Consider the following 57,671-nt stretch of genomic DNA (forward strand, 5'->3'; position numbering starts at 1 on the left):
TTATAGCTTCACCTTTTTTGCCACTACCTTCGACTCATTATGCAGTCGGTCGAGTGCTGTTACCACATAGCGATATTTAGTCTTTCCATTTTCATAGGGTAACTTATAGAAGTTATCCCGCGTGATGGCTACAATATGAGAAGGATCACTGATGTCCACTTTCTCTTTAGCATCGAAACGGTAAATCACATACTGTACGGCACGATCCATTTCATCCTTATACTTCGGTGCTGTCCAGAACAAAATATATCCATCTTCTGTCCACACCGGTTTCATCTTGCGCACTTTATCCGGCGCTTCATTATCCATGAAATCAAAAACAGGAGGCAAGGCGGGATATTTGTGGTATTCAGCCATCAAAGCATCACGATACTTTCCGGCATTCTCCACCACTGCACTTGCAGGCCACTGACAACTTCCACCAATCGTCTGATAAGCACGTTGCAACGCCATCTTACGGGGAAGCTGGTTCATGGAAGGAGTCTGCGGGTCAGCATTCTGCACCGTATTCATTACCGACTGACCAATGAACAAAGGACGATTTTCCGTATTCTTTGCCCACCACTTCACCAATGTCTCATAATCAGCTACCGGATGACCTATCTGCCAGTATATCTGCGGAATGTTATAGTCTATCCAACCTTCACGGGCCCAAAGAAGCACATCGGCATAAAGATCATCATAGTTTTGCAAACCGTTGGTCTTACTACCCAGCGGATCACTCTTCTGATTACGGTAAATACCAAACGGAGAAACACCGAACTTAACCCACGGCTTCAATTCACGTACTGTCTCATGAATTTTCTTTATCAACACATTGACATTACTGCGACGCCAATCCGCTTTATTAGAAAATCCACCGCCATAACGGGCAAAGCTGGCATCATCCAGAAAGTCTACTCCCTGTTTAGGATAGGGGTAGAAATAATCATCCATATGAATAGCATCAACATCGTAGCGGGAAACAATATCCGTAATCACCATACAGATGTGGCGACGGCTTTCCGGCAATGCAGGGTCGAAATAGACTTGGTCACCGTAAGTAACAAACCATTCGGGATGGATATTATAAACATGGCCCGGCGCCAATTCATTCTTCAGTGAAGTCTTCACACGATAAGGATTAATCCAGGCATGAAACTCCATACCACGCTTGTGGCACTCTTCAATCATAAATTCCATGGGATCCCAATAAGGATTGGGTGCTTGTCCCTGTACACCGGTCAGAAAGCGGCTCCACGGTTCCAGTTGCGAAGCATAGAGAGCATCGGCTTCGGGACGTACCTGAAAGATAATGGCATTAATGCCTGCCTCTTGCAGGGAGTTCAACTGACTGATCAAGGTCTGTTTCAACTTCTCGGTGGGAATTCCGCGGAATTGTCCGTTAACAGCTTGTATCCAGGCTGCACGAAATTCACGTTTGGGGTATCTTTCGGGTTGGAATTGCGCTGCCACTGTCAAAGAAAAGAGCAGGGCACATACGCACAAAAGGGTTCTTACTTTCATTCTTTATAAAATCTGATTAGGGTTTATTCAATTCATTGGCCATTCAACAACTACACGGACGCCACCGTTGTACGAAGTATCCAGGTAAATCTTGCCATCTACAATATCCATCACCTGACGGGCAATGGAAAGTCCCAGACCTGTGCCGGGAGTAAAGCTATCTACTTTAAAGAAACGCTCGAAAACAGTTTCCTGATATTGCGACTCAATGCCGATACCAGTATCTTCTATTATGAAACGTATGATATTATTCTCCTTATCTTCCTCACATTGCAGACGGATCACACCCTTTTCGGTAAATTTCCCGGCATTATCCAGCAAAAGGGCAAGCACACGTTTCATCCAGGCCCGTACAGTCTGTATCACCGGGGCATCCGGAGAGGGAACCCATTGCAGTTCCACACCTTCTTTCTGCTTCCCACCCAACTCATCTATACATTCAAGACAGCAGGCATTCACATCCACCGCTTCTTTGGGCATATCCGCAGTCTGTGAGTCCATATCGGCAATATCTATTATATTATCAATCAGTTCTAACAAATAAGCACTGTTCTTCTCGACCTGACCGGAATACTCACGGGCATCTTCCACATCCAAGCCTTCTTCGGCAAGCAATGCAGAAAAACCTACTACAGAATTAAGCGGTGTACGCAGCTCATGCGTGACGTGCTGGATGAACGAACTCTTAATGCGCCCCATCTTTTGCAATTCCTTACGGGCAACATCCAGTTTCCGGTTCATGGAAAGAGTACGAATATAAAGGTAAGTAACCAATATCAATAGCAGTAATATCACACAACCCGCCCCAAACACAAAAGCCAGACGCTCACGGCTCATTTTCTCACTCAGTTCCAGCTTCTCCATCTTCAGACGGTCAACCTCAAACTGAGCGGTATATTTGTTCAGCTGTTCATCCATCTCTGCCGTACGCACAGAATCATTCAACTGAGAATACTCTGCAAAAGCACGACATGCCTCTCTGTAATGTCCTATCTGTTCCAGCATAATGGCTTTTTGCCGGTAGTTTCCCGGATAATAATTACCTATCGAACGCTGGTAATTAATCAGAGAATCCATATAAACCACGGCATTGCCTATGTTACCCAAGATCTGACTGCACATAATTTTATAGCCGAACCAGCCCTCCTGTGAAATAGACTCTTTATTTTTAAGATAATAAGCATTTGCTTCACGAATATAAGGTTCTGCCGCTTTCTCTCCTTTTATCCCCAAAACAGCAATAACCCGAAACTGATAATAGCGCATATACAGGGCTTCTCCTATTACAACATCCTTCCCCTCAACTGTCTTCCCCAACTGTCCCAACCGATCCAGATAAGGCACGGCGTCACTATATGACTGACGTGCCAGATAAGTTTGAATGATATTGAGGGAAACAACATAAGCATCACGGTAATATTTGCCTTCTTCAAAGTGCTTCAATGCACTATCATAATATTCAAGGCATAGCTTTATATTCTGACCGAACACACGGTGATTATAACCTATACACATTTCACCGGATGCCATGCCGTATTTATCTTTCCGTTTCTCGGCGTCTTTACAGAGTAAATCCGTCTCCTTCATCACCTCTTCCTGCAACCCCTTTTCGGTCATTCGCTGGATGTACTGCCTCCATGCCTGATAGCGATCGGTATTACGGTGGCAACGATCTGCCCAGTCCATATATTCATAAGTCACCAGGCGCAAACTGTCCGTATCTCCTAATTCATAATAATGATTGGCAAGAATAGCATAAGCGTCACTGATATTAGCCGTATCTTTCCGCTCTTTTGCCAATTCAAGGAAGTGCATACCCAAGGGTAGAAAATTCGGTTTGCCATTCGCTTTCCGTACACTGTCGGCAAGCGATTTCAGATCAACAGTCTCTTGTCCCATAACTGTCCCGAAACAAAAAAACAAGCATACCAACATGGCACACAAGCATATCCGAGGGTATTGCATAAGGATGATTGGTTTTTAAAGTGCGCATAAAAATAGTGCTTTTCCCGCTTGTATGTCAGCAACTATTTAAAAGTATAACAAATCTTAACCTGCCAATCATTATACATATTTGAATTGCAGTGATTATCTTTGTGCCTTAAATTCACTTTAGTGACTCAGATTATGACCAAAAACAACTCCATACTCATCAAAGGCGCACGCGTCAACAACCTGAAAAATATAGACGTAGAAATACCCCGGAACAAACTTGTCGTCATCACCGGGTTGTCCGGTTCGGGTAAATCCTCCCTGGCATTCGACACACTTTATGCTGAAGGACAACGTCGTTATGTAGAAAGCCTGAGCAGTTATGCCCGCCAGTTCCTGGGACGTATGAGCAAGCCTGAATGTGACTTTATCAAAGGGATTCCGCCGGCCATTGCCATAGAACAGAAAGTGAGCAGCCGCAATCCGCGTTCCACTGTCGGCACCTCTACCGAAATATACGAATACCTGCGATTATTGTATGCCCGCATCGGACGGACATTCAGTCCCATTAGCGGAGAGGAAGTAAAAAAACATTCCACTGAAGATATCGTAAACTGTATGTTAGGCTATCCGGAAGGGACAAGATACACAGTGCTCGCTCCGATATTGCTACGTGAAGACCGTACCATGAAACAGCAACTGGACATTGATATGAAGCAAGGTTTCAATCGTCTGGAAGTAAACGGAGAGATGATACGCATTGATGAATACGAACCCAAGAAAGGAGATACCGTTTTCTTATTGATAGACCGTATGGTAGCATCCAAAGAAAAAGATGCGGTCAGCCGACTGACGGACTCTGCCGAAACGGCGATGTACGAAGGCGACGGTGCCTGTCTGCTCCGGTTCTATCAGCCTGACGGAACAACCAGCCTGTATCGCTTCAGCACTAAATTCGAAGCAGACGGTATTGCTTTTGAAGAGCCGAGCGACCAGATGTTTTCCTTCAACTCCCCCATCGGTGCCTGCCCTGAGTGCGAAGGCTTCGGTAAAGTAATCGGTATTGATGAACATCTGGTGGTGCCCAACCGTTCGCTGTCCGTTTACGACGGCGCCGTGGTGTGCTGGCGCGGTGAAGTGATGGGTGAATGGAAAGATATGGTGATACGAGGTGCCGAAAGAGCGGGATTCCCTATCTTTACACCTTACTATGAGTTGACGGACGCACAACGCCGGATGCTATGGGAAGGCACTCCTTACTTCCAGGGTATCAACGCCTTCTTTAAGATGGTGCAGGAAAATCAGTACAAGATACAATATCGCGTGATGTTGGCACGCTATCGTGGCAAAACACTTTGCCCGAAGTGCCATGGCACCCGCTTAAAACCCGAAGCCGGCTATGTACGAGTAGGAGGACGAAATATTTCCCAACTCGTAGATCTGCCGATTACGGAGCTGAAAAACTTCTTCGATAACCTGCAACTGGATAAGCACGACAAAGATGTTGCTACCCGTATTCTCACGGAAATCAACAGCCGTATCCGCTTCCTTCTCGATGTCGGATTGGGCTACCTGACACTGAACCGTCTCAGCAACTCGCTTTCGGGTGGTGAAAGTCAACGTATTAATCTAGCCACTTCACTGGGCAGCAGCCTGGTAGGTTCACTCTACATTCTTGACGAACCCAGTATCGGACTACACAGTCGCGATACCGACAAGTTGATACACGTATTGCGTCAATTGCAACAACTGGGCAACACGGTTGTCATCGTGGAACATGATGAAGAAATCATCCGTGCGGCGGATTACATCATAGATATCGGGCCGAAAGCCGGACGTCTGGGCGGACAAGTGGTCTATCAGGGAGATATGAAAGATTTGCAGCCGAACAGCGATAGCTACACCGTCCGGTATCTACTAGGAGAAGAAGAAATACCTGTCCCGGAACATCGCCGCCCATGGAATAACTACATAGAACTGACCGGGGCACGCGAAAATAACCTGAAAGGGGTAAACGTACGCTTTCCTCTGAATGTAATGACTGTAGTGACCGGCGTCAGCGGATCGGGAAAGAGTACTCTGGTACGCGACATCTTCTTCCGTGCCCTGAAACGCGAACTGGATGAGTGCAGCGAACGTCCGGGCGAATTCGCTTCTATCGGCGGTGACCTGCAAAACCTGCGAAATGTAGAATTTGTAGATCAGAACCCTATCGGCAAATCCAGTCGTTCAAATCCTGTAACTTATATCAAGGCTTACGACGAAATCCGCAAACTATGGGCAGATCAACCACTTGCCAAACAAATGGGATACACTGCCGGCTACTTTTCATTTAACAGTGAGGGCGGACGTTGCGAAGAATGTAAAGGTGACGGAACCATCACAGTAGAAATGCAATTCATGGCCGACTTGGTGTTGGAATGTGAAACCTGCCACGGAAAACGCTTCAAAGCTGATACATTGGAGGTTAAATTCCATGACGCTAACATCTACGATGTACTGGAAATGACCGTGAACCAAGCTATAGAGTTCTTCACCAAGTACGGACAGAAGAAGATAGTAAAAAAACTCGCTCCACTACAAGATGTAGGATTAGGCTACATCAAACTGGGACAATCTTCCTCTACCCTTTCAGGTGGTGAAAACCAACGCGTGAAGCTGGCTTATTACCTCAGTCAGGAAAAGGCAGACCCTACCCTGTTCATCTTCGACGAACCGACTACAGGATTGCATTTCCATGATATTCGCAAATTATTGGAAGCTTTCGATGCCCTGATATTACGTGGACACTCCATCGTAATCATCGAGCATAACATGGACGTTATCAAGTGTGCCGACTATGTGATAGACCTCGGACCGGAAGGTGGTGACAAAGGTGGAAATCTGGTAGCGGCAGGTACACCGGAAGAAGTGGCAAAATGTGCGGCAAGTTATACAGGACGATTCCTGCAAGAAAAGCTGCACATGAAATAATTGAATTTATAATAACCTGCAAAGCGGAAAAATCTTAGCCTGTTTAATTCATAATAGGAGTTAAAGGAGTTATCACTTCTTTAACTCCTCTAACCCCTGCGTATGAGTTATGTAAGTTAGAAGTAGAAACCGAAACCAACCTTCAGACCAAATACCGAACGGTCACCGTTTACGTTCCAGTACACAGCCGGCTCAAGTGTCACCGTCCTCGACAGGAAGAAAGCGTAACCCGCTTCCGCACCGAAAGAAAACTTGGTATCATCGCTTGCCCCCCAATCCCAACGATCTACGTTGACATCAGCGCCCAGATATAGACCAATCTTACTGAAATAGTAACGACCGCCTACACCGAGGGTATAAACATCCGTATCACCTCCTTTTTCATTCCACTTGGCTCCTGCATGTATCAGTAACGCCACATTATCCAGCAGAAACGCACCACCTTTGGCTTCAATGCCAAATGAGGTCTTGTCTGTCTCTGTATTATGCGACAAGCCTAAGCCGGAAATCGACGGATTCAAGATCCACTTTCCTTTTTCAAATTGTGCCTGGGCAGCCACTGTGGCCACAAGCAGACAAACGAGTAATGCTAATTTTTTCATTGTTACTTATTAGTTTTTGGTGTTATTGTACTTTTCATCTTCCTCTTTACGTTTTCGCTGCAAGTCTTCTTTCTTACGCAACACCAACCAGAGGATAAACACAATGATATAGGATGCTGCAACAGTGACGTATTTTTCCGTATCACTGATAACAGTGTTGCGCGGCAGGAAATAAGCTGCCGTAGCACTCACATAGATAAGCAGAGCAATCGTGATGCTTGTAGATTTTTTAAATCTCTTCATTACCAAAGTTTTTTAGTCGTTTTAAAATACCAGATACTAAACCAGAGTGCAGCTACCACAGCCGCCAGAATGGCAACACCAAGAGCAGCCTGAGGTCCTAAGCCAAAGCCTTCGGGGGCTATGCAGATGTATGTTGTACAAACAGTTGTCATAAATACAGCCGGAACATAAGTTACATAAAAGTAATGCCCTTTCTTTTCACGCACCAGATAGACGGTAATCGCCCAAAGCGTAAAGACGGAAAGCGTCTGATTGGTCCATGCAAAGTAACGCCAAATCATGTCAAAGCCCTCTTTGTCGCTCAAACTGTAGAGCAACAAACCAATAGCAGCGAGAAACATAGGAATACATATATACAAACGACGACGCATGGATTTTTGTTCCATTCCGAGGAAGTCTGCCACAATAAGGCGGGCAGAGCGGAAAGCGGTGTCACCACTCGTGATAGGCGCGGCAATCACACCTAATATAGCAAGGAATCCTCCCGCAGTACCGAGCCAATCTTTGGTGATAGCATCCACTACTACGGCAGCATTCGTCTCCCCCATTCCGTTTTCATGAAAGAAATAGGTGGCAGCTGCAGCCCAAATCAGGGCAACAATACCTTCGGTAATCATAGCGCCATAGAACACAGGGCGACCGTGACGTTCACTCGTCATACAACGAGCCATCAACGGACTTTGCGTAGCATGGAAACCACTGATAGCACCACAGGCTATGCTGACAAACATAATCGGGAAAATGGGCAGTTCAGCGGCATTAGGATTCGTATTCTGCAAGCCGTCCCAGAATTCCGGCAAGACAGGATGCTTCACATAAAGCATCACCAGTATACCCACCGCCATAAATAGCAATGCAATAGCAAAAAGCGGATATATCTTACCTATAATTTTATCAACCGGCAACAAAGTGGCAAAAATATAATAGATAAATACCACTATTATCCAGAACGTAACATCCAAAGATTCCGGTGTCAGTTTTGCCAGCAATCCGGCAGGACCGGCCACAAAGACAGCTCCTACCAATATCATCAAAAGAACGGTAAAGCCACGCATCACCTGCTTGGTAGTCACTCCCAGATAGCGACCGATGATCTCCGGCAAGCTTTCACCGCCATTACGCAGAGAGAGCATACCTGCCAGGTAATCATGTACGGCTCCGGCAAAGATACTGCCGAGCACAATCCACAAATAAGATGATACACCAAATTTAGCCCCCATAATAGCACCGAAGATAGGACCCAAACCGGCAATATTGAGAAATTGTATCATGAAAATCTTCCAGGTGGGCAAAGGGATATAATCCACCCCATCGGTCTTAGTCAAAGCAGGCGTCTTACGATCGTCAGGACCGAAAATATGTTCGATGAAACGCCCGTAAAGAAAATAACCTGCTATTAATGCCAGCAGACAAAGCGTAAATGTAATCATGGTGCGTTATTCATTATTTTTAATGGACGCAAATGTAATAGTTTCTAAGGAAACTGCACAACATTCTCAAGTGTTTTACTTATCTTCGCCGCTAAAAATGACAGAAATAAAGAAGGAAAAGAGAATTTGCTTAGAATAAGTATTAGGTATTACAATAAAATCTCTATCAACATGAAACAGTTACTTCTCACTATATTATTTATCACATTCGTTCTGCCCCTTACCGCGCAATCCGCCGGTGAGATGGTTACCCATCCTCCAAAATACGAAGTGCGCGCTGCCTGGGTCACCGCCGTCTATGGTTTGGACTGGCCCCGTACCCGTGCCACCAGTCCCGAAGGCATCCGAAAACAAAAGGCAGAACTAGTCGAGATACTTGACCGACTGAAAGATGCTAACTTCAACACTGTGCTCTTCCAGACGCGAACGCGCGGTGATGTGCTCTACCGCTCGGAGATAGAACCGTTCAACTCCATCCTGACCGGGAAAACAGCTGCTGATCCGGGATACGATCCACTGGCTTTCGCCATAGAAGAGTGTCATAAGCGTGGTATGGAGTGCCATGCCTGGATGGTAGCCATTCCGTTAGGCAATCGCAAGCATGTTGCCAATCTGGGCAATGCCTCCGTAACCAAACAGAAATCCGCTATTTGTGTGCCTTATAAGCGTGAATACTTCCTCAATCCCGGAAATCCGGAAACCAAAAAATATCTGATGAGCCTTGTACGCGAAGTCGTAGAAAAATATGACGTGGATGGCGTCCACTTCGATTATCTGCGTTATCCGGAGAATGCTCCCCGATTCCCTGACACCTATGATTTCCGGAAATATGGCAAAGGACGCGACCTCGCCCAATGGCGCAGGGATAACATTACGGAAATCGTCCGCCACCTCTACAAAGGTGTGAAAGCCCTGAAGCCCTGGGTAAAGGTAAGTACCTGCCCTGTAGGAAAATATCGTGATACTTCCCGTTATCCTTCCCGCGGATGGAATGCTTTCCATACGGTCTACCAGGATGCGCAAGGTTGGTTGGGTGAAGGCATACAGGATCAGATATATCCCATGCTTTATTTCCGGGGCAACCACTTCTATCCCTTTGCCCTCGACTGGCAGGAACAAAGCAACGGACGCCAGATCATTCCCGGACTGGGTATCTATTTCCTCGACCCTAACGAAGGCGACTGGACACTGGATGAAGTGGAGCGTCAGATAAACTTTACCCGTGCCCACAAACTGGCAGGCCAGGCCCACTATCGTGTGAAGTATCTGATGGACAACACCCAAGGGTTGTATGACGCACTGACAGAGAACTTCTACACCGCCCCTGCCCTGCAACCCGCCATGCCCTGGATAGACAACACGCCGCCCACTGCCCCTACCCGGCTAACCGTCATCCGGCAACCGGACGGATACATCCACCTCAGCTGGATGCCCGCCACGGACAATGACAGACGCAACCCGCCGACCTACGTCATCTACGGCTCGGACACCTACCCGGTGGATACCTCGAATCCGGAGAATATCATTGCCCAACGAGTGCAGGGAACGGAATACACGTATGCTCCTGTCCGCCCTTGGACGGCAAAATGCTATTTTTCCGTCACTGCCGTAGACCGTTGCGGCAATGAAAGCGAGGCATGCAGATAACACTCCCGAATGCCACACCTTAGCTCCCCGAATGCCACACTTTCTCGTCCCCAATGCCACACTTGGGCAGTCGTGAAGTGCGGCATCGGCGACAATGAGATGTGGCATTTCACCCGCCAAGGTGTGGCATTCGGGACGCTGAAGTGTGGTATCCAACCAATGAAGCCCTGCATTCGGACTATGAAGCCCCGCATCCGGACAGCGGGATTCAAGATTGAAAAAATCATCATCTGCGGCGGCGGCGGTTTTTTCTTTTTTTTTCTTCTGCTGCTGTTGTTATATCTTTTATATTCTCTTTATTAACTGCATCAACACTTTCTATAACAGTACTATCATTCAGCGCTTTAACTAATTTTTCAGCATTTTTCTTCTGCTTTTCCTCTGTCGTTTTTTGCCGTTTTTCGTCATTTTTCGACTCAGAAACTGACGTTTCTAATGCACTTTCGTTCATTTTCGGGGCTTTTTTTCGAGCTGTTTCTTCCGGTTTTTCATCTTCAACTTCATTTGTTTCCTTCCGCACCTGAGCCCGTTGTTCTATCGGATTCAGCTCGGCAGGCATGAAGGAGCCGTCCTCTTCAAAATCGAAAAGCCCGTAGTCGAAAATAATCTTTTTGACATAGGCAAAAGAAATTTTATACATCTTACAGTAAGGGCGCAGAAACTTCATGTCGCCACATGAGTCGGGCAACATAGCCAGTTTCTCGATCACAAACCAATAAGCTCCCGTTCCCTTGAGCTTTTCCTTCTCCAGCAGATACTGCATTCTGGGGTCGCACATCGCCATCAGCGGATGTTGCAGATAGAAATTTCTTTTCATCTTCTCTTTATGTTTTAGTTTAAGGCCATAAAGATAAGCATACCGCATGAGACAACCGGAGGTTCCGTGAGGTTCCGTGAGGTTATGTGAGGTTCCGTGAGGTTAAATGAGGTTCCGTGAGGTTAACACACCTCCACCCGCACGTAAGCCCTATATCTGCTTTGAGGAGTAACCGGCACCAAGGACAAATAGCCGGAAACGATCCTTCCATCCTCCACTACCAATGGATAATCCCTCGTGTCCTGTTCATGCTGCGCCCGCAAAGCTTCGGCAGAAGGGAAATTGTCGACATTAAAAATTCCCTTGCTACCGGGAGCGACGAAATTATCATAAAGCTGGCGGGCAACCATTCCCATGGTCATGCGCACATTAACTTCAACATGTGGATGAACAGCGTACGGATATCCCCTCTGATCCGGACAGATCATCATATCTATCCCCATAGGGCCGGAATAATACCTGCCATAAATTCCTGATATAACTTCCTGCACATGCTCACGAATGCTCACGAATGCTTCCAACGGGATATACTGCAGAATCCACTGCTCCACTTCCGCATTAGAGACCAGCATATTGCCACGATAAGCCCCTTTCTCATCCGTAAAAAAACGCGAGTAACCGCTAAACAACACCTTCCCCCTGCCATTGGAGTAGAATTCCATGGCAAAATCTCCCACCTTTTTATATATAGGTTCCAGTACAACAGCTCCGTATTTCGCTATTTCCCGGTTACACCAATCCGCTGTAGATTTCGCCATCCCGTGGCGACACCAACGCAAGCCTCTTCCGCTACCCGACCACAGAGACTTGAACAGGTAACCATCCTTATATTTATCGTCCCAATCCGAGGAATAAGATTCCCCTTCGCCATCCCCTATTATCATATAATGGCGTCCACAAACACATTTGGGGACATTAGGCAGTTCAAACGTCAGACCCAAAGTCATTCCATACGAACGGGAAGAAAGTAGGCGACACTCGCACAACTCCGCTTCCGTGATCAGTTTGTGTTCGGCAATACCGGCTTTCCGCATGCGCTTGTGGAAAGCACGATTCCATCCCCAGGGTACGACTTGGGATTCCGCGTAATCGGGCAATTCCGGTTCGGTGACCAATTGCACGGAAAGAGGAAACAATTGTTTCATTTTCTGCAGGTAATCCGCATTATAAGCTGACGAGGCAAGTACCGCGCTGCCGGGCTGGGCATACCAAACAGGTAATAAAGCGAGATCCTGAGCCATCCGGCGGATAGATGCAGGAGCCATATAATTCTCTTCATCACTAGCAAGTGCCATGTCCGTGTCTGGGTTAAATACATAGAGTTTCATACTATTACAGTTCTTTATTATTTAAGGCCGCAAAATTACAGAGAAAAACAAGGCAAAGCAAATATATAAACTTCACTAACAAAAAAGATATTTTGCCATCTCTACTTTGCAATTCTATAAAAAAGACGTATATTTGTCGCCCGATAAACCGAATTTAACAGCATGGAAGCATTCTACCGCACACACGCCTATCTTGTTGAGCATACCAATGCCCCCGTTCGCCGTGACCTCATGGATGAGATCAACTGGAACGACCGTCTTATCGGTATTAAAGGAACGCGTGGTGTAGGTAAAACCACGTTTCTGTTGCAATACGCTAAAGAGAAATTCGGCACTGACCGTTCCTGCCTCTTTATTAATATGAACAATTTCTACTTTTCTTATTTCAGCATCGTTGATTTCGCTTATGAATTCCAACGCCGCGGCGGAAAAGTATTGCTGATAGACCAGGTATTCAAACATCCGGACTGGAGCAGGGAACTGAGAATGTGTTACGACCGCTTTCCAAACCTCAAAATAGTGTTTACCGGTTCGTCCGTGATGCGACTGAAAGAAGAAAACCTGGAACTGCGTGATATAGTGAAGAGTTATAACCTGCGTGGTTTCTCCTTCCGTGAGTATCTGAACCTGCAAACAGGCATGAAGTTCCGTGCTTATACACTGGAAGAAATTTTGAGCAACCACGAACAGATTGCCAAAGGCATCCTTTCGAAGGTACGCCCACTGGATTACTTACAGGACTATCTGCACCACGGTTTCTATCCGTTCTTTTTGGAAAAACGCAATTTCTCGGAGAATCTACTGAAAACCATGAATATGATGGTAGAAGTGGACATCCTGCTTATCAAACAGATTGAACTGAAATATCTTTCAAAAATCAAGAAATTGCTTTATATGCTGGCAGTAGACGGTCCGAAAGCCCCGAACGTAAGCCAGTTGGCAAACGACATACAAACATCCCGTGCCACGGTGATGAACTACATCAAATATTTGGCAGATGCACGCCTTATCAATATGGTATATCCGAAGGGAGAAGAATTCCCCAAGAAACCATCGAAGATTATGATGCACAACTCTAACCTGATGTACTCCATCTATCCCGTGAAAGTGGAAGAACTAGATGTGTTAGACACTTTCTTCGCAAATTCCTTGTGGAAAGATCACAAGGTGAACAAAGGCGACAAAAACATGTCGTTTCTGGTGGACGATGTGATGCCTTTCAAGATTTGTCCGGAAGGAATGAAAATAAAGAATAATCCCGGCATCACCTACGCCCTGCACAAAGCGGAAATAGGAAGAGGGAATCAGATTCCACTCTGGATGTTCGGCTTTTTATATTGAGATTTATTCACTTAATAATAATTCAATTTAGTTATGACTAAACAGAAGAAATTCATTACTTGTGATGGTAACCAGGCTGCTGCGCATATCTCGTATATGTTCTCTGAAGTAGCTGCTATCTATCCCATCACTCCCTCTTCTACGATGGCTGAGTACGTAGATGAATGGGCTGCCGCAGGACGCAAAAACATCTTCGGCGAAACAGTATTGGTACAGGAAATGCAATCGGAAGCCGGTGCTGCCGGAGCTGTTCACGGTTCATTGCAAGCCGGTGCGTTGACTTCAACGTACACTGCATCTCAAGGTCTGTTGCTGATGATCCCGAATATGTACAAGATTGCCGGTGAATTCCTGCCTTGCGTATTCCACGTATCAGCCCGTACACTGGCTTCTCACGCTCTGTGTATCTTCGGTGACCACCAGGACGTTATGTCAACCCGTATGACAGGTTTCGCCATGTTGGCAGAAGGTTCTGTACAGGAAGTTATGGACCTCTCCGGTGTAGCCCACCTGGCAACCATCAAGAGCCGTGTACCGTTCGTTAACTTCTTCGATGGTTTCCGTACTTCTCACGAAATCCAGAAGATCGAGATGTTAGAAAATGACGATCTCGCTCCACTGCTTGACCAGGAAGCTTTGGCTGAATTCCGTGCTCGCGCATTGAACCCGATGAATCCGGTTGCCCGTGGTATGGCTGAAAACCCCGACCATTTCTTCCAGCACCGTGAATCATGCAACAACTACTACGAAGCAGTTCCTGCTATTGTAGAAGAATACATGAATGAAATTTCTAAAATCACAGGACGTAAATACGGATTGTTCGATTACTATGGTGCTGAAGACGCAGAACGCGTAATCATCGCTATGGGTTCTGTAACCGAAGCTGCCCGCGAAGCTATCGACCACTTGGTGGCTAATGGCGAAAAGGTAGGTATGGTTGCCGTACACCTGTATCGTCCATTCTCTGCTAAGCACTTCCTGGCTGCTGTGCCTAAGACCGCTAAGACTATTGCAGTTCTTGACCGTACGAAGGAACCGGGTGCTAACGGCGAACCGTTATACCTCGATGTAAAAGACTGCTACTATGGTGCAGCCGATGCTCCGGTAATCGTAGGCGGTCGTTACGGTTTGGGTTCTAAGGACACTACTCCCGCCCAGATCATTGCCGTATACAAGAACTTGGCTATGCCGATGCCGAAGAACCACTTCACTATCGGTATCGTAGACGACGTAACCTTCACTTCACTTCCTCAGGAAGAAGAAATCGCATTGGGCGGCGCAAGCATGTTCGAGGCTAAATTCTACGGACTGGGTGCTGACGGTACAGTAGGTGCTAACAAGAACTCTGTGAAAATCATCGGTGACAATACCGACAAACACTGCCAGGCTTACTTCTCTTACGACTCAAAGAAGTCAGGTGGTTTCACTTGTTCTCACTTGCGTTTCGGTGATACTCCGATCCGTTCTACATACTTGGTAAACACTCCGAACTTTGTGGCTTGCCACGTTCAGGCTTACCTGCACATGTACGATGTAACCCGCGGTTTGCGCAAGAACGGTACATTCCTGCTGAATACAATCTGGGAAGGCGAAGAATTGGCTAAGAACCTGCCTACCCGCGTGAAGAAATATTTCGCTAAGAACAATATCTCTGTATACTATATCAACGCAACTCAGATTGCACAGGAAATCGGTTTGGGTAACCGTACCAATACAATCCTGCAATCTGCATTCTTCCGTATCACAGGTGTAATTCCTGTTGACTTGGCTGTAGAACAGATGAAGAAATTCATCCAGAAGTCTTACGGTAAGAAGGGTGAAGATATCGTAAACAAGAACTATGCTGCCGTTGACCGTGGTGGTGAATACAAGCAATTGACCGTTGATCCTGCTTGGGTTAACCTGGCTGACGACGCTAAGACTGAAAACAACGATCCTGCATTCATCAACGAAGTAGTTCGTCCGATTAATGCACAAGATGGCGACTTGTTGCCGGTATCTGCATTCAAGGGCATCGAAGATGGTACTTGGTATCAAGGTACAGCTAAATACGAAAAACGTGGTGTAGCTGCTTTCGTTCCCGAATGGAATGCTGAAAACTGTATCCAGTGTAACAAGTGTGCTTATGTTTGTCCTCACGCCTCTATCCGTCCGTTCGTTCTGGATGCTGAAGAGCAGAAGGGTGCAAACTTCGAGATGCTGAAAGCTGTAGGTAAAGTATTCGACGGTATGACATTCCGTATCCAGGTTGATGTTCTCGACTGTCTGGGTTGCGGTAACTGTGCCGACATCTGTCCGGGTAATCCGAAGAAGGGTGGCAAGGCTTTGACTATGAAACATCTGGAAAGCCAGTTGAACCAAGTTCCTAACTGGGATTACTGCGCTGAAAAGGTAGCAAGCAAGCAACATCTGGTTGATGTTAAAGCTAACGTAAAGAACTCTCAGTTCGCTACTCCGTTGTTTGAATTCTCAGGCGCTTGCTCCGGTTGTGGTGAAACTCCGTACGTGAAGTTGATCACTCAGTTGTTCGGTGACCGCGAAATGGTAGCCAATGCAACAGGATGTTCTTCTATCTACTCCGGTTCAGTACCTTCTACTCCTTATACTAAGAACGAAAAGGGTCAAGGTCCTGCTTGGGCAAACTCTTTGTTCGAAGATTTCTGCGAATTCGGTTTGGGTATGGAGCTCGCTAATGAAAAGATGCGCGACCGTATCGTGAAACTGTTCAACCAGATTCTGGAAGGTGACAATGCTCCTGCTGAGGCTAAGGAAGTATTGAAAGCATGGATTGAAAACATGTACGATGCAGACAAGACTAAAGAACTTGCACCTCAGATCGAGGCTATCATCGAGCAAGGCATCGCTGCCGGCTGCCCGGTTAGCAAGGAACTGAAAGGCTTGACTCAATATTTAGTAAAACGCAGCCAGTGGATCATCGGTGGTGACGGTGCTTCTTACGATATCGGTTACGGTGGTCTCGACCATGTAATCGCCAGCGGTAAGGACGTTAACATCCTGGTTTTGGATACTGAGGTTTACTCTAACACAGGTGGTCAGTCTTCTAAGGCTACTCCGGTGGGTGCTATCGCTAAGTTTGCCGCTGCCGGTAAGCGTGTACGTAAGAAAGACCTCGGCTTGATGGCTACTACTTACGGTTACGTTTACGTAGCTCAGATCGCTATGGGTGCTGACCAGGCTCAGACTCTGAAAGCAATCCGCGAAGCTGAAGCTTATCCCGGACCGTCACTCATCATCGCTTACGCTCCGTGTATCAACCACGGTCTGAAGCTGGGTATGGGCAAGAGCCAGGCTGAGGAAGAAAAGGCTGTTAAGTGCGGTTACTGGCACTTGTGGCGTTACAACCCGGCTTTGGAAGCTGAAGGCAAGAATCCGTTCCAGCTGGATAGCAAAGAACCGGATTGGGCTGGATTCCAGGACTTCCTGAAGAGCGAGGTTCGTTACTCTTCTGTAATGAAACAATATCCTTCAGAAGCTGCTGAACTGTTCCAAGCTGCCGAAGACAATGCCAAGTGGCGTTATAACAGCTACAAGCGTCTGTCTAAAGAAAACTGGGGTGCTGATGCCGAATAATTTCGATTATTGAAATAGTAAATAATAAACTCTGAAAAATGAAGGCTGCACCGTGAACCGGATGCAGCCTTTATTTGTTTTCAAACAAAAGCAACGAACATTATGATTGGATTCATTATTTGGATTATAGGCCTGATACTTGCTATCAAAGCCGTATTGGAAATTATGCAATGGAAGGTAGATGGCGTCAAGAAACTATTGGTCGCTATTCTTGTATTGCTCACCAGTTGGATCGGACTGATCTTTTATTATTTCTGGGGAAGAGACAATTTACCTTCAATGTTGAAATAAACAGATCTATCTGTATAAAAAAGAAAATGCCGTACTTAAATTACGGCATTTTCTTTTTTTATTAAGCTATGTACGTCTTCCTCCGTTCCAGCGAACGGACCGTAGCTCTGTAGTTTGACGGAACACATGGCAGCGGCAAAACAACCGGCTTCCTGATAAGATGCTCCTCTTTTACGCATATACAGATAGCCCGCCATATACGTATCCCCACAACCGGTAGCATCGGCAACATTCTCTACCGGATATGCCGGAATTTCATAGAATCGTTCATCAACATAAATAAGTGAGCCTTTGTCTCCCAAAGTCAGCAAGACTTCCTTCACTCCCCAGTCCGCCAATTTAACAGCAGCATCATAAGGATCTGAGCATTGCGTAAGTACCTCCATTTCGTGTTCATTAGCTTTCAGGATATGGATATATTTCAAGGCTTCAGCTTTTTCAGCCCAGTCCACCGCCAATACTTCTTCGTTCTGTACTTCACGCAAATAACCCTGTACATCAAGAGAAAGTAATCCTTTCCCGGCAAGATATTTGATAACATCCAGTGAAAAATCATCCGCCAGTAAACTACCCAAATGAAAAATCCGGGCATTTACATCCTGCAAACCTTCAATCGTAAAAGGATCAGCCTTAGCAGTAACCCGCTGCTTTCTTTCATTGGTATCCTCGCCATAAATATTCTCAAAGCAGATGGAATGGATGCTGGGGAGTACTTTCACTTCAATGCCGTCTGTCCTCAAATCATCCACCACCGGCATCTCGCTATCAGCCAAGGCGGTGACAAGTTGGAATCCTTCCGTACTCAGGTGTTTGATGGCATGCGCAAAATAGAAAGAGGTTCCTCCGGGCATGTGCACAGTTTTCTGCGGAGTAACTACTTTATCCAAAGTAATATATCCGATACAACAAAGATCGTATTTCATAAAATATTCAGTTCCATTTTTCAGACTGCAAAAATAGCCAATAATTATCGTTTCTTCCCCCTGCAACACTATAAATTCTTCCGTTTTAAGAAATCCGTCGGACTTTCACCGAATTGTTCCTTATAACACTTCGTGAAATAAGACGGAGAAGAGAAACCGACTTCATAAGCAATTTCCGCAACCGTCATTTCTGAAGAAGCCAACAGGGAAATTGCTTTTTTAAGGCGTGCCTGGCGCAGCAATTCATTGGGAGCATAGTTAGTGAGTGATTTCAGTTTACGGTAGAGTTGCACGCGGCTCAGTCCCATATCTTTGCCTAAGTCTTCCACATTCAGTTCCGGATCTCTCATTTTCTCTTCCACAAGAGCCTTGAAGCGGGAAACAAAATCCTTATCCATATCGCTGATATTCTCTTTCGCCAACGTCTGGTTATCACCAAAAAACTGTCGAAGCTGACGACGGGAATCTATCAGATTACGGATACGGGACAAGAGCAATTGCGAATTGAAAGGCTTGGAGATATAAGAGTCCGCACCTCCATTGTATCCCTGGATGCGTTGCTCATCAAGCGAACAGGCAGTGAGAAGGATGACAGGGATATGGCAAGTCTGCAATTCCGTTTTCAGACGGCGGCAACACTCCACACCATCCATACCGGGCATCATTACATCGGAAATAATCACATCGGGGACGTACTTCATGGCAAGGCGTATGCCTGTAGCCGCTTCCGGTGCATCCAGTACATGATATTCTTCGGCGAGCAGCGTCTTTACATAATGACGGATATCGGCATTATCATCAATAACCAATACTGTGGGACGTCCCGTTGCTCCTGCCTCCTCTTCATCAGCCGATAACTCGCTTTCTACTAACGTAGCGGAAACTTCCGTCTCTTCGGCAGGCAGCGTCACCACGGTAGGATGATATTGGGAAATGCTCTGAGCCGGAAGAAGGACGGCAAATGTCGTTCCCTTCTCATCACTCTGAGCAGTAATTTGCCCGCCATGCATCTCCACAAAGGCGCGTACAAGAGCCAGTCCAATGCCTGTGCCCGCCTGATGACCATCTATCTGATAGAAACGCTCAAAGATGGCATCCACTTCTTGGGAAGAAACGTAGCTGCCGGAGTTGAAGACGGAGAAGCGAAGGCTCGCGACATCGGCTTGCAGGCTCACGACTATCTTTCCATTCTCAGGGGTATACTTCACGGCATTAGACAACAGATTGAAGTAGATGCGCTCCATCTTCTCGCAGTCCGCCATGATGCGGAAATCCGCATCGGGCATGGCTTCGAAGGAAAAAGAGATATGCTTTTTCAGGAGAGCCATGCGGAAGGAATCGTTCCAGCTACGGAAATTGCTCAACAGGTCGAAAGGCTCCAGATGAAGTTCCATGCGCCCGTTCTCTACTTTGCGGAAATCGAGAATTTGATTGACGAGACGAAGAAGGATATTAACGTTCTTCTTCATCAGTTCCAATAACTGACGGGAATGTTCCCCGAGGGATTTATCAGCAAGAAGCTGGTTTATGGGGTCAGCAATCAGAGTCAGCGGAGTACGGAAATCATGAGAAACATTGGTAAAGAACACCAGCTTGGCGTGAGTGGCTGCTTCCAATTCATGGGAAAGTTGTTCCAACTGCTCCTTTTGCTGGATAAGTTGCTCCTTCTGTTGCGTCAACTGTTGCTTCTGCGCTTCCAGTATCTCCTTCTGGCGGGAAAGTTCCCGGTTCAGACGGTTCTTAGTGCGCAACGAAAGATAAACGGCAACCAATAGACCGACAACCAGCAGGAGCACTAACAGACTACCAAACAGCACTACCTGTTGCGTGGCGTAACGGTCAAGATAATGATTCATCTTTCCGTTTAGCGTCTCTATTTTTCCGTCAAGGGTGGCAATATGCGTGGTCTGCATCTGCATAATCTGGGCATTGGTACTGTCCACAACAGAGGTATTTAATATCGTTTCGCGCGGGAAATCACGTTTATTCAGAATGTCCATTGCTATCTGTATCACCCGGTCGCCACCGGTGGGATAAATAAATGTGGCATCCAGTTCGCCTTTCAGCACCTGTTCCACACCATATCCTTCGCCGGACAGGGCATCCGTACCAATGAAACGCATCTCTCCTGCCCTACCTTTCTGTCGGACAACAGCATAAGCGCCTGCAGCCATCCGGTCATTCTGCGCATACACCACATCTATCTGAGGGAAGTGCGTCAGCAGCGTATCCATCTTCTGTCCTGCCTCGGAACGTAACCATCCGGCATCTTCGCGAGCCAGAAGCTTGATGCCGGGGTAAGGGGAAATGGCAGAGACAAAGCCCTGATGGCGGTCCATCGCCGGCGTGGAACCGGTCAGACCAGATATCTCCACTACATTGCCTTGTCCGTGAAGCATATTAGCCACATAATGCCCGATGGCTTTTCCTAATTCATAATTGTCAGCACCGATATAAGCGGTGTATTTATCGGAAAGTATCTTGCGGTCGAAGACAATGACAGGGATGCCGCGGTCGTATGCTTCTTCCACTACCGGGGTGATGGGGGCGGCTTCGTTGGGGGCAATGACCAGTAAGTCCACGCCTTCCTCGATGAAATTGCGGATGTCCTCTATCTGACGGGCATTATCATCCTTCACGGTGCGGATGTCGATTTCCACTTCATCATAGAAGAGTGCTTCGCGCAACATCTCGTTATTCATCTGGTGGCGCCACTCATCGTCGCTGCACTGGGATACCCCGATACGGAAACGAGGTTCATGCCGGGCGCACGAAGCTGCCAGTCCGAAGAGGGAAAGTAAAGTTAGCAACAAGTAAACATTGTATCTTCTCATTGTCTTTTCGGTTGTTTTAAGTATCATAGAGAAATCAGAAACTCAGTCCTTTTTCACGACCGTGATTATAGACGTCTTCCAATCCATTGCCTGCAATGGTATAGAAATCGCCTCCCATCTCTTTCAAATCATGGTCAGGCTTTATAAAGCGGATGGTGGAGTCATTAATCCGGGCAGGAATTTCTTCTTCTGAGAAGAGATCAAAAGTCACTTTTTCTTTTTCTGTGCAGATGCAGATTATCTCTTTGTATCCCAATTCAGAAAGAGGAACAACGGGACAAATGGAAGTGTAACTACCGTCTACGTACGGTTTATTATTGATAAATGCGGGAATGTTCCAAGCATGAAGCATGCGGGTGGTGGCATAGGCCACTTCATCCAGGTTTTCTTTGGTCAGTAGCTCAGTCCGCTCATCAGAATGGGTATCGAACATCTGCAATTCGAGATTCTGGTTTTTCCATTCCGGTTTATGACGCAGGGCGTTTATCAGCAGCATTTGTCCCAGCCGCCTAGCTCCGTCCGATTGGGTGACTTGGGCAGCTTCTTCTGTTTTCACAAAACTGGTTGCCACCAACAGGCGGGCGGCTTGCGGGTTCCACAGATTGTTTTTAATCTCTGTCGATAGCCGTTGAATAGATTGCAGCATGGCACCGCTTTGGTTACCTTCGGCCTGGCTCGTTGCATATCCGTCGCTCCACAAGGAAAGGTCCAGTGCACTCACTTTATTAAATGCTGCAAAGACTGCTATCAAAACGGAAGAGGAACAGGATGCATACGCTTTCGCCCTTATTCCTTTCTCCTCAAAAGCTCTCAGAACGCCATGAGTGAACACATTCTTATATCCACCCGACATACAACAAATAGCGATATCATCCATATTTTTTAGGGTATTAGTATCGCAAATATAAAAATAAATTGCACTATAACAGTGCAATTTATTGAATATTCTGCACTATGACAGTGCAAATCAAGATAATGAAAGAAAAACTTCGTCAGCCGCCTATCATTGAGCAGTCAGCTCAACAACACGGCTTTGAGTTTGCCCTAAACCAAATACATCCAACCCGATTTTCATCAGATAATCACCGGAATATACTTTTCCATTAGCGACCAATCCGGAACTTGCAGCAGGCATCAGGTTGATTTCCTCCACTTTATACTGTTTGTTCGGGTCCAGACCTTGCAATTTCACCGCCAGCAGCTTTTCCTGAAAGCGCGGATGAATGTCATAAGCAAACAGAACCGCCTTGTTTGCATCCTTGCTTACATAATTCAGTGCCATGTGATTGCCCTCATACGGAGACACCAAACGATATTGATCACCATCCATTATAGCGTTTTGCAGACGCTTCCAGTTGGCAACAGCCGTCTGGCAGTAAGTCAATTCATCAGCCGTGAGTTCTTTCAGGCCAATATCAAAACCAAGCTTACACATAGAAGCTACATCCGTGCGGAATTTTACAGAAGTCGCTTTATTCCAACTGGTCACATGGGCATCCATAGCCTTTGCCGGAAAGAACTGGGAAAAACCCCATTGGATATAAATACGTTCTACAGGATCCGTATTATCGCTGCACCAGAACTCTGTGAAATATTTAAGCGCTTCGTAATCGCAACGGGCACCACCACCGGAACAGAGCATCATCGGGACATCAGGATAATTCGCTTTCACACGCTTCATAACATTATAGATACCGCGAACATGATCAATATACAACTGTCCCTGTTTGTTCTTCAGATACGGAGAATAGATATTGGTGATAGGACTGTTGCAATCCCATTTAAAGAAAGCAACTTCAGGATTCTCTTTCATTATATTCTCTACAACACCATATACATAATCCTGCACCTTCGGATTACTAAGGTCAAGTACCAATTGGTTACGGTAATAATACGTTTCACGATTAGGCAGTGTGATCGCCCAGTCCGGATGTTTCTCGAAGAGTTCGCTCTTGGGATTCACCATTTCGGGTTCAATCCAGATACCGAACTTCACATCTGCATCTTTGGCAGCTTTCACCAGCGCCGGAATGCCACCGGGCAATTTATCGTGATTCACATCCCAGTCTCCCAAACCTGCATGATCATTCTTACGGGGATATTTGTTCGCAAACCAACCATCGTCCAACAAGAACATATCTACACCCAGATGCTTGGCTTCCTTCATTAACTCGGCCAGTATCTCCTGGTTAAAGTTAAAGCCTGTATTTTCCCAGTTATTCAGAAGAGTCAGACGACTCCCTTTACCATCTTTCAAGCTATAGTTGCGTGCCCACTCATGGAGGTTACGGCTTCCTTTCCCGGCACCGTCATTACTTAAAGTAAATATGAATTCGGGAGTGGTAAACACTTCATTCGGTTTCAGTTCATAATTCGAAGCGTAAGGATTGATGCCGGGAATCACACGAAGATTCCCAACATTGTCCACTTCAAACGTAAAGCGGAAATTACCGGTCCATCCCAACGTACCCATCAATACATTTCCTTGATATTCACTGATCGGCTGATCCAATCCTACTTCAAAGAAAGGATGCGTATGCATGGCAGCACGGCTTCCCAACTTCGTATCAATTACTTTCTTACCAAATTGCAGTTGCTGGCTGCTCATTTGCGCTTCCTTTGCCCAATCACTGCTGAACTCAGTCAGATAATAAGCGGAATTATTGAAATAGAGCATAGCAGAGGCGTATGTAGAAAGCAGGACAGGTTTCTTTTCCTGATGCCTGATTTCACTCCAGGTCTTAATAACGTTTTCTTTCGGATAAGCCACATAGTACAGAGTGACGTCTACCGGATACTGATCGTCACGGAGATTAACCACAGTTTCCGTACCACCTTCAACCGCCTTGGAGGAAGAAGAAACATAATACAACATAGTGGACGGATTGCCATCGTTGTGAGTGATAGCGATAGCCGGTTCAAAGTAATCTTCATTACCCGAACCACCATACACTTCCCAACCGCGTTTACTTACACTACCATCGGCACCGGCATGGATATTCCACTGAAAGTTATTCAAATCCTGCTCATGCAGCAGTTTTTCACCTAAGTAAGTTTGGTACAGACGGCCGTTGTCACCTACCTGGAGCACCAGGTCTGTGTTATCCGTAGAAATACGGATCGTTTTGTTTTCCGCTGCATTGGCATACGATAATGTAGCACATGCAAAGAGAGTTACAAGTAAATTTTTCATGGTGTACAATGAATTTAGTTACAAAAATATATTAAATTAATTTAGAATGAAAGGCTTGCACTGAATTCCAGTGTAAATGGACGCAAGTAATTACCACTCATATAGTGATCTTTGAATTTACCTGCTTCTTCCTTGCCCAGTAGTTCGGCACCGCTGATAGTTCCGCTTGCACCCTTTTGATTCAGGAAGTTCACTACCGTTGCACCTAATGAGAGATGCTTATTCACTTTCCAGTTCATACCACCGAAGGTTTCCCAACGACCGTTGAAATAGAGGGCATTAGTCAGATTGGCATACGTCTTCCCGAAATAACGGAAACTGAGCCACAAGCGCAGATCGGGAGTTATGTTATAACTGGGATCTATTTCAGCCAATATCTGCGGAATTTCCTTCACAATGTTGCCGTTAGCATTCAGGTCGGGCACTCCTTCAAAGGGAGATTTGATGAAGTAGTTGTTATAAGTCGGCTTCTGGTAAGTGAACAGGGCATGCAGATGGAAACCTTTGAAAGGATTGATTTCAGCGGAAGTGGTCCAACCCAATGTCTTGATATCGTAAATCAGCAAGGTCGTTTTGGACTGCGTTGTTCCCGGTTTGGTTACATTCTGCTGGTCTATATTATTCGACTTGGAAATATAAGTAATCATGGAAGTCAGGTTTATCCAGTCATTCTGATAAAATAATCCGCCACGCAGCAAAGGGATAGTCACACGCTTATATTGCTCTTCGGTAGGTCCTGTTCCGGCATATTCATTGATACGCGGGAAGCGGGTGGCGACAGTTCCGTCGGCAGTCAGTCCGAAGTTCTTGGTCAACTTATAAGTGAATTGTGCCGTTGCAGCATAGTTCAGCTTATCTTTTACTACTTTATGCGGCTGTATATTTTCAGTAGAAAGTATATTCCCTTGATTGTCCGTATATTCGTGAGTATCACCAATGTGGAAGCCGGAATAGCGACCGTAAGGAATCTGATCGGCAGACATACGATAATATTCCAGACGGGCACCATAATAGACAGTGAATTTCGGACTTACCTGCCAGTTATCCGTAAAGTAGGCAGCCAGTTTGTTTTCGGTCCCTTTGGTATATTCCGGACTCAGCTCATTGAAACCACTGAATTTAGCGGTACCCCCGTCAGCTGCCACACGATTCAGTATCTGCGGATATTCAGCAACCGTGCCTACCCATTGAAAAGAAGAAGAGTGATAATCCAAATGATAAAACCATTCATTCAGCCCCAGGCGTACGTCATGGTCGCCTATCTTCTTTTTCAGTTCGGAAGTAAGCAATGCGTTCTTCACTTTGCCAAGATGCAACCAGGTACGCCTGCCTTCGACCAATCCGCTATAGGCATCCTCCGAACCATCCTGAAAAAGGCCGTCCGCCACCGTGGCTTTGCTGATGTTGCTACCACCAAAGTCCACATAGTTAGCTTCGGGAGCATTCATAAACTTGGCATTCAGCGTCCAGTTCAGATTGTTACGGAAGGTATAATCAAACAGCATAGCCACTTCATGCGCCTTATTGCCTGTGAAGTCACCAAACCGACCGCTCTTCATCTTTCCGTCCATCACATCCATGTATTGAAAACGTCCACCTTCGGGGGCATACGAAGAAGTTCCTAACTTGAAGCCAGGAATTTCTTTCACACTGCCATCTCCCACATAGATAAACGGAGCAGCGTTAATCATCGAACCCAGTGCGCTGCTTTTTGAGAACTTATAGATCACGGAGAACCTTCCGCGATTATTGTTGAAAAGGCGCGTCAGCCCTGCATGATAAAGTTGGGTACGGTCACTGAAGTTTTCAAACTTAGGAGAGAAGCTACCCGGATCGAAGTTCTGATAGATGCTAGCCGTATAGAGCCAGTGGTTTCCGATGCCACCGGACACATTCATGTCTATATTTTGCCATCCAAAATGGTTGGTGCGGTAATTCAAGACTCCTTTGAACTCCTTTTGCCCCAATTTGGAGAAAGAATTTACGGAATAAGCGATGTTTCCGGTAGCAATAGCAGATTCAGACGGTGTCATCAGCCCTACTTCGCCCAGGCTGGCATCGCTGCGCCAGTGAGTAGCCAGCTTATGCACAGCCGAAGAATAGACAGCGGGTAACCCGTTTTCATACACATTTACATCTTCACTGGGAAGTCCGATCTGAATTTCACGGGGCTTGTTTGCATCCGAAGCATTCAGCATCACATTGCGTTCGCTGACCTCCGTTTTTTTACTACTGATAGTGTCATTCTCTACCGGTTTGCTCGCCGTTGCAATAGTAGCGAATGATAAGGCTGCCGATATGACATAAGAAAAGAGACTTGCTTTCATACTATTAATGAATTTAAAATTAAACTTTCGGTTCAAGGCATCAGATAGGAAATATTCCCCTTATCTTTCAACGAGGGCAAAGTTAATAGGTATAATAATGCCCGGTTTCCGCAAGTAGCCGTCAGGTAGATCGGCATGAGAGTATCATCTACAATACAACACTGATAACAAGTCATTTACATCATTCCGTTTTATAAAAGCAAGTAGACATACCCGTTTACCGGAAAGTTTTAATATCTTTGTATTTGTCTACTTTTAATGAACATACCCTATGAAAAAATACTTGTTATCGGTATTATTCCTGTTGTTCGTGCTTGTCCCTTTTCGTGCGGCGAATAAGACTGACTTATCCAATGAGTTGGAATCAGCTTTAAAATTGCGCAACCAATACTCACTCCGAAAAGAAGCCCGAATTGACAGTTTAAAGCGTTTGCTATATCCCTCCATGGACGACAATGAGCGTTTCCGATTATACAATGCTATTTACGAAGAGTACTATACTTACCGTTTCGATTCAGCCATGCTCTATGTAGATAAGGAAGAACAGGTGGCTATGACACTATCGCACCTCGTTTATCGCAACTTGAGCATCATCCACCGCTCGGTGCTTCTTTCCACATCGGGTTATTTCAGCGAATCCATCCAGAATTTGGAACAGATAGATTCACGCACATTGAATGATGCGACACGGATAGAATATTATGCCGCCTATGAATGGGCTTACAGTATGTGGGCGGAATATTCCAACGATAAGGTTTATGCTCCCCGTTATTACGAAAAAGAAATGCTTTATCAGGATTCATTGCTCAGTGTACTTCCCACTGGCTCATCACTACACAATTACTGGAAAGGAGAAAATCTATATCGTCACCAGCGGTACGCCGAAGCGGAAAAGTATTATCAAAAGGCACTGGAAGGCGTTCCAGTGAATGTTCGATTGTATGCTATGATTACGTATGGTTTAGCATTGGTCCATTCAAAACTTGGTGACTGGAACGAATATGAGCATTATCTGATCAAGGCCGCTATATCGGATCAGGTATGCCCGCTTAAGGAAAATCTGGCCTTACAGGAACTGGCTCTGCATATCTTTAAAAACCAGAGTGGAGAAGTATCCCGTGCCAACCGCTACCTGAACTACTCCATGGAAGACGCTCAGTTTTATAATAACCGGCTCCGCATGCTCGAAATAGCGAAAAAATTCCCTTCTATTGTACTGTCTTATCAGGAACAGAATCTTATCAAGAGCAGACGACTGCAATGGTCGCTGATATGCATCAGTATATTATCCATCGGACTGGTCGTCTCCCTGATCTATATTTATCGGCAAATGCATCAACTCCATAAACGCAGGAAGATACTGGCGGACATGAATCAGGAACTGCAACATCTGAATAAGGCATTAGTAAATACGAATCATACGCGTGAAGAATATGTAAGCCTGTTCATGGACCTGTGTGCCGCCTATATAGACAAGCTGAATAAGTATCAGGATTTGGTAAAGAGAAAAGTGAAAGCGAAGCAGACAGATGATCTATTGAAGTTAGTCAATGCCACCAAACTGTCAGATACAGATGCGAAAGAGTTCTTCGTAAACTTCGATACGGCATTTCTGAATTTATACCCTAAATTTATAGAAGAATTTAATGCACTATTGCGGGAGGGTGAAGAAATCATACCTAAAAGAGGAGAAATACTGAATACAGAACTTCGGATATTTGCATTGATACGTATGGGGATTCAAGATAGTTCCAGGATAGCTACCCTCTTGTTCTACTCACCACAAACAATTTATAATCATCGGAGTGTAGTGAAGAATAAGGCAAAGATGAGGGATAGCTTTGAAAAGCAGGTGGAGGAACTTTGTGCAGTGATGTAGATTCACTTACATTATAAAATAAGACACTTTTTCTTAAGAAAAGAATGTGTATCCATTGCCCTTTCAAATACTTCTGTTACTTTTGTCAACAGCTACAAGATAACTACTAGAAAAACTATTATATTATGAAAAATCTATTCTATTTTATCATTTCGATATGCACGTTATATGCATGTTCCTCGGATTCTGATTTCAACCCGGAAGATGAAAATCCCACTTCTTCTGATTTTTATGAACTTAAAGCCATTCCTGACAAGAAAGTCATTTTCAAAGCCTATCCGGCAAATATGAAACAAATTCTTGGCGCAGGCTACGATGTTACCGCCGACCACTTAAGTCCCGAAGCCATAAAAGCTCCCATAATAGATTTGGAAAAATTGGAAAACAGCGATGAAGATTATATCTATCGTATGAGAGCCACTTCATCCGAACCCAGAGACTACGCCGGAGAAAATGCAACAACATTCCTGACTGATATTACCAATAGCCTGGTATTGGGAGACATAAATTCCAGAAATGCTCTATCGGTCGGTACCATTCTCAAGCATAAAGAGTTCGAGTCTGATTACAACCATTCTTCACAATATTCTTTTGCCTCCAGCGAACAACTATTTACAGCGGAGCGTTGGTACTTTTCGTTTTTTTATACCTTAGAGAAATATAAATACAGATACCTTACGCAGGAATTTGAAAATGATGTAACTAGTTTGGCAGCAGAAGATATCATAAACAAATATGGCACACACCTTTTAGTGGATGTCGGTATAGGAGCACGATTCAGAGGACTTTACCGGACAGCAGTACCTACAGCGACATCAGCTGCCAGCACCGCAAAAATCACCTTACTCAGCGCTTTGGAAAAAATAGGCCAACAAGGTCTATTTACCGGAAGCGGTGCCGGCGGATGGGAAGAAGAAGTGGCACAAAGCATAGGAGGTCAGCTTATACTAGAATTCTATGGAGGAAATACAAGCTTATTGACTTCACAGCCGATAACCGATGGCTTTAATGCCTGGTGGAACTCGTTCAATGAAGAGAATTATACTTTGACGAAAATCACTCAAAACAAAGTCCTTCCTATTTATGAACTAATAACGGATGCCACCAAAAAAGAGCAAGTGAAAGATGCGATAGAAAAATATATATCCAACCAAAAGTTATCGTCAGTTTCTACCACTCCGCTACTTCAGGCCTGGAATGGCAAAAATCACACATACGACACATCTTACTTAGATATTGCAATGCACTCCAACAAAAAATATGAAGGAGCTATCTGTTCCATCTACAAACAACAAATCATGAGTACCGTACCGTTGTATTTATATAGTAACGGAAAAAAGCAACGTCTATCTGTAGAGCTATTGCCAGCCAATACTGGATGGCAACTGGAAAAAGAATTAGGATATGTACACGCTTCGCCCGTAGAAGGAGCCATCCCGCTATACGAAGCCGAAAATGAGAACGATTATTGTTATACTACAGAAGACAAGCAGGAATATGGCACAGAAGGAAGTTGGAAGCAAAAAGGCATTGTATGTTACACAATGCCCCTATAATATAGGATTGCCTGCCAAAATCAATCCCCTTTACCATTACCTTGTCAGGATAGGTTCAACTCATACACCGCCGGAGATATCGGCTGCTCCCAACCGTCTCTTAAAAGCAAACGGCAATTCCGGCATGGCCCCACTCTGTGTACAAACATAGGCGGAGACTTCCACTGCCAGTTTATGCGCTTCGGGAACAGGTTTCCCACTAAGTATAGCAGATGTAAAAGCAGCAGTAAAAGAATCACCTGCCCCCACAGTATCGGCAACAGGAACTTTCGGTGTATCCTGATAAGATACTACGCCCGGAGTAAATACATAACTGCCATTGGTTCCACAAGTCAGAATCAGCATCTTCAGATTATATTTAGCCAAAAGTATCCAGCATTTATCCTGTAAATCAATACCCGGATAACCGAAGATACGGCTGATAGTAACCAGTTCCTCATCATTTATTTTAAGTATATTGCAGCGGCGCATAGATTCGCAGAGTATTTCTTTCGTATAGAATCCCTGACGAAGATTTATATCGAAAATCTTGATCTGATCTTCTCCATCAGGCATGGTGTCCAGAAAACGTTGAATAGTAGCACGACTCACGGGACTGCGCTGAGCCAGCGAACCAAAACAAACAGCACGGGTAGAAAGGGCCAGACGTTTCAAATCATCCGTAAAAGGAATATTATCCCAAGCTACCCCCTCTTTAATCTCATAACAGGGAACCCCCACAGCATCAAGAGTAACCTGTACCGTACCAGTAGGATAATCCACTTGCTCGATCTGACAAGTCAGTTTCTTTTGGGCAAAAACATCCAATATTTCCCGTCCGTCAGCATCACGTCCCACTGCACTCACTACACGACTATCAAAACCAAACTGTGATACATGATAAGCGAAATTGGCAGGCGCACCACCTATTTTCTTTCCTTCGGGCAGCACATCCCAGAGTGCTTCCCCCATTCCTACGATGATTTTATTCATGATATGATTTATGATTTATGATTTATGATTTATGATTTATGATTTATGATTTATGATTTATGATTTATGATTTATGATTTATGATTTATGATTTATGATTTATGATTTATGAAAACTATTATTTCTTTATCTTCAAAGTATAGTACAGCAAATAAAGTACTCCGACAGTCATCACGGCTACTGCACCGCTTTGTCCTACGGCATCACTTGCCAATCCCATTGCCAACGGAAAAACAGTTCCACCAAAAAGTCCCATTATCATCAGACCGGAAACTTCATTCTTCTTGCCGGGCATATACAGCAACGCCTGCGAGAAGACAATCGAAAAGATATTCGAGTTTCCGTAACCTATCAGCGCAATGCAAATATAAATAGATGTTTTTGAATGGAAAGCAAAAAGTCCAATCATTGCCAGTAACATCATAAAACTACTGATAGCAAAGAACGATTTAGCATTCATCTTCCTCAAAATAAAAGAACCTGTGAAGCAACCTGCCGTACGGAAAATGAAGTAGAGACTGGTAGCAAACGCAGCGTCATCCAATCCCATACCCAAACGCTCCATTAGAATCTTAGGAGCAGTAGTATTCGTACCTACATCGATTCCTACATGGCACATGATACCGATGAAAGAAAGCAAAACAAACGGCTTACCCAATAAAGCCAAACACTCACCGAACGTAGAAGGTTTTCCTTCCTCTTTCTCCTCGGCAATCTGTGTCTGTCCCAACAATAAAACGGCTATCACGGCTATCACCATATAAATAGGGAACAGCACACGCCAACCCAAACCGAACGACGGAATGGCCTGTGTAGCTCCCCACATAGCAATGTAAGGTGCAAGAAACGAAGCAATCGCCTTTACAAATTGTCCGAAGGTAAGGCTACTTGCCAGCCGGTCACCTCTCACGATGTTAGAAAGCAGCGGATTCAGTGAAGTCTGCATCAATGCATTGCCGATACCTAATAAAGAGAAAGAAAGCAGCATTAACGTATAGCTATCACCAAAAACAGGCAATAACAATGAAGCAAAGGTCACAACCAAACTAAGTAGTACCGTCTTTTTTTGTCCGATACGGCTCATCAACATACCTGTCGGCACAGAGAAGATCAGGAACCAGAAGAAAACCAGCGAGGGGAAGATGTTAGCCTGAGAATCAGTCAGACCCAAATCTGCTTTTACATAGTTAGAGGCGATGCCTACCAGATCCACAAATCCCATAGCGAAAAAGCAGAGCATCACAGGGATCAGCTTGGATAACGAAGAATTAGATTTCATTGTTGTATGGTATTAATTTAAGTATTTCTTGCTCGGGAAAGCATGTTGCAAAGGAAGCGAATATCAAGGCAACAGGATAACAATCTTGTTACAAAGAGTGGCAATTATGATACAAGAATGTTTTTTAAGCGCATTTCAAGGGCATTATTTCTCTTTTTAGCTACATTTGTGGAAAATTATCCAAAGAAACTTTTTAAACAACAATATGGAAACACTCTTTAATGGACGACTCAGCATTGAAGTCTCTGCACATGGGGCAGAGTTATGCAGCATTTTTTCTAATGGAAAAGAATATCTATGGCAGGCAGATCCTGCATTCTGGAAACGCCATTCGCCGGTACTCTTCCCGATTGTAGGAAGCGTATGGGAGAATGAATATCGAAACGAAGGCACCGCTTATGTCCTCACTCAGCATGGATTTGCCCGCGACATGGAGTTCACACTGATATCCGAGGAAAACGATGAAGTCCGCTACCAGCTTGTCAGCAACGAAGAAACACTCAAGAAATATCCTTTCCCATTCCGTCTCACCATCGGCTATCGCATCCGCGAGAAGAAGGTCGATGTCATGTGGGAAGTAGAGAATACCGGGGAGAAGGAAATGCACTTCCAGATTGGTGCACATCCGGCATTCTACTATCCGGATTTCGATGCCGAAACGCAAGAACGGGGATTTTTCGGTTTCAATAAGAAAAGCGGACTGAAATACATACTTATTTCTGAAAAAGGATGTGCCGACCCGGACACCCAATATCCTCTGAAACTGACAAACGACTTGTTGCCATTGGATACACATACATTTGACAAAGATGCACTTATATTGGAGGGAAGCCAGGTGCAGCGGGTTACCCTATATAACAAGGAAAAATCCCCTTATCTCAGCCTCCATTTCGACGCACCTGTTGTCGGACTGTGGTCGCCACCTGCCAAGAATGCTCCGTTTGTCTGTATTGAACCATGGTACGGTCGTTGCGACAAAGCACATTATACAGGAGAGTATAAAGATAAGGATTGGGTACAGCATCTGCAACCCGAAGAGATATTCAGGGGGAAATATACGATAGAAATAGAAGAATAAAGGAGAAACAGAACAATTTCTTGTTCTTCCCCGGACCCGGTCCGTATCAAAGCCGTACCCGGTCCGTATCTGGTCCAAACGCTTAGGTACGGAGCAGCTACGGAGCGGGTACGGCTTTGATACGGACCAGGTACAGAAAAGGAGGAAATATAGACCAATCTTATTTCAAGTTATAAACCTTGAATGAACTTACCGCATAGCTACCGCCTTTGGCATAGAAGCTGATACGGTTGTAAGGTTCCGAAGGAAACACGAGGTTCGTCATTGCGAAACGTCCGTCATCGCCAAACGCTTCAATACTTGATTTATCAACGAAAAGACGCAGCGTCATTTCCGAATTGCCTTCTATCGGAGCAAGAGTCAGCACCGGAAAGTCCGGACTGAATGATACGATTCCGCTCTTACTACGATCCATCGCAAACTTCTTCTCTACCAGATTATAGTAAATATCCACTTCTTCTCCTTTTGAATTGAAAAGTTGGAAGCCAATGACTTCTGCATTTCTGTTCTTAATCGTCATTTCAATTTCATACGTACCTGTATTATCCGAAAGCAGTTTGTCCATATTATAAGTACGGTCCACCTTGAAGGAATGCTTCTTTTCTTCTTTTCCACGCAGTTTCAGCAGTTCTCGCGAAGGGGAAGATTTCAGATAGGTTTCACCCGCCGAAGTATAGAGGCTCAGGTCACGGGGAACGGAATTTGCACTACGATATTGCATGGTAGGCACATCATTGGCATACTGCCAGTTGCTCATCCATGCCAATGCGATATGTCGTCCTTCAGGTGCATTACTCCAGGTTACAGCAGCATAATGATCTTTTCCCCAGTCCATCCATTTCGTCATTTTCGGAGATTCATTTACGAATGTTTTTCCGTCAAACATTCCTACAAAGTACTGGGCAGCACTACCACCGAAAGGTCCCCCCGGATTAATATTACATATCAATACCCATTTTTTCAGTTCCGTGCCTTCAACAGGTAGCTCTATCAGGTCAGGACATTCCCAAACGCCTCCATGAGCTCCCTGTCCTTCACCGAAACTACTTTCATAAGCCCAATCCTTGAGGTTGGGAGAAGAATAAATCTGCATTTCCTGCCCTACCGCAAGAATCATAATCCATTTGTCAGTAGTATCATGCCAGAATACTTTCGGATCGCGAAAGTCTCGCTGTGTAGAAGTCAGAATCGGATTACGCGCATACTTTTTGAAAGTTTTTCCATTATCAAGGCTATAAGCCATACTCTGTACCTGGCGGTCACTTGCCGAAGTATAGAAAGCAACAATGGCACCGGCACCAAACCCAGCCGTATTATCTTTATCCACTACACAAGAGCCACTGAATATAGTTCCTAAAGCATCAGGTGCAATAGCTGCCGGCTGATGTTCCCAAGAAACGAGATCAGTACTGGTTGCATGTCCCCAGTGAAGATTTCCCCACATAGAACCGTAAGGATTGTATTGATAGAATAAATGGTAAACTCCATCTTTATATACCATACCATTCGGATCGTTCATCCAACCATACCTGGGAGAGAAATGATACACCGGGCGGAATACTTCCCGATTAGATGTATCGAATTCATCAGAAAGCTTCATTTCATCCCAGCAAACAGCCGTATCAGAAATTAACTGGAAGTTAAAGGAAAGTGATTTATCATCAAATCCGGAGAGATCTACCGGAACAAAATAATCTACCTTATTTATAGCCAGACGAATGTTCATATAGCGCACTACGTCATTATCTGCTATCATATACAGTTTTGCTTCCGGAGAAGCCTCTTCCACGGGAAGCAACAGAAATTTCTTCTGTTTCTCAATCTGGACAATGCTCTGTCCGTCACCTAAATGTTTAATCACGAAAGGAGGATTAATAGCCTGACACGAAAAGACAGACCAGATTGTACCTATTATAAAGGTAAGGGTCCATCGCACAGTCAACAAATTGTTTTTTAAATTCATGATGTTTTTGGGTATTACATTTAATTAATAATGGGTTGCTCGGGAAAGCACTTTGCAAAGGAAGCGAATAAAACAGAAATAGCCTGCCATTTATGTTTCATAAGCTGGCAAATATGATACCTGCCCTCTATTTTGTTACAAATATACCAGCTTATGAAACATAAATTACAGCATATCTTCACTTAATTCCCTTTCTTTGCAACATCAAAACATCACTCGGGAAAGCATGTTTTGAGAGGTAATCCACAGCGATTACAAAATGAAAAGCATATTAATTAAAATCTAAAAACATGGAAGGCATAAAAAGATCACTTCTATTTGCACTCTTTCTTATAATGTGTACACTGGTTCAGGCCCAACGTCTGACGGTACAAGGAAAAGTGGTTTCCAAGACTGACGGAGAATCCATTATCGGTGCAACTGTCATAGAAACCAACCAGACAAGTAACGGCACCATAACCGACATCGACGGCAACTTTACATTGTCTGTACCACAAGGTGCAGAACTCTCCATTTCGTATATCGGATTCAAGACTGTGAATGTGAAAGCTCAAGCTACACTGAATATCGTTCTGGAAGAAGAATCGGAATTGCTACAGGAAGTCGTAGTCACAGGTTATACTACTCAACGCAAGGCCGACCTGACCGGAGCCATTTCCGTAGTCAGCATAGACGAGATTGCCAAGCAAAACGAAAACAACCCGATCAAAGCATTACAGGGACGCGTCCCCGGTATGAACATCACAGCCGACGGTAATCCCAGTGGAAACGCCACTGTACGCATTCGCGGTGTCGGGACTTTGAACAATAATGATCCTCTTTATATTATTGACGGCGTGCCTACCAAATCGGGCATGCACGAACTGAACGGCAATGATATCGAATCTATCCAGGTATTGAAGGATGCGGCTTCTGCCTCTATCTATGGTTCGCGCGCTGCAAACGGTGTCATCATCATCACTACGAAGAAAGGTAAAGAAGGACAGATAAAGATTAACTTCGATGCTTCTATCGCCGCTTCCATGTATACCAATAAGATGGAAGTACTGAATGCGGAAGAATATGGCCGTGCCATGTGGCAGGCTTACGTAAACGAAGGTCAGGATCCTAACACCAATGCACTGGGCTATAAGTATAGCTGGGGATATGACGCAAACGGTTATCCTCAACTGAACAACATCAGCATGTCCAAGTATCTGGATTCCGCCAATACGGTTCCGGCTGCCGACACCGACTGGTTCGATGAAACAACCCGTACAGGTATTATCCAGCAGTACAATGTATCAGTAAGCAATGGTTCGGAAAAGGGGTCTTCTTTCTTCTCCCTGGGCTATTATAAGAATATAGGTATCATCAAGGACAGTGACTTCGAACGTTTCTCTGCCCGCATAAATTCTGATTATAATCTGATTGGCAAATTCCTGACCATAGGAGAGCACTTCACACTGAACCGCACTTCGGAGGTGCAGGCACCGGGTGGATTCTTGCAAAATGTATTGCAATTCAATCCCTCATTGCCCGTTTACGACATCAATGGAGAATATGCAGGTCCGGTAGGCGGATATCCCGACCGTGAGAACCCGGTAGCGAGACTGGACCGTAACTCTGATAATCGCTATACTTACTGGCGTATGTTTGGTGATGCCTACATCAACCTCAACCCCTTCAAAGGATTCAATGTCCGCTCCACCTTCGGATTGGATTATGCACAGAAATCACAACGCATCTTCACCTACCCCATCACCGAAGGCAATGTGGCAAATGATAAGAATGCCGTAGAAGCCAAGCAGGAACACTGGACGAAATGGATGTGGAATGCCATCGCTACCTACAATCTGGAAATCGGCAAACATCGTGGAGACGCCATGGTGGGTATGGAGCTGAACCGTGAAGATGATATCAATTTTTCGGGTTATAAAGAAGATTATTCCATACTGACACCCGACTATATGTGGCCGAATGCCGGTTCCGGTACGGCTCAGGCTTACGGTTCGGGCGAAGGCTATTCATTGGTTTCTTTCTTCGGAAAGCTGAATTATACATACGATGATAAATACCTACTCTCGATGACAGTACGCCGTGACGGTTCTTCACGCTTCGGTAAAAATAACCGCTATGCCACATTCCCTTCCTTCTCACTGGGATGGCGCTTGAACCGTGAAAAGTTCATGCAAAACCTCAGTTGGATTGACGATCTGAAAGTCCGCGGTTCATGGGGGCAGACCGGTAACCAGGAAATCTCGAACATTGCCCGCTATACAATTTATGTTCCCAACTACGGTGTAACGGAATCAGGCGGTCAGAGCTATGGCACTTCCTACGACATTGCCGGAACCAATGGTGGCAGCATCCTTCAATCCGGATTCAAACGTAATCAGATCGGTAATGATAACATTAAATGGGAAACAACCATACAAACGAACCTGGGCCTCGATTTCTCACTGTTTAAACAATCTCTTTACGGTTCATTCGACTGGTTCTACAAAAAGACAACGGATATTCTGGTACAGATGGCAGGTATCGCCGCTATGGGCGAAGGAAGCAGTCAATGGATCAATGCGGGAGAAATGAAGAATGTGGGTGTAGAATTGAATCTCGGTTATCGCAATCAAACGAGATTCGGACTAAAATATGACCTGAACGCCAACATATCCACCTACCGGAATGAAATCACGAAACTGCCAACTACAGTAGCTGCCAACGGCACTTTCGGTGGTAACGGTGTACAAAGCGTAATTGGTCACGCCAATGGTTCGCAGGTGGGTTATGTAGCTGACGGCATCTTCAAATCACAGGAAGAGATTGATAACCATGCCACTCAGGAAGGTGCCGGAATAGGCCGTATCCGCTGGCGCGACTTGGACGGCAACGGTATCATCAACGAGAAAGACCAGCAATGGATTTACAATCCGACTCCGGACTTCAGCTATGGTCTGAACATCTACCTTGAATACAAGAATTTTGACCTCACCATGTTCTGGCAAGGTGTTCAGGGAGTAGATGTTATCAGCGACCTGAAGAAGGAGACCGACCTTTGGAGTGGACTCAATATCGGTTTCCTAAACAAAGGTAAGCGAGTACTCGATGCATGGTCACCCACCAATCCGCACTCTACCATTCCTGCATTGTCACGCAGCGATACGAACAATGAGAAACGTGTTTCCACTTACTTTGTTGAGAATGGTTCGTTCCTGAAGTTACGCAATATACAGTTGGGCTACAACGTTCCGAAAAACTTTGCCCAGAAGATGAAGATGGAACGCCTGCGCTTCTACCTGAGCGTACAGAACGTATTCACCATCAAGAGTAAGGAGTTCACCGGAGTAGATCCTGAGAATGCCAACTATGGTTACCCCATCCCGATGAATATAACTTTCGGTATTAATGTAGGCTTTTAACAATAAAATCAGTTACTTATGAAAAAATTAATATATACAGCAGTCTTAGGTCTTTCACTGATGTGCGGCAGTTGCACCGACTTTCTGGAAGATCAGCTCCCCCAGGGAACCATCAGCGACGAACAGCTGAAGAACCCGGCATACATCGACAATCTGGTAATCTCTGCTTATGCAGTATGGATTACTGCCGAAGATATCAATTCTTCCTTCTCCATGTGGAACTATGACGTACGCTCGGATGACGCTTACAAAGGAGGAAACGGTACGGAAGACGGTGATGTATTCCACTCACTGGACATCTCACAAGGTATCATGACTACGGCATGGAACATCAGCGATATGTGGCAGCGCCTCTACAACTGTATCTCACGTGTCAATACAGCTTTGCAACTATTGGAACAAGTGGATGAAAATACTTATTCACTAAAGCAGCAACGCATTGCCGAAATGAGATTCCTCCGCGCACATGGTCACTTCTTGCTGAAACGCCTGTACAAGAAGATCCCGTTTGCCAACGATGCCAACTTGTCACCGGAAGAATATAACTATCTCTCCAACACCACTTACAACAATGACGAAGGCTGGCAACAGATTGCAGATGACTTCCAGTTTGCTTATGATAACCTTCCCGTGAAGCAGGCAGACAAAGGTCGCCCCGCCAAAGCCGCCGCAGCCGCCTATCTGGCAAAGACTTATCTGTACAAAGCTTATCATCAGGATAATGCAGACAACCATGAAGTGACAAGCCTCAGCACGGAAGACCTGGTGAAAGTAGTGCAATACACAGACAATGCCATTATGTCGGCAGGCGGCTACGGGCTGGAATCAGATTTCCACAACAACTTCCGTCCGGAACCTCAATATGAAAATGGCGTGGAATCTTTGTGGGCCATGCAATACTCCATGAACGACGGTACCAATAACGGTAACTGCAACTGGTCTTACGGTCTGATCGTTCCCAACATTCCGGGAGTTACCGATGGTGGTTGCGACTTCTACAAACCGAGCCAAAATCTAGTAAACGCATTCAGAACAGATGCTAACGGACACCCGCTGCTGGATTCCTTTAACAACACCGATTATAATTCGCAATCCGATTATGCTGACCCACGCCTCTTCCTGACAGTAGGTATGCCGGGATTCCCTTATGAATTCAATAAGAACTACATGATGGACCAGTCGACTACCTGGAGCCGCAGCAACGGACTTTACGGATATTACGTGACCTTGAAGCAGAATGTGGACCCGGATGGCGACTACCTGATAAAGGGTGCCTGGTGGGGGTCTCCGATGAACCGCATCGTACTGCGCTACTCGGATGTATTGTTGATGCGTGCCGAAGCACTGATCCAACTGAACGACGGACGTATCGCCGAAGCTATCAGCCTGATTAACGAAGTACGTAACCGTGCTAAACAAAGCACAGCCATGATTGCCGACTACGAAATGGAATATGGCGTACGTTTCAACATTCAGCCTTATACGGGAAGCTACTCACAGGCAGATGCCTTGAAATTGTTGAAGTTTGAACGTCGTGTAGAGCTGGCTCTGGAATCAGAGCGCTTCTTTGACCTGGTAAGATGGGGCGAAGCTGCCGAAGTACTGAATAAGTTCTATGCCGAAGAAGCTGCCGACTGCACCATCTACACGAATGCCTCGTTCACTAAGAATAAAAATGAATATCTGCCTATCCCGTTTGCACAGATGAGTGCCAGCAACGGAAACTATACGCAGAATTGTGGTAACTGGTAACCTTATAAAAAAGAAGAACATTATGAAATCAATACTGAATAAACTAAATCTGCTTGTACTGGGAACCGTCCTGTTGTTAACATTCCCGGGATGCAGCGATGATAATACATCCGACCTGAAACTGGACGGAGACACATGGCTCACCGCCCTTGAACTGAATGATACCTATACGGGGGTGATAGACCGGACCAATAAGACCGTAACTGTGGCAGTGCCCGAAGTATACGACACTGACGCGATGAAAGTTACCGGTATCGAAGTATCCGAAGGTGCCGAGGCCTCTGTTAAGGCAGGCGATGTGCTGAACTTCTCATTCCCCCAAGTGATAAAAGTGACTAACGGAAACGTATTCCTGGACTATACCGTCAACATCAAGCATGATGAAGCGCGGATACTCTCCTTCAAACTGAATGACGCTTATGCCGGAATTATCGACCAGACTAAACGTACTATCACCGTACGTGTGCCGAGTTCAGTCAATATCAAAAACATGGTTCCGATCATTACAACTTCGGCAGGAGCCATTGTAATGCCGGCATCCGGACAGGCTATTGACTTCAGCAATCCTGTAGAATTCACTGTTTCATACAACACCGCATCTGCCGTTTATACGGTAACGGTTATCCCGACCGATGCACCAAGTGCCGTATATGTGGGTCTGGCAGCTACACTGAACGAACTTAATCAGGAAGAAAAGGAAGCGGCAACCTGGATGCTGAACAATATTGCCAATTCGCAGTATATCTCATTCGAAGATGTGCAGGCAGGAAGAGTAGACCTGAGCGAATGTGAAATCATGTGGTGGCATCTGCATATAGACGGCGGCATCGACAACATGGATAAGTTTGAAAAGGCAGCGCCTGCGGCAATCAACGCATTGGTAAAGATGAAAGACCTTTATAACAATGGCATGAACCTGCTGCTTACCCGCTATGCCACTTATTATGCCGCCAAACTGGGTGCTACCCTGGACGGCAACAACCCGAACAACTGTTGGGGGCAATCGGAAGAATCCGGTGAAATAGCAGGTGGTGCATGGAACTTCTTTATCCAGGGACACGAGTCGCACGCTCTCTACCAGAACCTGGTGATGAACAGCGGTGAAACAGACAAGGTCTATACCTTCGATACCGGTTACCGGACCACCAACAGTACGGCACAGTGGCACATCGGTTCCGACTGGGGCGGCTACGCTACGAATGAAGTATGGCGTACCAATCATAGCGGTGTTGATCTGGGGTATGGCGGCGATGGTGCTATCGTGGCATGGGAATATCTGCCTGAAGACTCTCGCGGAGGTATCGTATGTATCGGCTCAGGGTGTTACGACTGGTATGCTTACGGCATAGATGCTTCAACAGACAAATATCATGGCAATGTAGCCAAACTGACAGAGAATGCAATTGACTATTTAACGGGTAAATAAAACTAATATATGAAAACAATGATATATTCACTCACACTGGCTGCTCTGATGATCACTTCTTTCAGCAGCTGTAGCGATGACAATGATCCGGTTTTAACTCAGAAGGACTGGGACGGAACCACCACTTATTTTGCTTCGGCAGATGCCATGAAGTTTGATACTTACTACAAGCCATCTGTTGGTTATGTAGGCGATCCGATGCCTTTCTATGATCCACAGGCAAAAGATTTCAAGGTTATGTATCTACAGGAATACCGTCCGAACCAAGCAGGCACTTACCACCCGATATGGGCGGTAAGTACTCAGGACGCCGCTTCATACACATCTATGGGTGAGCTGATCTCTTGCGGAGGATTGTCGGAGCAGGATGCCGCTATCGGAACGGGTAGTACTATTTATAATCCTTCGGATCAATTGTACTATACCTTCTATACAGGTAACAAATATCAGCCTACTTCTTCCGAGAACGGTCAGGTAGTGATGTACGCCACCTCAGCTGACTTCAAGACCTGGACCAAGAACCGCACTTTTTATCTGAAGGGTGACACTGACGGGTACAGCAAGAATGATTTCCGCGACCCCTTCGTTTTTGAAGGTGAAGACGGAAAATACCATATGCTTGTTTCCACTACTAAAAGCAGCAAAGGTGTACTGGCCGAATATACTTCTACCGATATGAAGACCTGGGAACATGCAGGTGTATTCATGACCATGATGTGGGATCGCTTTTATGAATGTCCCGATGTCTTCAAGATGGGAGACTGGTGGTATCTGGTCTACTCGGAGATGCATGCAGCCGTACGCAAAGTTCAATATTTCAAGGGACGTACACTGGAAGAACTGAAAGCAACCACCGCCAACGATGCCGGCATCTGGCCCGACAACCACGAAGGTTTCCTTGACTCACGTGGCTTCTATGCAGGCAAAACGGCTTCGGACGGAACTAACCGCTACATCTGGGGATGGTGTCCCACCCGCTCGGGCAATGACAATACTGCCGTAGGAGCTTCTCCGAACGAACCGGAATGGGCAGGAAGCCTGGTTGCACATAAAGTAGTTCAGCATGCGGATGGTACTTTGACTTTAGGCTTAGTAGAAGGTATCAGCCAGAAATATGCCACCGCCTCTACTGTAAAAGTGATGGAAAAGAGTAGCGGAGTATCAGAAAGCAACGGTAACTATACTCTGACGGATAATGCTTATATCCTATTCAATCGCTTAAATGTAAACAACAAGATTTCGTTTACCGTAAAGACGGCAGGCGATGCAGATAGATTCGGTATCTCTCTGGTACGCGGCACGGACTCCAAAAAGTATTATACCATTATAGTGAACCCGGAAGACAACAATAACAAGCGAAAGATAAACTTCGAAGAAGAAGGTGAAGAAGGTAAAGGATTCATCGACGGAATAGACGGTTATCTGTTCGACAGACCTGCAGATAATACTTATAATGTAACTATCTGTACGGACAACTCTGTCTGCGTGGTTTATATCAATGACAATGTAGCTTATACAAACCGCATATATGGTATGCAGAAGAATCCATGGTCTATTAATAGTTATTCGGGAACGGTGGAAGTAAGTACTGTGAAAGTTAACTATTACTGAGTTAATTCACCACAGAGTAACACTGAGTTTCACATACCACGTAACCATCTGTGTGACAATGCGCTTGGTGTTCCAACACGATCAGTCGTTGTGAAACACGAGTTCAGTCCTAGTGGGAAGTACCTTCAGTCCTAGTGGGAAGTGCCTTCAGTCCTAGTGGGAAATACCCTCAGTTTAATATAGTGAACGAATCATTGGATTGTTCATATCAGACTGACTAAAGTTTGTAGGCCGATAAAGATTAAGAATAAAGAAACGCATTGCCAGATAATGATTGCTATAAAGTGGCAATCATTATCTGGCAATACATTTACAATATTTTGATTAATCACTGAAAGTCATACTTCGCCGCACATGCATAACCTTCCTCATACAAATCAGTCAATTTCCTGATATCCCGTTCTATACGGTCGACCGTTACAGGTTTCTGCGGACGGATTACAGTAATCTCTCCTGCCGCTTCCATACGTTCCACCATCTCCAACTGCTCGTTGTACACACGACAACGGCGGCTTAAAGCCTCACGCATCTTTGGGTATTTACGATACAGGAAAGAAGGTATATGCATATCCTTCGCTTCTTTACGATATCCTTGGTTACGGGTAAGCACTACCACATTATGAGTAAATCCCTCACTCCTGGCACGCATCAGAGGAATACTGTCGACAATACCTCCGTCAAGCATCGGCTCATTATCCACATAAGCAATAGGGCAGACAAAAGGCAGGCTGCTTGAAGCACGCACAATGTCAATCACACGATGCTTGTCCCGTTTCTCCTCAAAATAGTTCGCCTCGCCCGTCACACAATTTGTAGTCACCATTTCATAACGCTCCGGACAAGAGAAATATGCTTCATAATCATAAGGAAGAATATGCTCGGGGAATTCCTGGAACAGCAGATCGAAGTCCATTATATTACGTTTCTTCAACAAATATTTCAACCCGATATACTGATATTTCTCCAGTAAGTCAATGTTACTGTACTTGGCACGTCCGCGCTGGCCGGACATATAAGAAAGTCCATTGCATGCTCCGGCACTGACTCCGATAGTATAGGGGAAGCGGATGCCACGGTCCATAAAGCTGTCCAGCACGCCACAAGTGAAGACACCACGCATGCCGCCGCCTTCAAGAACCAATCCTGTTTGGGGGTTGATATGTATCTTTTTCTCCATAATTATCTGATAAAACACTCCAAAGATAGCTTTTGTTTCCGAAATCTCCCTATCTTTGTGGCAGTAACAACCATTTAATATCAATTTAATCATGATGAAAAAGTCAATACTTATTGCCACTTTAGGCTTATTGAGTTTCAATGTGTCAGCACAGGACACTCCGAAAGCGGAAGAAGGCTTCATCTTCACAACCGTTAAAGAAAACCCGATTACTTCTGTTAAAAACCAAAACCGTTCCAGCACATGCTGGAGTTTTTCGGCTCTTGGTTTCCTTGAAAGCGAATTGTTGCGTATGGGCAAAGGCGAATATGATTTATCAGAAATGTTTGTGGTGCACCATACCATGATGGACCGCGGCGTGAACTACGTACGCTATCACGGTGACAGTTCTTTCTCACCCGGTGGAAGCTTCTACGACATCATGTTCTGCCTGAGAAACTACGGTCTTGTTCCGCAGGAAGCTATGCCGGGCATCATGTACGGTGACACATTGCCGGTACACAACGAGTTGGATGCCGTGGCCGGTGCTTACGTAAACGCTATTGCCAAAGGCAAACTGACCAAACTGACTCCGGTATGGAAGAAAGGCCTGTGCTCTATCTATGATACTTACCTCGGCAAGTGCCCCGAAAACTTCACTTACAAAGGAAAAGAATATACTCCGAAGACATTTGCCGAATCCCTCGGAATCAATCCGGACGATTACATATCTCTGACTTCATTTACCCACCATCCATTCTACACTCAGATGAACATCGAAATTCAGGACAACTGGCGTAACGGCCTTTCTTATAACCTGCCTTTGATGGAATTCATGTCTGTTATCGACAATGCCGTTAACAACGGTTACACTGTAGCTTGGGGTAGCGACGTCAGCGAAAGCGGTTTCACTCGTGACGGTATCGCCGTTATGCCCGACGCGGATCGTGGTGCCGAACTCACCGGTTCTGACATGGCACGCTGGACAGGTCTTACTGCTGCCGACAAACGCAAAGAACTGACTTCCCGTCCATTACCGGAAATCACCGTAACTCAGGAAATGCGCCAAACAGCATTCGACAATTGGGAAACTACCGATGACCACGGTATGCTTATCTACGGTACCGCCAAAGACCAGAACGGTAAGGAATACTACATGGTAAAGAACTCTTGGGGTACCAACAACAAATACAAAGGTACTTGGTATGCTTCTAAACCTTTCGTTGCTTACAAAACTATCAATATCCTGGTACACAAAGATGCAGTGCCCAAAGCATTGTTAAAGAAGCTGGGAGTTAAATAAGTGATAAATAGAGTGATAAGGTGATAGAGTGATCACCTTATCACTATTTCATCATCCTACTATTAATATATTCCGTAAACTGATCCTTATAATTCTCTCCTACCGGAATATAGGTCTCTCCAAAAACGATGCGCAAGCGAGAAACTTCCGTTATCTTTTTCAAATTGACAATATAAGAACGATGTACCCGCATAAACTGAGAGGGAGGCAAAGTTTCTTCCAGACGCTTCATGCTGAGTAAAGGCATAATGGGCTTAGCCTCTCCTTCTACAAAGATACGTACGTATTCACTCATTCCCTCAATATATTTAATATCTGCCAGGTTGATACGCGTAACGCGGTAATCACTCTTCACAAACAGAGTACCGTCATTGAAAGAAAGTTCGGACGGAGTTGACGGTGGAGCAACTGTTCCATGACCTTTAGTACGAAATTCCCACCATTTATACGCTTTATCCACCGCCTTCAGGAAGTCTTGAAAGCCAAACGGTTTCAGCAGATAATCCAGTGCATCTACTTTGAAGCCTTCGACGGCATACTCCGAATAAGCTGTTGTGAAGATGACCAACGGCTTTTCCGTCAGGGAACGTACAAAGTCCATCCCATTCAGATCGGGCATATTGATATCAACAAACATCAGATCAATCTTTTGTGCGGAAAGAACACTCATAGCATCGAAAGCGTCTTGACAGGAAGCTACAAGATTCAGAAAAGGTACACGGGAGATATATCCCGTCAGTTGGGTAAGAGCCAACGGCTCATCATCAATAGCTATACAATTTATCATAATATACCTCCATTCTGTATTAACTCACCGGCACAAACAACTGCACATCAAAGCAATCGGCCGTATCATCAATAGATAGTTTATAACGCTCACCGAACAACAGACGCAAACGCTTACGGATATTATCAAGACCGATACCGTGGTGCTGATCTTCGGACCTATAATAATTACTGTTGGAACAAACGAAATGAATTTCCTCTCCCACCACCTGCAAACAGACTGATACGAATGAAACATGCTGATAACTGACACCATGCTTAAAAGCATTCTCCACAAACGAAACGAACAATAGGGGCGGTACTTGTACTTCGCCCGTATCCGTAGGAAAAGACACATCTATCCGCACTTTATCCGTATAGCGGATGCGCATCAACTCTATATAATGATTGAGAAACTGCAACTCCTTGGAAAGCGATATCAAGCGGTTATTCGATTCATAAAGCACATAGCGCATTAACCGTGAAAGCTCGACAATGGTTTGTTTGGCCTTCTCCGTATCAATATCCACCAATGCATGTATATTATTGAGAGTATTCATGAAGAAGTGCGGATTTATCTGGTATTTCAGATAATCCAACTCCGTCTGAAGATTGTTATGCTCCAGTTCTTTCATAGCCTCCTGATCGCGTACTGACTTAAAAAACAGCTTAACAGCAATGTTGAAACTGAACATAAGCAAAGCTATCAGCATGCGCCCCAGAAAAGGACCACGAAACAGCGGCACAAAGAAAGGCATCTCTTCGAAAGGCGGACGCGAAAAGTCAGAATGCCGAGGATCAGGACGTTCCCCCCGTACAGACGGCATATCCGGTCCCGAAGGCTTACCAGGAGCATCATGCTCTCTCGGCCCGGAACCTTCCTTTCCCCGGTCGCGTATTCTCTGTTCTATTTGCTGCCGCTTCATGACAGGACGACTGGGAGACACCATATCCACTACCCAGAAAGTGACCGTAGATAATAATATGGCAACTACTACATACACTACCACTTTCTGCTTCAGGAAAAGGAAAGGAGCAAGCACACGATTATTCAATAAGAAAAGGAAAAAGAATGGCAGCACATTGAGCCATAAAATAAAAACTCCTTTCCATCGCATCACTTCCACCTTACCCGATAAAAGTTCGAAGAAATTGCTTACCACCGGCACCATCAGTACGATAAGCCACACAGCAATGTAGATCATCATTTCCGGCAGGTAACGTTTATAGGTAGCACGGGCAAACACTTTCTTCATGGTTTGTTTTTTAAGTTTATGTAGGAGTTAAAGGAGTTAGAAGCCGATACTTCTGAAAATCATTGGCAAGAGTATCGGCTTCTAACTCCCTTTAACTCCTAAGCGAAGCGATAACTCCTTTAACTCCTAATAAAGATCATCAGCAAATATAGCAGACTTTCGATTAACTAACAAAAGAAATAGACGAGGAGGAGCTTTTCATCGGCAAAGTTCTCATTACCAATGCCAACCACCTCCGCCACCACCGGGACCTCCGGAAGATACGTTTCCTACCGAAGTCACCATACTGCTGGGCGTAAAAGTCGCTACCTGTGAACCTGTTGTATAGATTCCACCAACAGTCAGTCCATAGAATTCAGTACCTCCGGTCACCGAACCGCCTGTATAAATCGTATAAGTGGTGCCCGATGCCAACTTCGAACTGCTGAACAACAATGTCATTTGCGAATAAGCACGGGGAATAGTGTAAGACATCACCTGATCAGTACCTTGAATACTCAAAAGCGTACCTTTACTACCCGAACCGCCATAGACAACCGTGCGTTGTGTACAAACGCTGGACGTGGGAGTACTAGTGCCGCCACCGATTCCCAAGATAGTTCCTCCTGTTATCTTAAAAGTATTCTGATCGCAGTCAAATCCTTCCTCGGGAGATGTAGTACCGATAGAGACAATCGTACCACCGGTAATAGTCAGGGTACCGTTAGAATCGACACCATCATTTCCACTGCTGTAACAATAGATATTACCACCGTTGATAACAATGCTTTTAGAAGCATTCATACAGTCATCATAAGAATAGATGCTGACGTCACCGCCATTCACCATAAGGGTACTTTTACTTTCAATCCCTTCACTTCCTTCACCACCCGGGGTCTTCACCCAGATAGTACCGGAATTGATGGTCAAATTACCGTCTGCTTTAATGCCTTTGGCGGAGGAATCCAGACGATTATAGACATACTGTTTACCAGTAGTGATAATCTTCACCGTACTATTATCGATGCTCAGAGTTCCGTCGCAATTAATACCTTTACCGGCAGCCCCCGTACTTTTGACTGAAAGAGTAGTACCATTCATCACCAGGTTACCATCACACTTGATGCCTGCGGCAGAACTCAGATCATTGTCTTCATAGACCGCAGAACCCGAAGTCAGCAGAATCAACTGCCCACCACTGAGCGTGATATCCGTTTCCGCCTTTACCGCTTTAGAGGCATCACCAGAGATGTCAGCCTTGATAAGTCCGCCCCGTATATCAATAAATCCTTTTTCACAGTCCAACCCGTCACCAGATGCTTTCACCTTCAGGATACCACCACCAATAATGATTTTATCATTCGTATGAATCCCATCTTTCACGGCAGAAGCTACGGTAATATGGCAGCCGCTACGCAAACGCACATAGTCGTCACTACAAATACCATGCTTGTAATTACCTGTCACAGTCAGTGCACCCGTACCGCTAAAAATAAGTTGTCCTTCACTAAAAAAGCATCCTTTTTCATCTTCGCCCGTTACGGTGGAGTAAGAAGAAGCATCTGCCAGATAGTTCTCCGTTTCTGTCTTCACTTCTACAAAAACACGCTTGCCGGACTGGATATTGATTGCCGCCCCGCTGTCATTAGTCAGCGAAACACCCGCAAGAGTCAGTTTAAACTTCTTATCACTGTATACCTTGAAAGAGCCGTTGGATGCCGAACCACTAAGCACATATTCCACACCTGCTACGGATGCATTTACTGTGACATGTGCTCCGTTTGTGGTTACTGTAACCCCACTCACAGAGCCTATCACCGTTGCCGAACCATTAGCATATGCTATTTGTATGGAAGAAGCGAATGATGAATTCTCTATAAAGTCATCATATTCGTCATCATTCTTATCGGTTATGATAGTTTCAGCTATTTCAACATATGAATTATCGGCTATATCTTCCCACGAAACATCAAAGTCAAGTAATGTACCCGAAGCATCCGAACTGCCTGAACTTCCACCGGGGGTCGTTCCCCCATCCGTTCCGTTCTCTCCCCAATCATCAAAAGGACTATCAGCACTACAGGCGACACACAAGCAGAAACACACTGCATAAATCCCTATTTTCTGTATTCGTTTCATTTCCATCATTTATTTATGTGACTAATAAATCATTCACTTAAAACTTAAACGTATATCCCGCACCTACTACGTGCCCGTTCGTCTCGTCATCATCTGCATGATTCTGATACCGATAGAAAAAATCGAGTGAATTCTTCTTATTGATTTTGTATCCGGTACCCAGTGTCCAGCGAGTTTTATCCAGTGCCCAACTATCGGACATGGAATGATATAATTCACAAGAAGCATAAGGTGCAAAACGAGATTTCTTAATATTCCATTCAGCCTGCAAGCGTGAACGAAGTACATTCTTACTTTTGCCGGTAATTTCCTCATCTGCTTTTTGGGAACCATCGTCTCCATCGTACTTGGAAATAAGTTGCGAAGTACGATACGTATACTGGTAACGTTCGCGCAAGGAAAATTCAAAGCGTTGCCAGTTCAACTTACCTGTCAAAGACAAGTACATACGATGACGGGGTGACCAGTAGTCAGAAACATAATTGCCTTTCTTGGTCATCTCTCCCGGACGATGGCTATAAATAAAAGTATATCCGCCATCCACCTTCAAAAAAGAAGTGATACGATAAGCCACACCCGCCCCCGCAGACCAGCGTTCAACATTATCCACACCATCACGAGTACGGAATTCACCTTCCACCGAAGCATCAAAGCCCGGGAAGATTTTCTTCTTTACCTCGGCACTGGTCCAAATGCCGAAGTCATCACTTTGGGCATATACTCCTGCAACCATTGTGCAGAGAAAAACAGCCAGTAAGATTATTTGTCTATTCATTTTCTTCATTCTCCTTCCCTCGGTATCCGCCTTAATGTATCAATTGTATTTATCTCTTCACTCTCCGGTTCATAATAAACCTTCAGTATCGCTGCATCTCGCAGGAAATCGATATGGCCCACTTCTACTTTCGTGATGCTAAGTCCCGTTCTATTTTCCAGATCCATAATCAATTCTGCCCTGCGTTGCGGGGTAATCAGTTCAATACGATCATACTGCACCAGCTTGCATGAGATATGTTTCAGCCAACGATTGCTTTCGCATAACCAGATACACAGAATAAATAATAAGTTTGTTGCCGTCAGTTCGGCATAACTCAACTGTACAGACAGAGCGTTGATGACAGAAATAGCTATAATCACAAACAGGTAGGTCATCTCACGCACAGGCATCGACTCTGTCCGGTAGCGAATTATGCCGAAGATAGCAAACAATCCAAGTGCAAACCCTATTTTCAGTTTCACACTGCCCAACAGGAATATCATCAGAAAAATGCTGATACTGATAAGCGTAAATGTGAAGAAGTAATCGCGACGACGGCTCTTCGGGTAATAAAAGAAACGAATAATGGCAACCACCACCACCATGTTGAGAACGAAGCGCAATATCAATTCCATAAATCCAGCCGCATCTATAAGCGGCGTCTCCATAAAGGCTAATTCAGCAAAATCGTTCATATACTATTTATTAATATTTATATATTTCGGGGAATTTCTGTCTTCCTCATTTTACATACTTTCGGTTTGAAGCGGTTCTGTTTCAAGTCTTCATCCGTCAGTACACAACCCATGCAATATTTACTAAAACCTGCGGGATGTACATGCAAGCGGTTTAATATATCGCGGATGGGCGATGGTGTACGCCCGTCTCGCTTTAACTCCACCACAGCAAGACGTGGCAAGGCAGCATAATTCCCGTTCACCAGATTTCGGAAGCAAATATCCGTATCAATAGTAAGCCGTTCCGTCATTGTCCGGTTGACAAGAGTAATGCGCTGAAAACGATTCTCCAACTGTGGAGACAATTGCGGCAGCTTGTACCAGGCATACAAAGACAAGAAGTCATCCACATCTTCAGCAGACAGTTCATCAAGAGCAGTGATGCGTATACGCCGCTTGTCCGTGCGACCTTTATTATTCTTATTTTTGACTTCAAGAAAAGTTAATTGGGAAGCAACATAGGTACGTACCCTGATTTTCTCACGTACCGCCCGTCCGTTTTGATGTGCCCGATACATTGCTTTGTCTACAGTATCCAGATAAACAGTATGATAGGCAATGTTCCGTTCTCCCGTCACTTCCTGTACACGATAGTCGGCGGCAGCATAATGCAAAAGCACAGTCAACGTTTCCAAGGGCAGCAGATATTTCGTATCCGTCCTGTTCATCAATCGGATACCACTCATTTCTTCCAGCGTGACAGGACCGAATATATCCAACATTTCCGCTATATCCTTCAATGTTTCTTCTGTTATCATACCTGTTTCGTTTCTGCGACAAATGTAACCGCAGGAGTGAAACAAAGAAAATAGATTCAACCAACAAGTGATTTTTAACGATAAACACAATCAAAAACAATGTAGTTTTTCTACCCTCTTTTGCTCAAAACCGTTCTGTATGTGCATTTTTTGCCCGCATTTCTTGTCAGAACGAACAGTTTGACTAATTTTGCACGCTGATAATTAGTTAACCGGATAATTTCAGTAGCTGGACACCGTGTACCTCCTACTCCTATTCCCGGCGATGACACTCCAAAGAAATACTAATACTAATAATTAATAACATGAGTTTGAAAATCGTAGTATTGGCTAAACAAGTTCCCGACACACGTAATGTTGGGAAAGATGCCATGAAAGCCGACGGAACCATTAACCGTGCGGCACTCCCCGCCATCTTCAACCCCGAAGACTTGAACGCTCTTGAGCAAGCCCTCCGACTGAAAGATGCACATCCGGGCTCTACCGTAACCATCCTGACAATGGGACCGGGACGCGCAGCCGAAGTTATTCGTGAAGGAATGTTCCGCGGTGCCGACAACGGCTATCTCTTGACCGACCGTGCTTTTGCAGGTGCAGATACCCTTGCCACTTCGTACGCTCTTGCTACTGCCATCAGGAAGATAGGCGAGTATGACATCATCATCGGCGGACGCCAGGCTATCGACGGTGACACGGCTCAAGTGGGTCCGCAAGTTGCTGAAAAGCTCGGTCTGACACAGATCACTTATGCCGAAGAAATTCTGAATGTGGAGAAAACTACCGGCCGTGTTGTCGTGAAACGTCATATTGACGGTGGTGTGGAAACTGTAGAAGGCCCTCTGCCCATCGTTATCACAGTGAACGGAAGTGCAGCTCCCTGCCGCCCACGCAACGCTAAGCTGGTACAGAAGTACAAACGTGCTCTTGGCGCACAGGAAAAAGCAGCTATCATCAAAGAAGGTGCTACCCTGCCTTATGCCGACCTCTACGAGAAGTACCCTTATCTGAACATCACCGAATGGAGTGTGGCAGACGTGAACGGTGACCTAGCGCAATGCGGTCTCAGCGGTTCGCCCACTAAAGTAAAAACCATTCAGAACATCTCTTTCCAAGCCAAAGAAAGCCGTACACTGACCGGAAGCGACCAGGATGTAGAAGATCTTATTGTTGAACTGTTAGCTAACCACACCATCGGATAAAAGTTATGAATAACGTATTTGTATATTGTGAGCTTGAAGGCACCATAGTTGCCGAAGTAAGTCTCGAACTCCTTACCAAAGGACGCAAGTTAGCTAACCAACTAGGCTGCCAACTGGAAGCCGTTGTTGCCGGTACTAACCTTGCAGGCATCGAAAAACAAGTATTGCCCTTCGGCGTTGACCGTCTTCACGTCTTCGACGCTCCGGGCTTGTTCCCTTATACTTCACTGCCTCACTCTTCCGTACTTATCAATCTGTTCAAGGAAGAAAAACCGCAGATCTGTCTGATGGGCGCCACTGTTATCGGTCGTGACCTCGGTCCGCGCGTTTCTTCTGCACTGACCAGCGGCCTCACTGCTGACTGTACTTCACTGGAAATCGGTGAACACGAAGATAAAAAAGCAGGTGTGGTATATGAAAACCTGTTATATCAGATCCGTCCCGCATTCGGTGGTAATATCGTGGCAACCATCGTCAACCCCGAACATCGCCCACAAATGGCAACCGTTCGCGAAGGCGTAATGAAGAAAGAGATTCTTAACGATAAGTATCAAGGCGAAGTTATCAACCATGACGTTGCCAAATACGTGCCTACTACGGACTATGTAGTGAAGGTTATCGACCGCCACGTGGAGAAAGCAAAACACAACCTGAAAGGCGCTCCGATTGTCGTAGCTGGTGGTTACGGTATGGGTAGCCGCGAAGGTTTCAATATGCTGTTTGAACTGGCCAAGGAACTGCACGCGGAAGTAGGCGGTAGCCGCGCAGCCGTCGATGCAGGTTTCTGCGACCATGATCGTCAGATCGGCCAGACTGGTATTACGGTACGTCCGAAGCTCTATATCGCCTGCGGTATCTCCGGACAAATCCAGCACATTGCCGGTATGCAGGAAAGTGGTATTATCATCTCTGTAAATAATGACGAGAATGCTCCTATCAATACCATTGCCGATTATGTAATTAACGGTACGGTAGAAGAAGTCATTCCTAAGATGATCAAATACTATAAACAAAACAGTAAGTAAATTTACAAGCGAAATGAAGGGAATCGTCATTGCTTTATGCTTATTCTGCCTATGCGGAATACTGAATGCCCAAAGCAAATCTCCGAAAGATGGCAAACACGTCTATTCATATGCCAATGGACAGGATAGCGTAGTTTGCTTCTACAAAAACGGAAGACCGATAGGACAACGAACGGAATACTATCTGGACGGACAACTGCGCTTAACCTTTACATATAAGGCAGGACACATACAGAGCTTAAAACAATATTATGAGAACGGAGCCTTAAAGCGGGAAGAGGTCTTGGATAAATATTCTACCCCCGCAGGGCATCTGTATGATATTGATGGAAAAGAACTGGACTTCATTCCATACATGGAACTGCCCCAGTTTCCCGGAGGAAACACGGAACTCATGAAGCTGATAGCTCAATACACCAAGTATCCTCCACAGGCCGTAAAAGAGAAGAAGCAAGGATTGGTCATCATAAAATGTTCTATAGACAAAGAGGGCAATCCCAAGCATGCAGAAATTGTAAAGAGCGTTTCTCCGGAACTGGACAAAGAAGCTATGCGAGTAGTAGGGTTCCTGACAATGACTTACAAGTTTACTCCCGGGAAAATAGAAGGACAACCGGTTAATATGAACTTCAGCATTCCCGTAAATTTTCGTTTATAATAAAAAACAATTGAAACAATATGGCTAATTTTTATACCGAAGTTCCTGAATTGAAGTTCCAGCTGAACAACCCAATGATGGAACGTATCTGCGAGCTGAAAGAGCGCGGATACGAAGATAAAGACAAGTTCGATTATGCTCCGCAAGACTATACGGACGCAATGGACTCTTATGACAAGGTACTCGAAATCACCGGAGAAATCACCGAAGAGATTATCAACCCGAACGCCGAAGGGGTGGACGAAGAAGGTCCTCACTGTGCCAACGGCCGCGTGGAATATGCAAGCGGTACGCGCCAGAACCTCGACGCAATGGTAAAGGCCGGCCTGAACGGTATGACCATGCCGCGTCGCTTTGGTGGACTGAACTTCCCCATCACTCCGTATACCATGTGTGCTGAGATTGTTGCTGCCGCCGATGCCGGTTTCGGTAACATCTGGTCATTGCAGGACTGTATCGAAACGCTGTACGAATTCGGTAACGAAGATCAGCACAGCCGTTTCATCCCCCGCATCTGCGCCGGAGAAACCATGTCTATGGACTTGACCGAGCCCGATGCAGGTTCCGACTTGCAGAGTGTAATGTTGAAAGCTACTTTCGACGAAAAAGAAAGTTGCTGGCGTCTGAATGGTGTGAAGCGTTTCATCACGAATGGTGATGCAGACTTACACCTCGTGCTGGCCCGTTCGGAAGAAGGAACCAGAGATGGTCGTGGACTTTCCATGTTTATCTATGATAAGCGTGAAGGTGGCGTAGATGTACGCCGTATCGAAAATAAATTAGGTATTCACGGTTCTCCAACTTGTGAACTTGTTTATAAGAATGCAAAGGCTGAACTTTGCGGTGATCGTAAACTCGGTTTGATCAAGTATGTAATGGCATTGATGAACGGTGCACGTTTGGGTATTGCCGCACAGTCGGTAGGTCTGTCACAAGCTGCCTACAACGAAGGTTTGGCTTATGCGAAAGATCGTAAACAGTTCAATAAAGCTATTATTGAATTCCCGGCAGTATATGACATGCTAGCTATCATGAAAGCAAAACTGGATGCCGGACGTGCTCTGTTATACCAAACGTCTCGTTACGTAGATGTTTATAAAGCTTTGGATGATATTTCCCGCGAACGTAAGCTGACTCCGGAAGAACGTCAGGAACAGAAGAAGTATTCTAAGCTTGCTGATGCTTTCACTCCGCTGGCTAAAGGTATGAACTCAGAATATGCAAACCAGAATGCCTATGATTGTATCCAGATTCATGGTGGTTCCGGTTTCATGTTGGAATATGCTTGCCAACGTATTTATCGTGATGCACGTATCACCAGCATCTATGAAGGTACTACTCAATTACAGACCGTAGCTGCTATCCGTTATGTAACAAACGGTTCGTATGCTGCTACTCTCCGTGATTATGAAGCAATTCCTTGCAGCGAAGAAATGCAACCGTTGATGGATCGACTGAAAGAGATGACGAACAAGTTTGAGGCTGTCACCAATGCAACGAAAGAAGCTGCAAATCAAGAGTTACTGGACTTCGTAGCCCGTCGTCTTTACGAAATGGCTGCTGTATGCGTAATGTCTCATCTTCTCATTCAGGATGCAACCAAAGCACCTGAGTTGTTCGCAAAATCAGCTGTTGTTTATCTGAACTATGCTGAAGCTGAAGTAGAAAAACACTTCAACTTTATCCGCAAGTTCAAGGCTGAGGAGCTGGAAAGCTATCGCAAGTAATTAACCGATTACTATATTCAAAGAAGGCTGTCTCAATGAGACAGCCTTCTTTGTCATAAATAGCACCTTTACCGGAACAACCTCAACTGACTGCGCAGCTCATGAAGTTCATTCTGCATCTCCTCCATACGCTGTAACAGGTGATGGATAGCATCAATCCCTTCAATATTGATGGACAAGTCATAATACATGCGGCTGTAACGTTCTATGTCCGGTAATTGAGTAAACGTCAGATAGCGTTCCCCACCTTCGGTCATTACTTCTATCAGGCCACCTTCCTGTAATAAGTCGATAAACGACGGCTCAATGTGGCACTTGCG

Annotated in this window: 40 protein-coding genes (1 of these 40 running past the window's edge); 17 read left to right on the plus strand and 23 right to left on the minus strand. The window is 45.2% G+C overall.

The features are described 5' to 3' along the window. Complete coding sequence (locus BN161_RS04210; protein ID WP_044263372.1) at positions 1-1,506, minus strand: glycoside hydrolase family 10 protein; 1,506 nt, start codon at positions 1,504-1,506, stop codon at positions 1-3. Between the two features lie 27 nt (positions 1,507-1,533). Continuing rightward, positions 1,534-3,441, minus strand: a complete 1,908-nt coding sequence (locus BN161_RS04215) for a sensor histidine kinase (protein WP_394332283.1) — start codon at positions 3,439-3,441, stop codon at positions 1,534-1,536. Positions 3,442-3,633: 192 nt separating this feature from the next. Here BN161_RS04215 and uvrA point away from each other — a divergent pair, with 192 nt between their 5' ends. Continuing rightward, positions 3,634-6,411, plus strand: coding sequence for an excinuclease ABC subunit UvrA (gene uvrA / locus BN161_RS04220; protein ID WP_044263374.1), 2,778 nt, complete (start codon positions 3,634-3,636; stop codon positions 6,409-6,411). A 116-nt stretch (positions 6,412-6,527) separates the two neighbouring features. Here uvrA and BN161_RS04225 read toward each other — a convergent pair whose 3' ends face one another. From BN161_RS04225 to BN161_RS04235, 3 genes are read right to left on the minus strand one after another with little or no spacing between them, the layout of a single operon-like run. After that, complete coding sequence (locus BN161_RS04225; RefSeq protein WP_044263375.1) at positions 6,528-7,013, minus strand: outer membrane beta-barrel protein; 486 nt, start codon at positions 7,011-7,013, stop codon at positions 6,528-6,530. Between the two features lie 9 nt (positions 7,014-7,022). After that, positions 7,023-7,256 carry a hypothetical protein gene (locus BN161_RS04230; protein WP_044263376.1) on the minus strand — a complete coding sequence of 78 codons (234 nt, stop codon included), beginning with the start codon at positions 7,254-7,256 and terminating at the stop codon, positions 7,023-7,025. Further along, positions 7,256-8,686: a carbon starvation CstA family protein gene (locus BN161_RS04235; protein WP_044263377.1), complete on the minus strand. Its 1,431-nt coding sequence runs from the start codon at positions 8,684-8,686 to the stop codon at positions 7,256-7,258. The genes BN161_RS04230 and BN161_RS04235 overlap by 1 nt, the downstream gene beginning before the upstream one ends. A gap of 171 nt (positions 8,687-8,857) precedes the next feature. On the opposite strand from BN161_RS04235, the gene BN161_RS04240 reads away from it, so the two are divergent. After that, a complete protein-coding gene (locus BN161_RS04240) occupies positions 8,858-10,333 on the plus strand; it encodes a glycoside hydrolase family 10 protein (RefSeq protein WP_044263378.1) in 1,476 nt (491 codons plus the stop codon). A gap of 226 nt (positions 10,334-10,559) precedes the next feature. On the opposite strand, the gene BN161_RS04245 is transcribed toward BN161_RS04240, so the two are convergent. Together BN161_RS04245 and BN161_RS04250 are read right to left on the minus strand one after the other, a co-directional pair. Continuing rightward, positions 10,560-11,150 carry a DUF4373 domain-containing protein gene (locus tag BN161_RS04245; protein WP_167332489.1) on the minus strand — a complete coding sequence of 197 codons (591 nt, stop codon included), beginning with the start codon at positions 11,148-11,150 and terminating at the stop codon, positions 10,560-10,562. Between the two features lie 122 nt (positions 11,151-11,272). After that, a complete protein-coding gene (locus tag BN161_RS04250; protein WP_044263379.1) occupies positions 11,273-12,478 on the minus strand; it encodes a hypothetical protein in 1,206 nt (401 codons plus the stop codon). Between the two features lie 162 nt (positions 12,479-12,640). Here BN161_RS04250 and BN161_RS04255 point away from each other — a divergent pair, with 162 nt between their 5' ends. From BN161_RS04255 to BN161_RS04265, 3 genes are all read left to right on the plus strand, one after another. After that, the gene (locus BN161_RS04255; protein ID WP_044263380.1) at positions 12,641-13,819 is read left to right on the plus strand and encodes an ATP-binding protein; all 1,179 of its coding nucleotides are present in this window, start codon (positions 12,641-12,643) and stop codon (positions 13,817-13,819) included. Between the two features lie 33 nt (positions 13,820-13,852). Continuing rightward, positions 13,853-17,410 (plus strand): pyruvate:ferredoxin (flavodoxin) oxidoreductase, encoded by a 3,558-nt coding sequence (gene nifJ / locus BN161_RS04260; protein WP_044263381.1) that lies wholly within the window; start codon positions 13,853-13,855, stop codon positions 17,408-17,410. Positions 17,411-17,512: 102 nt separating this feature from the next. Further along, the gene (locus tag BN161_RS04265; protein WP_007214827.1) at positions 17,513-17,701 is read left to right on the plus strand and encodes a hypothetical protein; all 189 of its coding nucleotides are present in this window, start codon (positions 17,513-17,515) and stop codon (positions 17,699-17,701) included. Positions 17,702-17,736: 35 nt separating this feature from the next. Here the strand turns inward: BN161_RS04265 and BN161_RS04270 are convergent, their stop codons facing one another. From BN161_RS04270 to BN161_RS04290, 5 genes are all read right to left on the minus strand, one after another. Next, positions 17,737-18,624 (minus strand): PfkB family carbohydrate kinase, encoded by an 888-nt coding sequence (locus BN161_RS04270; RefSeq protein ID WP_044263431.1) that lies wholly within the window; start codon positions 18,622-18,624, stop codon positions 17,737-17,739. Positions 18,625-18,692: 68 nt separating this feature from the next. Then, entirely contained in the window at positions 18,693-21,458 is a 2,766-nt protein-coding gene (locus BN161_RS04275) for a substrate-binding domain-containing protein (protein ID WP_074435092.1), read from the minus strand. Between the two features lie 34 nt (positions 21,459-21,492). Next, positions 21,493-22,335 carry a patatin-like phospholipase domain-containing protein gene (locus BN161_RS04280; protein WP_044263382.1) on the minus strand — a complete coding sequence of 281 codons (843 nt, stop codon included), beginning with the start codon at positions 22,333-22,335 and terminating at the stop codon, positions 21,493-21,495. Between the two features lie 126 nt (positions 22,336-22,461). Continuing rightward, complete coding sequence (locus BN161_RS04285; protein WP_044263383.1) at positions 22,462-24,651, minus strand: alpha-galactosidase; 2,190 nt, start codon at positions 24,649-24,651, stop codon at positions 22,462-22,464. Positions 24,652-24,692: 41 nt separating this feature from the next. After that, a complete protein-coding gene (locus BN161_RS04290; RefSeq protein ID WP_044263384.1) occupies positions 24,693-26,978 on the minus strand; it encodes a TonB-dependent receptor domain-containing protein in 2,286 nt (761 codons plus the stop codon). A gap of 271 nt (positions 26,979-27,249) precedes the next feature. On the opposite strand from BN161_RS04290, the gene BN161_RS04295 reads away from it, so the two are divergent. Together BN161_RS04295 and BN161_RS04300 are read left to right on the plus strand one after the other, a co-directional pair. Next, complete coding sequence (locus BN161_RS04295) at positions 27,250-28,857, plus strand: DUF6377 domain-containing protein (protein ID WP_044263385.1); 1,608 nt, start codon at positions 27,250-27,252, stop codon at positions 28,855-28,857. Positions 28,858-28,982: 125 nt separating this feature from the next. Beyond that, on the plus strand, positions 28,983-30,413 hold the full coding sequence (locus BN161_RS04300; RefSeq protein ID WP_044263386.1) for an MAC/perforin domain-containing protein: 1,431 nt from the start codon (positions 28,983-28,985) through the stop codon (positions 30,411-30,413). 60 nt (positions 30,414-30,473) lie between these two features. Here BN161_RS04300 and BN161_RS04305 read toward each other — a convergent pair whose 3' ends face one another. Both BN161_RS04305 and BN161_RS04310 read right to left on the minus strand, forming a co-directional pair. Continuing rightward, entirely contained in the window at positions 30,474-31,385 is a 912-nt protein-coding gene (locus BN161_RS04305) for a carbohydrate kinase family protein (RefSeq protein WP_044263387.1), read from the minus strand. A gap of 118 nt (positions 31,386-31,503) precedes the next feature. Then, positions 31,504-32,664, minus strand: a complete 1,161-nt coding sequence (locus BN161_RS04310) for an MFS transporter (RefSeq protein ID WP_044263388.1) — start codon at positions 32,662-32,664, stop codon at positions 31,504-31,506. 205 nt (positions 32,665-32,869) lie between these two features. On the opposite strand from BN161_RS04310, the gene BN161_RS04315 reads away from it, so the two are divergent. Then, entirely contained in the window at positions 32,870-33,742 is an 873-nt protein-coding gene (locus BN161_RS04315) for an aldose 1-epimerase family protein (RefSeq protein ID WP_044263389.1), read from the plus strand. A gap of 160 nt (positions 33,743-33,902) precedes the next feature. Here the strand turns inward: BN161_RS04315 and BN161_RS04320 are convergent, their stop codons facing one another. Continuing rightward, positions 33,903-35,705 carry a GH32 C-terminal domain-containing protein gene (locus BN161_RS04320; protein ID WP_081743628.1) on the minus strand — a complete coding sequence of 601 codons (1,803 nt, stop codon included), beginning with the start codon at positions 35,703-35,705 and terminating at the stop codon, positions 33,903-33,905. A 335-nt stretch (positions 35,706-36,040) separates the two neighbouring features. Here BN161_RS04320 and BN161_RS04325 point away from each other — a divergent pair, with 335 nt between their 5' ends. Genes BN161_RS04325 through BN161_RS04340 form a run of 4 tightly spaced genes read left to right on the plus strand, consistent with a single transcriptional unit; the run spans position 36,041 to position 43,892 of the window. Further along, the gene (locus tag BN161_RS04325) at positions 36,041-39,103 is read left to right on the plus strand and encodes a SusC/RagA family TonB-linked outer membrane protein (protein ID WP_394332284.1); all 3,063 of its coding nucleotides are present in this window, start codon (positions 36,041-36,043) and stop codon (positions 39,101-39,103) included. 18 nt (positions 39,104-39,121) lie between these two features. Next, on the plus strand, positions 39,122-40,855 hold the full coding sequence (locus tag BN161_RS04330; protein WP_044263392.1) for a RagB/SusD family nutrient uptake outer membrane protein: 1,734 nt from the start codon (positions 39,122-39,124) through the stop codon (positions 40,853-40,855). A 22-nt stretch (positions 40,856-40,877) separates the two neighbouring features. Continuing rightward, positions 40,878-42,281, plus strand: a complete 1,404-nt coding sequence (locus BN161_RS04335; RefSeq protein ID WP_044263393.1) for a DUF4960 domain-containing protein — start codon at positions 40,878-40,880, stop codon at positions 42,279-42,281. 9 nt (positions 42,282-42,290) lie between these two features. Then, a complete protein-coding gene (locus BN161_RS04340; RefSeq protein WP_044263394.1) occupies positions 42,291-43,892 on the plus strand; it encodes a glycoside hydrolase family 32 protein in 1,602 nt (533 codons plus the stop codon). A gap of 328 nt (positions 43,893-44,220) precedes the next feature. Here BN161_RS04340 and BN161_RS04345 read toward each other — a convergent pair whose 3' ends face one another. Then, positions 44,221-45,069, minus strand: a complete 849-nt coding sequence (locus tag BN161_RS04345) for a patatin-like phospholipase family protein (protein ID WP_044263435.1) — start codon at positions 45,067-45,069, stop codon at positions 44,221-44,223. A 94-nt stretch (positions 45,070-45,163) separates the two neighbouring features. Between BN161_RS04345 and BN161_RS04350 the strand changes: the two genes are divergently transcribed. Next, positions 45,164-46,351 carry a C1 family peptidase gene (locus BN161_RS04350; RefSeq protein WP_044263437.1) on the plus strand — a complete coding sequence of 396 codons (1,188 nt, stop codon included), beginning with the start codon at positions 45,164-45,166 and terminating at the stop codon, positions 46,349-46,351. A gap of 43 nt (positions 46,352-46,394) precedes the next feature. Here BN161_RS04350 and BN161_RS04355 read toward each other — a convergent pair whose 3' ends face one another. From BN161_RS04355 to BN161_RS04380, 6 genes are all read right to left on the minus strand, one after another. Beyond that, the gene (locus BN161_RS04355) at positions 46,395-47,138 is read right to left on the minus strand and encodes a LytR/AlgR family response regulator transcription factor (RefSeq protein ID WP_007214849.1); all 744 of its coding nucleotides are present in this window, start codon (positions 47,136-47,138) and stop codon (positions 46,395-46,397) included. A 19-nt stretch (positions 47,139-47,157) separates the two neighbouring features. Then, complete coding sequence (locus BN161_RS04360) at positions 47,158-48,372, minus strand: sensor histidine kinase (RefSeq protein ID WP_044263395.1); 1,215 nt, start codon at positions 48,370-48,372, stop codon at positions 47,158-47,160. A gap of 216 nt (positions 48,373-48,588) precedes the next feature. Then, positions 48,589-50,490, minus strand: coding sequence for a carbohydrate-binding domain-containing protein (locus tag BN161_RS04365; protein ID WP_044263440.1), 1,902 nt, complete (start codon positions 50,488-50,490; stop codon positions 48,589-48,591). Positions 50,491-50,527: 37 nt separating this feature from the next. After that, positions 50,528-51,274, minus strand: coding sequence for a DUF2490 domain-containing protein (locus BN161_RS04370; protein ID WP_044263396.1), 747 nt, complete (start codon positions 51,272-51,274; stop codon positions 50,528-50,530). Then, positions 51,271-51,942, minus strand: coding sequence for a DUF4956 domain-containing protein (locus tag BN161_RS04375; protein WP_007217367.1), 672 nt, complete (start codon positions 51,940-51,942; stop codon positions 51,271-51,273). Before BN161_RS04375 ends, BN161_RS04370 begins: the two co-directional genes overlap by 4 nt. Before the next feature lie 17 nt (positions 51,943-51,959). Continuing rightward, a complete protein-coding gene (locus tag BN161_RS04380; protein ID WP_044263397.1) occupies positions 51,960-52,742 on the minus strand; it encodes a polyphosphate polymerase domain-containing protein in 783 nt (260 codons plus the stop codon). Positions 52,743-53,047: 305 nt separating this feature from the next. Here BN161_RS04380 and BN161_RS04385 point away from each other — a divergent pair, with 305 nt between their 5' ends. The 4 genes from BN161_RS04385 to BN161_RS04400 are packed head-to-tail and all read left to right on the plus strand — an operon-like array spanning position 53,048 to position 57,351. Continuing rightward, the gene (locus BN161_RS04385; RefSeq protein ID WP_044263398.1) at positions 53,048-53,941 is read left to right on the plus strand and encodes an electron transfer flavoprotein subunit beta/FixA family protein; all 894 of its coding nucleotides are present in this window, start codon (positions 53,048-53,050) and stop codon (positions 53,939-53,941) included. Positions 53,942-53,946: 5 nt separating this feature from the next. Further along, on the plus strand, positions 53,947-54,966 hold the full coding sequence (locus BN161_RS04390) for an electron transfer flavoprotein subunit alpha/FixB family protein (RefSeq protein ID WP_044263399.1): 1,020 nt from the start codon (positions 53,947-53,949) through the stop codon (positions 54,964-54,966). Between the two features lie 13 nt (positions 54,967-54,979). Further along, on the plus strand, positions 54,980-55,624 hold the full coding sequence (locus tag BN161_RS27970) for an energy transducer TonB (RefSeq protein WP_052356176.1): 645 nt from the start codon (positions 54,980-54,982) through the stop codon (positions 55,622-55,624). A 20-nt stretch (positions 55,625-55,644) separates the two neighbouring features. Then, positions 55,645-57,351: an acyl-CoA dehydrogenase family protein gene (locus BN161_RS04400; RefSeq protein WP_044263400.1), complete on the plus strand. Its 1,707-nt coding sequence runs from the start codon at positions 55,645-55,647 to the stop codon at positions 57,349-57,351. A 68-nt stretch (positions 57,352-57,419) separates the two neighbouring features. Here the strand turns inward: BN161_RS04400 and BN161_RS04405 are convergent, their stop codons facing one another. Continuing rightward, a protein-coding gene (locus BN161_RS04405; RefSeq protein WP_007664488.1) for a chaperone modulator CbpM crosses the window boundary here: on the minus strand, positions 57,420-57,671 show its 3' portion. It continues 36 nt past the right edge of the window; 252 of the gene's 288 nt are visible here — the last part of the coding sequence; the start codon falls outside the window, past its right edge; the stop codon is at positions 57,420-57,422.

This window comes from Bacteroides timonensis (assembly GCF_000513195.1).
In the GTDB taxonomy this organism is placed as follows: Bacteria; Bacteroidota; Bacteroidia; order Bacteroidales; family Bacteroidaceae; genus Bacteroides; species Bacteroides timonensis.

Excerpts from the sequence above, each read along its gene's own strand:
- BN161_RS04285 (WP_044263383.1), bottom strand. The coding sequence starts at position 24,651 with ATGAAAAATTTACTTGTAACTCTCTTTGCATGTGCTACATTATCGTAT.
- BN161_RS04315 (WP_044263389.1), top strand. The coding sequence starts at position 32,870 with ATGGAAACACTCTTTAATGGACGACTCAGCATTGAAGTCTCTGCACAT.
- BN161_RS04375 (WP_007217367.1), bottom strand. The coding sequence starts at position 51,942 with ATGAACGATTTTGCTGAATTAGCCTTTATGGAGACGCCGCTTATAGAT.
- BN161_RS04385 (WP_044263398.1), top strand. The coding sequence starts at position 53,048 with ATGAGTTTGAAAATCGTAGTATTGGCTAAACAAGTTCCCGACACACGT.
- BN161_RS27970 (WP_052356176.1), top strand. The coding sequence starts at position 54,980 with ATGAAGGGAATCGTCATTGCTTTATGCTTATTCTGCCTATGCGGAATA.
- BN161_RS04215 (WP_394332283.1), bottom strand. The coding sequence starts at position 3,441 with ATGTTGGTATGCTTGTTTTTTTGTTTCGGGACAGTTATGGGACAAGAG.
- BN161_RS04280 (WP_044263382.1), bottom strand. The coding sequence starts at position 22,335 with ATGGATGATATCGCTATTTGTTGTATGTCGGGTGGATATAAGAATGTG.
- BN161_RS04230 (WP_044263376.1), bottom strand. The coding sequence starts at position 7,256 with ATGAAGAGATTTAAAAAATCTACAAGCATCACGATTGCTCTGCTTATC.
- BN161_RS04390 (WP_044263399.1), top strand. The coding sequence starts at position 53,947 with ATGAATAACGTATTTGTATATTGTGAGCTTGAAGGCACCATAGTTGCC.
- BN161_RS04300 (WP_044263386.1), top strand. The coding sequence starts at position 28,983 with ATGAAAAATCTATTCTATTTTATCATTTCGATATGCACGTTATATGCA.
- BN161_RS04350 (WP_044263437.1), top strand. The coding sequence starts at position 45,164 with ATGAAAAAGTCAATACTTATTGCCACTTTAGGCTTATTGAGTTTCAAT.
- BN161_RS04250 (WP_044263379.1), bottom strand. The coding sequence starts at position 12,478 with ATGAAACTCTATGTATTTAACCCAGACACGGACATGGCACTTGCTAGT.
- BN161_RS04330 (WP_044263392.1), top strand. The coding sequence starts at position 39,122 with ATGAAAAAATTAATATATACAGCAGTCTTAGGTCTTTCACTGATGTGC.
- BN161_RS04210 (WP_044263372.1), bottom strand. The coding sequence starts at position 1,506 with ATGAAAGTAAGAACCCTTTTGTGCGTATGTGCCCTGCTCTTTTCTTTG.
- BN161_RS04310 (WP_044263388.1), bottom strand. The coding sequence starts at position 32,664 with ATGAAATCTAATTCTTCGTTATCCAAGCTGATCCCTGTGATGCTCTGC.
- nifJ (WP_044263381.1), top strand. The coding sequence starts at position 13,853 with ATGACTAAACAGAAGAAATTCATTACTTGTGATGGTAACCAGGCTGCT.
- BN161_RS04370 (WP_044263396.1), bottom strand. The coding sequence starts at position 51,274 with ATGAAGAAAATGAATAGACAAATAATCTTACTGGCTGTTTTTCTCTGC.
- BN161_RS04245 (WP_167332489.1), bottom strand. The coding sequence starts at position 11,150 with ATGAAAAGAAATTTCTATCTGCAACATCCGCTGATGGCGATGTGCGAC.
- BN161_RS04325 (WP_394332284.1), top strand. The coding sequence starts at position 36,041 with ATGTGTACACTGGTTCAGGCCCAACGTCTGACGGTACAAGGAAAAGTG.
- BN161_RS04320 (WP_081743628.1), bottom strand. The coding sequence starts at position 35,705 with ATGAATTTAAAAAACAATTTGTTGACTGTGCGATGGACCCTTACCTTT.
- BN161_RS04255 (WP_044263380.1), top strand. The coding sequence starts at position 12,641 with ATGGAAGCATTCTACCGCACACACGCCTATCTTGTTGAGCATACCAAT.
- BN161_RS04270 (WP_044263431.1), bottom strand. The coding sequence starts at position 18,624 with ATGAAATACGATCTTTGTTGTATCGGATATATTACTTTGGATAAAGTA.
- BN161_RS04335 (WP_044263393.1), top strand. The coding sequence starts at position 40,878 with ATGAAATCAATACTGAATAAACTAAATCTGCTTGTACTGGGAACCGTC.
- BN161_RS04305 (WP_044263387.1), bottom strand. The coding sequence starts at position 31,385 with ATGAATAAAATCATCGTAGGAATGGGGGAAGCACTCTGGGATGTGCTG.
- BN161_RS04240 (WP_044263378.1), top strand. The coding sequence starts at position 8,858 with ATGAAACAGTTACTTCTCACTATATTATTTATCACATTCGTTCTGCCC.
- BN161_RS04295 (WP_044263385.1), top strand. The coding sequence starts at position 27,250 with ATGAAAAAATACTTGTTATCGGTATTATTCCTGTTGTTCGTGCTTGTC.
- BN161_RS04275 (WP_074435092.1), bottom strand. The coding sequence starts at position 21,458 with ATGAGAAGATACAATGTTTACTTGTTGCTAACTTTACTTTCCCTCTTC.
- BN161_RS04235 (WP_044263377.1), bottom strand. The coding sequence starts at position 8,686 with ATGATTACATTTACGCTTTGTCTGCTGGCATTAATAGCAGGTTATTTT.
- BN161_RS04290 (WP_044263384.1), bottom strand. The coding sequence starts at position 26,978 with ATGAAAGCAAGTCTCTTTTCTTATGTCATATCGGCAGCCTTATCATTC.
- uvrA (WP_044263374.1), top strand. The coding sequence starts at position 3,634 with ATGACCAAAAACAACTCCATACTCATCAAAGGCGCACGCGTCAACAAC.
- BN161_RS04365 (WP_044263440.1), bottom strand. The coding sequence starts at position 50,490 with ATGAAACGAATACAGAAAATAGGGATTTATGCAGTGTGTTTCTGCTTG.
- BN161_RS04225 (WP_044263375.1), bottom strand. The coding sequence starts at position 7,013 with ATGAAAAAATTAGCATTACTCGTTTGTCTGCTTGTGGCCACAGTGGCT.
- BN161_RS04360 (WP_044263395.1), bottom strand. The coding sequence starts at position 48,372 with ATGAAGAAAGTGTTTGCCCGTGCTACCTATAAACGTTACCTGCCGGAA.
- BN161_RS04265 (WP_007214827.1), top strand. The coding sequence starts at position 17,513 with ATGATTGGATTCATTATTTGGATTATAGGCCTGATACTTGCTATCAAA.
- BN161_RS04340 (WP_044263394.1), top strand. The coding sequence starts at position 42,291 with ATGAAAACAATGATATATTCACTCACACTGGCTGCTCTGATGATCACT.
- BN161_RS04380 (WP_044263397.1), bottom strand. The coding sequence starts at position 52,742 with ATGATAACAGAAGAAACATTGAAGGATATAGCGGAAATGTTGGATATA.
- BN161_RS04345 (WP_044263435.1), bottom strand. The coding sequence starts at position 45,069 with ATGGAGAAAAAGATACATATCAACCCCCAAACAGGATTGGTTCTTGAA.
- BN161_RS04355 (WP_007214849.1), bottom strand. The coding sequence starts at position 47,138 with ATGATAAATTGTATAGCTATTGATGATGAGCCGTTGGCTCTTACCCAA.
- BN161_RS04400 (WP_044263400.1), top strand. The coding sequence starts at position 55,645 with ATGGCTAATTTTTATACCGAAGTTCCTGAATTGAAGTTCCAGCTGAAC.